This is a genomic window from Rothia sp. HMSC069C01 (genome assembly GCF_001814655.1).
Taxonomy (GTDB): domain Bacteria; phylum Actinomycetota; class Actinomycetes; order Actinomycetales; family Micrococcaceae; genus Rothia; species Rothia dentocariosa.
The window spans coordinates 94,008-151,678 of record NZ_KV817383.1 but is presented as its reverse complement, the minus strand read 5'-3'; the positions used below and the strand labels follow the sequence as shown (position 1 = coordinate 151,678).

At 54.6% G+C, this 57,671-nt stretch carries 55 protein-coding genes (1 of these 55 only partly in view); 51 read left to right on the top strand and 4 right to left on the bottom strand.

Translation table 11 applies throughout. The annotated features are described in order from the left end of the window. The 12 genes from HMPREF2981_RS03690 to tuf form a co-directional block, all read left to right on the top strand. Positions 1-418, top strand: the final stretch of a protein-coding gene (locus tag HMPREF2981_RS03690) for an MFS transporter (RefSeq protein WP_070660861.1). 827 nt of this gene lie to the left of the window's left edge; 418 of the gene's 1,245 nt are visible here — the last part of the coding sequence; its start codon lies off the left edge, out of view; the stop codon is at positions 416-418. Between the two features lie 136 nt (positions 419-554). After that, the gene (locus HMPREF2981_RS03685; RefSeq protein ID WP_070660858.1) at positions 555-758 is read left to right on the top strand and encodes a hypothetical protein; all 204 of its coding nucleotides are present in this window, start codon (positions 555-557) and stop codon (positions 756-758) included. Between the two features lie 183 nt (positions 759-941). Then, positions 942-3,794, top strand: a complete 2,853-nt coding sequence (gene gcvP, locus HMPREF2981_RS03680; protein ID WP_070660855.1) for an aminomethyl-transferring glycine dehydrogenase — start codon at positions 942-944, stop codon at positions 3,792-3,794. A 201-nt stretch (positions 3,795-3,995) separates the two neighbouring features. Next, positions 3,996-5,114, top strand: coding sequence for a glycine cleavage system aminomethyltransferase GcvT (gcvT, locus tag HMPREF2981_RS03675; protein ID WP_048754767.1), 1,119 nt, complete (start codon positions 3,996-3,998; stop codon positions 5,112-5,114). A gap of 391 nt (positions 5,115-5,505) precedes the next feature. Then, entirely contained in the window at positions 5,506-7,002 is a 1,497-nt protein-coding gene (locus HMPREF2981_RS03670) for an L-serine ammonia-lyase (protein WP_070660852.1), read from the top strand. 236 nt (positions 7,003-7,238) lie between these two features. Then, positions 7,239-7,622 (top strand): DUF6985 domain-containing protein, encoded by a 384-nt coding sequence (locus HMPREF2981_RS03665; RefSeq protein ID WP_246825240.1) that lies wholly within the window; start codon positions 7,239-7,241, stop codon positions 7,620-7,622. 346 nt (positions 7,623-7,968) lie between these two features. Continuing rightward, the gene (gene rpoB / locus HMPREF2981_RS03660; protein ID WP_004005296.1) at positions 7,969-11,478 is read left to right on the top strand and encodes a DNA-directed RNA polymerase subunit beta; all 3,510 of its coding nucleotides are present in this window, start codon (positions 7,969-7,971) and stop codon (positions 11,476-11,478) included. A 100-nt stretch (positions 11,479-11,578) separates the two neighbouring features. After that, entirely contained in the window at positions 11,579-15,484 is a 3,906-nt protein-coding gene (locus HMPREF2981_RS03655) for a DNA-directed RNA polymerase subunit beta' (protein WP_048779663.1), read from the top strand. 546 nt (positions 15,485-16,030) lie between these two features. Beyond that, complete coding sequence (gene rpsL, locus HMPREF2981_RS03650) at positions 16,031-16,405, top strand: 30S ribosomal protein S12 (protein WP_004005292.1); 375 nt, start codon at positions 16,031-16,033, stop codon at positions 16,403-16,405. Further along, entirely contained in the window at positions 16,405-16,875 is a 471-nt protein-coding gene (gene rpsG, locus HMPREF2981_RS03645) for a 30S ribosomal protein S7 (RefSeq protein WP_004005291.1), read from the top strand. Before rpsL ends, rpsG begins: the two co-directional genes overlap by 1 nt. Before the next feature lie 72 nt (positions 16,876-16,947). Next, the gene (gene fusA, locus HMPREF2981_RS03640) at positions 16,948-19,062 is read left to right on the top strand and encodes an elongation factor G (protein ID WP_048779665.1); all 2,115 of its coding nucleotides are present in this window, start codon (positions 16,948-16,950) and stop codon (positions 19,060-19,062) included. Between the two features lie 206 nt (positions 19,063-19,268). Then, positions 19,269-20,459 carry an elongation factor Tu gene (tuf, locus tag HMPREF2981_RS03635; RefSeq protein WP_004005289.1) on the top strand — a complete coding sequence of 397 codons (1,191 nt, stop codon included), beginning with the start codon at positions 19,269-19,271 and terminating at the stop codon, positions 20,457-20,459. A gap of 430 nt (positions 20,460-20,889) precedes the next feature. Here the strand turns inward: tuf and HMPREF2981_RS03630 are convergent, their stop codons facing one another. Continuing rightward, positions 20,890-24,327 carry a hypothetical protein gene (locus HMPREF2981_RS03630; RefSeq protein ID WP_246825239.1) on the bottom strand — a complete coding sequence of 1,146 codons (3,438 nt, stop codon included), beginning with the start codon at positions 24,325-24,327 and terminating at the stop codon, positions 20,890-20,892. Positions 24,328-24,925: 598 nt separating this feature from the next. Here HMPREF2981_RS03630 and rpsJ point away from each other — a divergent pair. The 36 genes from rpsJ to glmM all read left to right on the top strand — a co-directional run bounded on the left by rpsJ (position 24,926) and on the right by glmM (position 50,521). Continuing rightward, the gene (gene rpsJ / locus HMPREF2981_RS03625) at positions 24,926-25,234 is read left to right on the top strand and encodes a 30S ribosomal protein S10 (protein ID WP_004005287.1); all 309 of its coding nucleotides are present in this window, start codon (positions 24,926-24,928) and stop codon (positions 25,232-25,234) included. A 13-nt stretch (positions 25,235-25,247) separates the two neighbouring features. Beyond that, positions 25,248-25,904, top strand: a complete 657-nt coding sequence (gene rplC / locus HMPREF2981_RS03620) for a 50S ribosomal protein L3 (RefSeq protein WP_004005286.1) — start codon at positions 25,248-25,250, stop codon at positions 25,902-25,904. 6 nt (positions 25,905-25,910) lie between these two features. Next, positions 25,911-26,528 (top strand): 50S ribosomal protein L4, encoded by a 618-nt coding sequence (gene rplD / locus HMPREF2981_RS03615; protein ID WP_004005285.1) that lies wholly within the window; start codon positions 25,911-25,913, stop codon positions 26,526-26,528. Continuing rightward, positions 26,528-26,830, top strand: coding sequence for a 50S ribosomal protein L23 (gene rplW, locus HMPREF2981_RS03610; protein WP_004005284.1), 303 nt, complete (start codon positions 26,528-26,530; stop codon positions 26,828-26,830). Before rplD ends, rplW begins: the two co-directional genes overlap by 1 nt. A 42-nt stretch (positions 26,831-26,872) precedes the next feature. Further along, the gene (gene rplB, locus HMPREF2981_RS03605) at positions 26,873-27,709 is read left to right on the top strand and encodes a 50S ribosomal protein L2 (protein WP_004005283.1); all 837 of its coding nucleotides are present in this window, start codon (positions 26,873-26,875) and stop codon (positions 27,707-27,709) included. 12 nt (positions 27,710-27,721) lie between these two features. Continuing rightward, on the top strand, positions 27,722-28,003 hold the full coding sequence (gene rpsS, locus HMPREF2981_RS03600) for a 30S ribosomal protein S19 (protein WP_004005282.1): 282 nt from the start codon (positions 27,722-27,724) through the stop codon (positions 28,001-28,003). A gap of 59 nt (positions 28,004-28,062) precedes the next feature. Further along, positions 28,063-28,428: a 50S ribosomal protein L22 gene (gene rplV / locus HMPREF2981_RS03595; RefSeq protein ID WP_048779667.1), complete on the top strand. Its 366-nt coding sequence runs from the start codon at positions 28,063-28,065 to the stop codon at positions 28,426-28,428. Then, positions 28,429-29,226 (top strand): 30S ribosomal protein S3, encoded by a 798-nt coding sequence (rpsC, locus tag HMPREF2981_RS03590; protein WP_004005280.1) that lies wholly within the window; start codon positions 28,429-28,431, stop codon positions 29,224-29,226. Then, positions 29,227-29,643: a 50S ribosomal protein L16 gene (gene rplP / locus HMPREF2981_RS03585; RefSeq protein WP_004005279.1), complete on the top strand. Its 417-nt coding sequence runs from the start codon at positions 29,227-29,229 to the stop codon at positions 29,641-29,643. It abuts the gene before it with no gap. 5 nt (positions 29,644-29,648) lie between these two features. Further along, the gene (rpmC, locus tag HMPREF2981_RS03580) at positions 29,649-29,888 is read left to right on the top strand and encodes a 50S ribosomal protein L29 (RefSeq protein ID WP_013397613.1); all 240 of its coding nucleotides are present in this window, start codon (positions 29,649-29,651) and stop codon (positions 29,886-29,888) included. Continuing rightward, entirely contained in the window at positions 29,885-30,157 is a 273-nt protein-coding gene (rpsQ, locus tag HMPREF2981_RS03575; protein WP_004005278.1) for a 30S ribosomal protein S17, read from the top strand. The genes rpmC and rpsQ overlap by 4 nt, the downstream gene beginning before the upstream one ends. Before the next feature lie 306 nt (positions 30,158-30,463). Further along, positions 30,464-32,458: an S-layer homology domain-containing protein gene (locus tag HMPREF2981_RS03570; protein WP_070660848.1), complete on the top strand. Its 1,995-nt coding sequence runs from the start codon at positions 30,464-30,466 to the stop codon at positions 32,456-32,458. Positions 32,459-33,456: 998 nt separating this feature from the next. Continuing rightward, on the top strand, positions 33,457-33,828 hold the full coding sequence (gene rplN / locus HMPREF2981_RS03565) for a 50S ribosomal protein L14 (protein WP_004005276.1): 372 nt from the start codon (positions 33,457-33,459) through the stop codon (positions 33,826-33,828). A gap of 3 nt (positions 33,829-33,831) precedes the next feature. Next, positions 33,832-34,167, top strand: a complete 336-nt coding sequence (gene rplX / locus HMPREF2981_RS03560; RefSeq protein WP_004005275.1) for a 50S ribosomal protein L24 — start codon at positions 33,832-33,834, stop codon at positions 34,165-34,167. Next, on the top strand, positions 34,167-34,727 hold the full coding sequence (gene rplE, locus HMPREF2981_RS03555; RefSeq protein ID WP_004005274.1) for a 50S ribosomal protein L5: 561 nt from the start codon (positions 34,167-34,169) through the stop codon (positions 34,725-34,727). The genes rplX and rplE overlap by 1 nt, the downstream gene beginning before the upstream one ends. Before the next feature lie 73 nt (positions 34,728-34,800). Continuing rightward, a complete protein-coding gene (gene rpsH, locus HMPREF2981_RS03550) occupies positions 34,801-35,199 on the top strand; it encodes a 30S ribosomal protein S8 (protein WP_004005273.1) in 399 nt (132 codons plus the stop codon). 27 nt (positions 35,200-35,226) lie between these two features. Beyond that, entirely contained in the window at positions 35,227-35,763 is a 537-nt protein-coding gene (gene rplF, locus HMPREF2981_RS03545) for a 50S ribosomal protein L6 (RefSeq protein ID WP_004005272.1), read from the top strand. Positions 35,764-35,765: 2 nt separating this feature from the next. Further along, positions 35,766-36,128 carry a 50S ribosomal protein L18 gene (gene rplR, locus HMPREF2981_RS03540; RefSeq protein ID WP_004005271.1) on the top strand — a complete coding sequence of 121 codons (363 nt, stop codon included), beginning with the start codon at positions 35,766-35,768 and terminating at the stop codon, positions 36,126-36,128. Positions 36,129-36,157: 29 nt separating this feature from the next. After that, positions 36,158-36,799: a 30S ribosomal protein S5 gene (gene rpsE, locus HMPREF2981_RS03535; RefSeq protein ID WP_172461391.1), complete on the top strand. Its 642-nt coding sequence runs from the start codon at positions 36,158-36,160 to the stop codon at positions 36,797-36,799. Further along, on the top strand, positions 36,799-37,005 hold the full coding sequence (gene rpmD, locus HMPREF2981_RS03530) for a 50S ribosomal protein L30 (RefSeq protein ID WP_004005265.1): 207 nt from the start codon (positions 36,799-36,801) through the stop codon (positions 37,003-37,005). Before rpsE ends, rpmD begins: the two co-directional genes overlap by 1 nt. Before the next feature lies 1 nt (position 37,006). Next, positions 37,007-37,453: a 50S ribosomal protein L15 gene (rplO, locus tag HMPREF2981_RS03525; RefSeq protein ID WP_013397609.1), complete on the top strand. Its 447-nt coding sequence runs from the start codon at positions 37,007-37,009 to the stop codon at positions 37,451-37,453. Between the two features lie 272 nt (positions 37,454-37,725). Next, complete coding sequence (secY, locus tag HMPREF2981_RS03520) at positions 37,726-39,033, top strand: preprotein translocase subunit SecY (RefSeq protein WP_013397608.1); 1,308 nt, start codon at positions 37,726-37,728, stop codon at positions 39,031-39,033. Further along, entirely contained in the window at positions 39,030-39,593 is a 564-nt protein-coding gene (locus tag HMPREF2981_RS03515) for an adenylate kinase (protein WP_048779670.1), read from the top strand. Before secY ends, HMPREF2981_RS03515 begins: the two co-directional genes overlap by 4 nt. 117 nt (positions 39,594-39,710) lie before the next feature. Beyond that, positions 39,711-40,547 (top strand): type I methionyl aminopeptidase, encoded by an 837-nt coding sequence (map, locus tag HMPREF2981_RS03510; RefSeq protein ID WP_048779672.1) that lies wholly within the window; start codon positions 39,711-39,713, stop codon positions 40,545-40,547. Between the two features lie 67 nt (positions 40,548-40,614). Then, positions 40,615-41,844 (top strand): 23S rRNA (adenine(2503)-C(2))-methyltransferase RlmN, encoded by a 1,230-nt coding sequence (rlmN, locus tag HMPREF2981_RS03505; protein WP_004005259.1) that lies wholly within the window; start codon positions 40,615-40,617, stop codon positions 41,842-41,844. 209 nt (positions 41,845-42,053) lie between these two features. Continuing rightward, positions 42,054-42,275: a translation initiation factor IF-1 gene (gene infA, locus HMPREF2981_RS03500; RefSeq protein ID WP_005505018.1), complete on the top strand. Its 222-nt coding sequence runs from the start codon at positions 42,054-42,056 to the stop codon at positions 42,273-42,275. A gap of 126 nt (positions 42,276-42,401) precedes the next feature. After that, on the top strand, positions 42,402-42,515 hold the full coding sequence (gene rpmJ, locus HMPREF2981_RS03495) for a 50S ribosomal protein L36 (protein ID WP_004005257.1): 114 nt from the start codon (positions 42,402-42,404) through the stop codon (positions 42,513-42,515). Between the two features lie 173 nt (positions 42,516-42,688). Further along, complete coding sequence (rpsM, locus tag HMPREF2981_RS03490) at positions 42,689-43,057, top strand: 30S ribosomal protein S13 (RefSeq protein ID WP_070660845.1); 369 nt, start codon at positions 42,689-42,691, stop codon at positions 43,055-43,057. A gap of 68 nt (positions 43,058-43,125) precedes the next feature. Then, entirely contained in the window at positions 43,126-43,530 is a 405-nt protein-coding gene (gene rpsK / locus HMPREF2981_RS03485; RefSeq protein ID WP_004005255.1) for a 30S ribosomal protein S11, read from the top strand. A gap of 137 nt (positions 43,531-43,667) precedes the next feature. Further along, a complete protein-coding gene (locus HMPREF2981_RS03480; protein WP_013397604.1) occupies positions 43,668-44,660 on the top strand; it encodes a DNA-directed RNA polymerase subunit alpha in 993 nt (330 codons plus the stop codon). A 100-nt stretch (positions 44,661-44,760) separates the two neighbouring features. Further along, positions 44,761-45,480 carry a 50S ribosomal protein L17, sunset domain variant gene (gene rplQ / locus HMPREF2981_RS03475; protein WP_004005253.1) on the top strand — a complete coding sequence of 240 codons (720 nt, stop codon included), beginning with the start codon at positions 44,761-44,763 and terminating at the stop codon, positions 45,478-45,480. A 220-nt stretch (positions 45,481-45,700) separates the two neighbouring features. Beyond that, entirely contained in the window at positions 45,701-46,651 is a 951-nt protein-coding gene (gene truA, locus HMPREF2981_RS03470; RefSeq protein ID WP_179918945.1) for a tRNA pseudouridine(38-40) synthase TruA, read from the top strand. Between the two features lie 210 nt (positions 46,652-46,861). Next, on the top strand, positions 46,862-47,305 hold the full coding sequence (gene rplM / locus HMPREF2981_RS03465) for a 50S ribosomal protein L13 (protein WP_004005251.1): 444 nt from the start codon (positions 46,862-46,864) through the stop codon (positions 47,303-47,305). 33 nt (positions 47,306-47,338) lie between these two features. Continuing rightward, positions 47,339-47,836, top strand: coding sequence for a 30S ribosomal protein S9 (gene rpsI / locus HMPREF2981_RS03460; protein ID WP_004005250.1), 498 nt, complete (start codon positions 47,339-47,341; stop codon positions 47,834-47,836). A 169-nt stretch (positions 47,837-48,005) separates the two neighbouring features. Beyond that, positions 48,006-49,061 carry a polyphosphate kinase 2 gene (gene ppk2, locus HMPREF2981_RS03455; protein ID WP_004005249.1) on the top strand — a complete coding sequence of 352 codons (1,056 nt, stop codon included), beginning with the start codon at positions 48,006-48,008 and terminating at the stop codon, positions 49,059-49,061. 101 nt (positions 49,062-49,162) lie between these two features. Further along, positions 49,163-50,521 carry a phosphoglucosamine mutase gene (gene glmM / locus HMPREF2981_RS03450; RefSeq protein ID WP_070449024.1) on the top strand — a complete coding sequence of 453 codons (1,359 nt, stop codon included), beginning with the start codon at positions 49,163-49,165 and terminating at the stop codon, positions 50,519-50,521. Positions 50,522-50,731: 210 nt separating this feature from the next. Here the strand turns inward: glmM and mscL are convergent, their stop codons facing one another. From mscL to coaA, 3 genes are all read right to left on the bottom strand, one after another. Then, positions 50,732-51,097 (bottom strand): large conductance mechanosensitive channel protein MscL, encoded by a 366-nt coding sequence (gene mscL / locus HMPREF2981_RS03445; protein ID WP_070660842.1) that lies wholly within the window; start codon positions 51,095-51,097, stop codon positions 50,732-50,734. Positions 51,098-51,299: 202 nt separating this feature from the next. Continuing rightward, positions 51,300-52,280, bottom strand: coding sequence for a D-alanyl-D-alanine carboxypeptidase family protein (locus HMPREF2981_RS11035; protein WP_246825238.1), 981 nt, complete (start codon positions 52,278-52,280; stop codon positions 51,300-51,302). A gap of 55 nt (positions 52,281-52,335) precedes the next feature. Then, positions 52,336-53,292, bottom strand: a complete 957-nt coding sequence (gene coaA, locus HMPREF2981_RS03430) for a type I pantothenate kinase (protein ID WP_070660833.1) — start codon at positions 53,290-53,292, stop codon at positions 52,336-52,338. 185 nt (positions 53,293-53,477) lie between these two features. On the opposite strand from coaA, the gene glmS reads away from it, so the two are divergent. The 3 genes from glmS to HMPREF2981_RS03415 all read left to right on the top strand — a co-directional run bounded on the left by glmS (position 53,478) and on the right by HMPREF2981_RS03415 (position 57,639). Next, entirely contained in the window at positions 53,478-55,361 is a 1,884-nt protein-coding gene (glmS, locus tag HMPREF2981_RS03425; RefSeq protein ID WP_070660830.1) for a glutamine--fructose-6-phosphate transaminase (isomerizing), read from the top strand. Positions 55,362-55,561: 200 nt separating this feature from the next. Next, a complete protein-coding gene (locus tag HMPREF2981_RS03420; protein ID WP_004005243.1) occupies positions 55,562-55,996 on the top strand; it encodes a holo-ACP synthase in 435 nt (144 codons plus the stop codon). Positions 55,997-56,037: 41 nt separating this feature from the next. Beyond that, positions 56,038-57,639 (top strand): bifunctional ADP-dependent NAD(P)H-hydrate dehydratase/NAD(P)H-hydrate epimerase, encoded by a 1,602-nt coding sequence (locus tag HMPREF2981_RS03415; RefSeq protein ID WP_004005242.1) that lies wholly within the window; start codon positions 56,038-56,040, stop codon positions 57,637-57,639. Positions 57,640-57,671 lie beyond the last annotated feature (32 nt).

The window sequence follows — 57,671 nt, the reverse complement described above, 5'->3', positions numbered from 1 at the left end:
CGGTATCTTGGCTGATAAGTTTGGTCCGAAGATCATTACCTTCATTGCACTGGGTGGCGTATCGGCTTTGGCTCTGGTTACCGCATTCCAACCGGATGCTGAGCATGTTTATGGTCCTATCTTCTTGGCGATGGCAGCTCTGCTGGGCTTGGGTTCCGGCTCGGTCTTCGGTTGGGTTGGCCGCGCGGCTGACCCGAAGAACGTGGGTGCGGTCTCCGGCGTGATCGCTGCTGCCGGCGCTCTTGGCGGCTTCTTCCCGCCGCTGGTGATGGGTGCAACCTACGATGCCGCACATCGTAACTACTTTATCGGTCTAACTCTGTTGGCTGTAACTGCAGCTGTGGCCTTTGCCTCGGCATTCTTGGTCAAGCATGGCGGTAAGCCGGAACATCATAAGGCTGATGCCGCAGCGAAGTAGTAGCTGAGTTTTTCACTCAATTGCTTGTTTCCATGGCTCTGGCCGTTCCCTACTCTGGGGGAGCGGCCAGAGCTTTTTACGTGAGTTTCGTACCCTAAAACCAAATTGTGGGGTGGCGATCACAATTTCGGAACAGATGGCTCTGAATTTAGATACCTCTAATTTATTGATTACGATGCAGGTTTTGGCTGCCGCCGGTGGTCTGGGCGGGTTCTTCCCGCCGCTGGTGATGGGTGCAGCCTATGACGCCGCCGTAAACAGCTACTTTAATGGGCAGATGCTCTTTCCTGTGACGGCTGCCGCCAGAGTGGGGGATGACGCTCCTGGTATGTGGCGGTAAGAAATCATTCGCCGTGCCGTAACGGGTGATCGCATGTACGCCCGATAAACCCTTATAACATGCGTGTCACAGGGCATATGTAGCTAGAAGTTTGAGCACACAATATGGGAAAATTAGTACTGTATATACACAACAGCACCGTTGTGAACCGCTAACGGTTTGCGCCGAATAGGAGAAGATATTATGTCTTTCATTGACCGTCATCTCGGCCCCCGTTCCGCAGACGCTGAGCATATGCTCAAAGCCCTGGGATACGATTCCCTGGGAGCTCTGATGGACGACGCTGTCCCGCCTCAGATTCGCCTTCACGGCGAGCTTGATCTTCCCGATCCGTTGACAGAGCAGGATGCACTCGCCAAGATCGCCGAGTATGCCGCCGAGAACAAAGTTTATACACAGATGATTGGCGAAGGCTATTACGATGCCGTAACCCCCGCCGTTCTGCGCCGCAATATTCTTGAAAACCCCGGATTTTACACCTCGTACACCCCCTACCAGGCTGAAATTTCGCAGGGTCGTCTGGAGGCTCTGCTGAATTTCCAGAACGTGGTTATGGAACTCACCGGCCTGGATATTGCGAATGCTTCCCTACTCGATGAGGCAAGCGCGGTTGCGGAGGCGGTTGTGATGATGCACCGCGCCAACCGTAAGGTTAAGAATGGTTTCTTCGCGATTGATTCTCGGTGCCTGCCGCAGGTTCTTGCTGTGGTACGCGGTCGTGCCGAACTTCTTGACATTCCGTTTGTGGTCACCGATTTCTCGGAGGGGCTGCCCGAGGGCGATCTGTACGGTGTGGTGCTTGCATACCCCGCATCCGACGGGGAAATTCGTGACATTGAACCGCTGGTGAAGGCGGCTAAGGAACGTAACGCCCTAGTGACCGTGGATGCCGATCTTCTGGCGCTCACCCTGCTGAAGTCTCCGGGGGAACTCGGTGCCGATATTGCCGTGGGCAATACCCAGCGTTTTGGTCTGCCGTTCTTCTTTGGTGGTCCGCATGCCGCCTACATGGCTGTGCATAAGGGCATGGAACGCACTATGCCGGGCCGTCTGGTCGGTGTGTCGCAGGATTCCGCCGGTAAGCCTTCTTACCGTTTGTCTCTGCAGACCCGCGAACAGCACATCCGTCGCGAGAAGGCTACCAGTAATATCTGTACCGCTCAGGCTTTGCTGGCGATTGTGGCCGGTGCTTACGCTGTGTATCACGGTCCCGAGGGGCTGCGCGCTATTGCCGAACGTCTGCATACTAACGCGGCTCGTGTAGCGACAGCCCTGGAAAGCGCCGGATACGGTATTGCCTATGAGCATTTCTTTGACACCGTGGTGATTGATGCACCGGCTCGCGCAGATGAGCTCGTTGCCAAGGCGCTTGAGGCTGGTATTAACATTCGCCGTATCAACGAGAACCGCGTGGGTATTTCGGTCGGTGAATCTCATGATGACCGGGTTTTGGAGCGTCTGGTAAAGGCATTTGGCGCAGAACTTCCCTCCGAGGCAGATGCCAAGTTCAGCATTCCCGCAAATCTGCTCCGTACCGATGAGTATATGCAGCATCCCGTCTTCCATAGGTACCATTCCGAGACCGAGATGATGCGTTACCTGCGCCACCTCTCTGATAAGGATTTGGCTCTGGACCGCACGATGATTCCTCTGGGTTCGTGCACTATGAAACTCAACGCGGCTGCGGAAATGGAACCGATTTCCTGGCCCGAATTTGCGAATATTCACCCGCTTGCACCCGCCGATCAGGCTCAGGGCTGGCATAAGCTCATCAAGGAACTTTCCGACTGGCTGGTCGCTATCACCGGATACGATGTCGTGTCTTTGCAGCCGAACTCCGGTGCAACCGGTGAGTATGGTGGTCTGCGTGCTATTCGTGCCTACCACGAGGCTAACGGTGATCACGAGCGTGATACCGTGCTTATTCCGCTTTCGGCGCACGGCACGAATGCCGCGTCCGCAGCACTTGCCGGGCTTAAGGTTGCGGGTGTGGCGACCGCATCCGACGGCTCGATTGATGTTGATGATCTGAAGGCGAAGATCGAGAAGTACGGCGATAAGATCGCTGGCATCATGATTACTTATCCCTCGACGCACGGCGTGTTTGAGCCTCAGGTATCTGAGGTTTGCGAGCTTGTGCATGCCGCGGGCGGTCAGGTTTACCTGGATGGTGCAAACCTGAACGCGCAGATGGGCTTCGCACAGCCGGGTAAGTTCGGCGGCGATATTTCCCATCTGAACCTGCACAAGACCTTCTCCATCCCACACGGCGGTGGCGGTCCCGGTGTTGGGCCTCTTGCTGCTCGTGAGCATCTGGCGAAGTACCTTCCCGGCGATGCCGCGACTGCGGATGCCGAAGGCAAGCTGCCTAGCGGTGCGGCACTTCCGATTGCGCAGGCGTTCTTTGGCTCTGCTGGTGTGCTTCCCATCAGCTGGATGTACATTGCTATGAGCGGTGCTGAGGGCTTGAAAAAGTCCTCGGAATACGCGGTGCTGAACGCAAACTACGTGGCGAAAAAGCTCAACGATAAGTTCCCTGTGCTCTACACCGGCAACGCAAACCTGGTGGGTCACGAGTGCATCCTAGATATTCGTGAGCTTACCGACCGCTCCCATGTGACCGCCGAAGACGTGTGTAAGCGTCTGATGGACTTCGGTTTCCACGCGCCTACTCTGGCATTCCCAGTTCCGGGAACTTTGATGATGGAGCCGACCGAATCGGAGTCGAAGGAAGAACTCGATCGCTTTATTGAGGCGATGGAGACTATCTACGGCGAAATTCTTGAGGTTGCCGAAGGCAAGGTCGCAGTGGAAGATTCTGTGCTGCGCAACGCTCCGCATACGGTGGATGTTGTTTCTGCCGACGAGTGGAACCGCCCGTATAGCCGTACCCAGGCTGCCTTCCCGGTTCCTTCGCTTCGCGCCAATAAGTACTTTACACCTGTGGGTCGTATTGACGGTGCGGGCGGAGACCGTCACTTTGTCTGCGAATGCCCTCCGATGGAGGCATTCGATCTTGAAGCTCACGCCGAGTAGCTTCGATGATTCGATGAACTTCTGTGTGTCCCGCGTTTTTCGCCTGTTTGTTAGGAGGCGGGGGAGCGGGGCGCCCGGAAGGCTTACCGTACACACATAAAATAGAATGAATGTTCTTAAAAACAAGAATAATCGTTCTGGTATAAACCGTTCTGGCACAAAGCAGTGTATCTGACTATGTACTAAGTACTAAGGAGAAACATGTCACCCAAGAAGACCGCACTCTACCCCGTCCACGAAAAGCTAGGAGCCGCATTCACCGACTTCGGCGGCTGGGATATGCCGCTCAAATACGCCAACGATGTTGCCGAGCATCAGGCTGTGCGCACCCGCGCCGGTATTTTCGACCTCTCCCACATGGGCGAGTTCCGCATCACCGGGCCCGATGCCGCTGCATTCCTCGACTACGCTCTGGTCTCCAACATGTCCGTACTCAAGCCCGGTCGCGCCAAGTACTCGATTCTCGCCAACGACAAGGGCGGCGTGATTGACGACCTTATCACCTACCGCTTGGGCGACGAAGAATTCTTGGTTGTGCCCAATGCCGCCAACATTGATAACGATTTTGCGGCCATGAGCGAGCGTCTGGGTAATTTTGATGTGAAGTTCGTCAACGAATCTGACGACACCTCCCTAATTGCTGTGCAAGGACCGCGTGCCGAAGAAATTCTGCTTGCGGCTGGTGCCTCAGATGAGGATGCGGTACGTGAGCTCAAATACTACGCTTCCGTTCCGGTCACCATCGCCGGAGTAGATGTACTTCTGGCACGTACCGGCTACACCGGCGAGGACGGTTTCGAGCTCTTCGTACCGAACGCCAACGCTGTGAAACTGTGGGATGCGCTCTCCGCCGCAGGTGAGCCCTTCGGCTTGACCCCGGCAGGTTTGGCGGCACGCGATTCGCTGCGTCTGGAAGCTGGTATGCCGCTTTACGGTCACGAGCTGGGCCTGGACATTACCCCCTTCGAGTCCGGTTTGGGCCGTTTAGTTGAGATCGCTTTGGAGAAGAAGGCCGTCGATTTCGTGGGTCGTACCGCCCTGACCGAACTGGCGAAGTCCCCGTCGGAGCGTATTCTGGTTGGACTGAAAGCCCAGGCAAAGCGCCCGGCACGTGCGGGTTCGTTCCTCGTCGATGCCGAGGGTAATCAAATCGGTGAGGTAACCTCCGGTATTCCTTCCCCGACCCTGGGTTACCCGATAGCAATGGCATTGGTGAAGCGCGAATTCTCCGAGGTCGGTTCCGAGGTGGACGTGGATATTCGCGGTAAGCGTGCAACTTTCGACGTGGTCTCGCTTCCGTTCTACAAGCGCGAGAAGTAAATACTGCTTCATCTCAGGTAACCCGAGCAAGAGGCATAGGGCGGGTGAATGTGCTGAAGTATATTTACCCGCCCTTCAGCATGCCTGTGTCGGTATATCGACTCGAAGTTTATCGTCCAGGCAAAAGCCCGGGCGCGCACGCAAACATAATGTCGCCTTAGTTTATCCATGACTTGAAGTAAGCTAGGATGAACTCAGCAGGTTGCAAGATGCTCGGTGAGCATAAACCTCAGGGAAAACCAGCAGACAATGAAGGCTGCATACCGTCTTCGGGCGGTTACATCGGGAGAACCTACAGGTGTACTCCCAGAAGCTAATCCCAACAAACGGACGAACCGCCGCATATAAAACCTGGCGGGCAAGCGCATACTCACACAGATGAAGGAATAATGTGGCACTAGATACTGGCGTTCCAAGTAGTGTGCAAAAACAAGCCGAAGCGCTCGAATACGATATCAGCGTGTTCGAGCTCTTTAGCATCGGCATAGGTCCTTCCAGCTCCCACACCGTAGGGCCGATGCGCGCCTCCAACCGTTTTATCGCCGAACTTATTGACACCAACCTGCTCTCACGCATCACGAAAGTGCATATCGACCTGTATGGATCACTCGCCGCAACCGGGGCAGGGCACGGCACCATGAGCGCGGCGCTCAAAGGGTTGTGCGGGCATGTGCCCGAAACTATCTGCCTCACCGAGGCAGACGCCATGATCGAGCGTAATAGCGTGGACGGCACTCTGCCGCTCGCCGGGTATCCTTCCAGTATGTACGGTGCGACGGCTCCCTGCGGCGAGGAGGGCAAAGTTTACGGACCGGTTCTGAACTACCGAGAACTCGATATAACCCTGCGTCCCCTAACAGTGCTTCCGCGCCACACAAACGGTATTAAGATCGCCGCATTCGAGGGCGAGAAGATGCTTTTGGAGCGCACCTATTTTTCCATCGGTGGTGGATTTATTGTCGAAGGTGACGAGCCCGCAACCGGGGGAGCATCCCTAGAACGCCCACCCTACCCGTTCGGTTCCGGCGCCGAGCTCTTAGACATGGCGAACGAGACCGGGATGAGTATTGCCCAGCTCAAAATGACAAACGAGTGTTCGCTTCGCAGCGAGGCTGAGGTACGCCAAGGAATTCTGCACATCTACAAGGTTATGAAGGAATGCATCGGGTCTTCACTATCGCGTGTTGGTTACCTGCCTGGGCCCCTCAAAGTACGTTGCCGCGCCGGGGCATGGCACCGCGACCTAATGACCGAAGACCCCAATAAATCACCCGAATACGCCATCGACTGGGTGAACCTAATCGCGCTCGCCGTGAACGAAGAGAATGCGTTTGGTGGCCGCGTGGTGACGGCGCCGACGAATGGTGCATCCGGCATTATTCCGGCGGTTTTGCACTATGCGATGAACTATACGCCCGGAATACGGCATTGCGGTCGGGGCAAGCGTGAGGATGCGGTGATCGACTTTTTCTTGGCTGCCGCCGCGATCGGGGTGCTGTATAAGAAGCGTGCCTCAATTTCCGGTGCCGAGGTGGGATGCCAGGGAGAGGTCGGCAGCGCCAGCTCGATGGCCGCCGCCGGTCTTGCTCAGGTTTTGGGCGGTACGAACGAGCAGATTGAAAACGCCGCAGAGATTGCGATGGAGCATAACCTGGGGCTGACCTGTGACCCTGTGGGCGGGTTGGTGCAGATTCCGTGCATTGAACGCAACGCGATGGCCGCGTCGAACGCAGTCACGGCGGCACGCATGGCGCTGCGCGGTGATGGTGCGCATCGTGTTTCCCTAGACCAAGTGATCGAAACGATGCGCCAAACCGGCATGGATATGTCACACCGTTACAAGGAAACCTCAATGGGTGGCCTGGCGGTTAACGTGGTGGAATGTTAGCTCCAAAATGGTAGGGGAGCGCTCGCCCGGAAGCCGCAGGGGCATTCGGGGCGAGCGTTTTCTTTATCTTTATTGTGCAGTCGGTTAGAACACTGGTCGAGCGGTTACCGGTACGGCGAAAGACTGGCGGTCTCCCACCCAACCGTTTGTTGGTACCATGCTCTATGTGAGTGACCCGGTGGACGTGCCTGCGCCCAAGAAGGCATCGGTAACGTTTAGTTTCGATATGAAGGCTCTTGACTCTGCCGGGTTGGCAGCGTATTCGTGCCGCGATTGACAACCTCCGCTCACCCGATACCGATATTTTTGCCCAGGCAACCCCTTATGTGTACCAGTTCTACCGTATGTATTTTGATATGGCGGATGAGTACGACTGGGAACAATACTTGCCGGATATTCCCGAATCTCAGGTGTGGACTCTTGTGGATCCCATCTGGGATCGGTGCACGGTTGCCTGGGACAATAACAATGTGCTGATTGTAGTGGAAGCCGAGACCGAGTGGGATATTGAGCACGGTATGATGATGGTGCTCCAAAACGGCACGAAACTGGTGAAAGTGGGTATGGCGGTTGAGTCTTACACCAACCCTGACGGCAGTATTTTCTTGCGCGAAGAATAGGCTTAGCAGGGGAGCGTAAGAGTGCGCTCATATGCTATTTCAAAAGCCTAGGAGATATACTGCGGAAACTTCCGGAAGGGCTATAAAAAGCTCACTTGAATCCGGCGCTTGCATCTGCTGTACGGGTGTGGTAGACAAACGCGCGAGCATAGTGTATTGTTAATATTTACGCTTTCCCTGACCTTTGTGCCTTCATATAGCGGTGGGCACGGGCTGAAGGTGACGTTAAACCGTTCGACATCTACTAGCTTTGCACACCGTTTTCGGGGTCTTCATCATGATGTCTTACGGCTCTGTCGCCGGGAGGCAGATTGCTAACAGACATGTCTGTGGAAGGATCCCCATTTTGGTCGCTTCGAGCACCTCTAACCATGACGCCGCTAACGGTGCGGAAAACAATTCCGACCGTCGTATCTCATTCGCAAAAATTAGTGAACCGTTGAAGGTTCCCAACCTGCTGGCTATCCAGACCGACAGCTTCGACCGCCTCGTGGGTAACGAACGCTGGGCAAAGCGTCTGGAAAACGCCCAGGCAGCAGGTGACACCTCTGTACCTGAGAAATCCGGTCTTGCTGAGATCTTCGAGGAGATTTCCCCGATTCGTGATTTCCAGGAAACCATGCAGCTGTCCTTCTCGGATCCGGAATTCTCTGATCCCAAGTACACCATGGAAGAGTGCAAGGATCGTGACGCAACCTATGCGGCACCCCTGTACGTTAAAGCTGAATTCATGAACCTGACCACCGGTGAGGTTAAGCAGCAGACCCTCTTCATGGGCGACTTCCCGCTCATGACCGAATCCGGTACCTTCGTGATTAACGGTACCGAGCGTGTGGTCGTTTCCCAGCTGGTGCGTTCACCCGGTGCATACTTCGAGAAGGCACCCGACCGCACCTCCGATAAGGACATCTACTCAGCACGCGTTATTCCTTCGCGCGGTGCATGGTTTGAGCTTGAAATAGACAAGCGCGATCAGGTGGGTGTGCGCCTGGACCGCAAGCGTAAGCAGTCCGTGACCGTGCTGTTGAAGGCTCTGGGATGGACCGAGGCAAAGATTCTTGCCGAGTTCGGGAACTATGATTCTATTCGTGCAACCCTAGAGAAGGACTCCGTCTCAACCCGGGACGAGGCTCTGCTCGATATCTACCGTAAGCTCCGCCCGGGCGAGCCCCCGACGGTGGAGGCCGCACAGGCGTTGCTCGACAACATGTACTTCACCCCGCGCCGCTATGATCTGGCGAAGGTTGGTCGTTACAAGGTGAACCGTAAGCTCGGTGTAGATGTTCCTCTTGATTCTCCCGAGGCATCGGTACTCAGCCAGGACGACATCGCTCAGATGATTCACTACCTGTGCGCCCTGCACGCTCAGGAGAGCAGCATCCCCGGTAAGCGTGACGGCAAGGAAATTTCCGTTAAGATCGATATCGACGATATTGACCACTTCGGTAACCGCCGCATCCGCACTGTGGGCGAGTTGATTGAGAACCAGATTCGCACCGGCCTTTCCCGCATGGAGCGTGTGGTGCGTGAGCGTATGACCACTCAGGACGTTGATTCCATCACCCCGCAGTCCTTAGTGAACATCCGCCCTGTGGTGGCAGCGATTAAAGAGTTCTTCGGTACTTCGCAGCTTTCGCAGTTCATGGATCAGAACAACCCGCTGGCTGGGCTAACCCACAAGCGTCGTCTTTCGGCGCTGGGCCCCGGCGGTCTTTCCCGCGACCGCGCGGGCATGGAAGTGCGCGACGTGCACCCCTCGCACTACGGTCGTATGTGCCCCATCGAAACCCCTGAAGGTCCGAACATTGGTCTGATCGGTTCGTTGGCAACCTACGGGCGTATCAACTCTTACGGCTTTATCGAGACCCCCTACCGCGTGGTTGAAGATGGTAAGGTCACCGACAAGGTGCGTTACCTGACTGCCGACGACGAGAAGAGCGTTATTATTGCGCAGGCAAACGCCCCGCTGACTAACGAGCGTACCTTTGCTGAGGACGAGGTTCTCTGCCGTGCAGGCGATGGTTCTGGCGAGGCCGTGCTGGTTGCCCCTGGCGCTGTGCAGTACATGGACGTTTCCCCGCGTCAGATGGTGTCTGTGGCAACCGCTCTAATTCCCTACCTTGAGCACGACGACGCAAACCGTGCGTTGATGGGCGCTAACATGCAGCGCCAGGCTGTGCCGCTGTTGGAATCCGAGGCTCCCGTCGTTGGTACCGGTATGGAGAAGTACGCTGCGCTTGACTCCGGCGATTCCGTGCTGGCGAAGAAGGCTGGCGTGGTATCCGAGGTATCGGCCGATCTGGTGTTGGTCCGCAACGATGACGGCACCACCAGCTCGTACCCGATCATGAAGTTCTCCCGTTCGAACCCGGGCAACTGCTACAACCAGCGTGTTGTGGTGAAGGCCGGTCAGCGTGTGGAGGAGCGTGACGTTATCGCGGACGGCCCTTCGACCGACGGCGGTGAGCTCGCTCTGGGTAAGAACCTGCTCGTGGCATACATGCCCTGGGAAGGTCTGAACTATGAGGATGCGATTATCCTCTCCCAGCGCATGGTTTCCGAGGACGTGCTGACCTCGATTCATATCGAAGAGCACGAAATTGACGCTCGTGACACCAAGCTGGGTCCCGAAGAAATTACCCGCGATATTCCCAACGTTTCTGAGGAAGTTCTCTCTGCACTGGATGACCGCGGTATTATCCACATTGGTGCCGAGGTTGAGGCTGGCGACATCCTGGTCGGTAAGGTAACCCCCAAGGGCGAGACCGAGCTGACCCCTGAAGAGCGCCTGCTGCGCGCAATCTTCGGCGAGAAGTCCCGCGAAGTTCGTGATACTTCTCTGAAGGTTCCCCACGGTGAATCCGGTACCGTGATCGGCGTTCGCATCTTCGACCGCGAAAGCGACGATGAAGACGATCTGCCCCCGGGCGTTAACAAGCTTGTGCGCGTGTACGTTGCGCAGAAGCGTAAGATTACCGACGGCGACAAGCTTGCAGGTCGCCACGGTAACAAGGGCGTTATTTCCAAGATCCTGCCGGTCGAAGATATGCCCTTCTTGGAAGACGGTACTCCCGTTGATGTCATTCTGAACCCGTTGGGCGTGCCCGGTCGTATGAACATCGGTCAGGTGCTTGAGGTTCACACCGGCTGGCTCGCTAAGCAGGGTTGGAAGATTGAGGGTGACCCGGCGTGGCTGAAGAATATGCCGAACTTCCCGAAGGAATCCGGACCCACCCGCCTGGCGACCCCCGTGTTCGACGGCGCTCATGAGGACGAGCTCTTCGACTTGATGGATCACGCGAATCCGAACCGTGACGGCGATCGTCTGATTACTCGCTCCGGCAAGGCACGTCTGATTGACGGTCGTTCGGGTGAGCCGTTCCCTGACCCGATTTCGGTGGGTTACCAGTACATCCTGAAGCTGCACCACCTGGTGGACGACAAGATTCACGCTCGCTCCACCGGTCCTTACTCGATGATTACCCAGCAGCCGTTGGGCGGTAAGGCACAGTTCGGTGGTCAGCGCTTCGGTGAGATGGAAGTGTGGGCGCTGGAAGCATACGGCGCCGCCTACACCCTGCAGGAAATCTTGACCGTCAAGTCTGACGATGTGGCCGGTCGTGTGAAGGTTTACGAGGCGATCGTCAAGGGCGAGAATATCCCCGAACCGGGTATCCCCGAATCCTTCAAGGTTCTTATTAAAGAAATGCAGTCACTGTGCCTGAACGTCGAGGTACTTTCTACCGACGGGAAGACCATTGAAATGAGCGACTCGGAGGAAGAAGGCTTCCGGGCAGCAGAAGATATGGGCGTGAGCCTAACCCACGAGGAGCCCAGCTCCGTGGACGAGCTCTAATCACAGCCTCTCCTTCGAGGGCAGGGCGTAGTCACGCATGATTTTCGCCCCGCCCATCAACCCCAAGTCTTCGAAACTACAGAAAGAGATTAGGACCGATATGTCCAACGAATCTTCGCTTGGTTTGATGCGAATTGGTCTTGCCACCGCCGACGATATCCGTCGTTGGTCTTACGGCGAGGTCAAGAAACCCGAGACCATCAACTACCGTACCCTGAAGCCGGAGAAGGAAGGCCTCTTCGACGAGCGCATCTTTGGTCCCACCAAGGACTGGGAGTGCTACTGCGGTAAATACAAGCGCGTGCGCTTCAAGGGTATTGTGTGTGAGCGCTGCGGCGTTGAAGTGACCCGCTCTAAAGTGCGCCGTGAGCGCATGGGCCACATTGAACTGGCTGCACCCGTCACCCACATCTGGTACTTCAAGGGCGTTCCTTCACGCCTGGGCTACCTGCTTGATTTGGCACCGAAAGACCTGGAAAAGGTCATCTACTTCGCCGCCTACATGATCACGAGCGTGGATGAGGAAGCTCGTCACGAGGATCTGCCGAACCTGCAGGCGGCACACGACCGTGAAAAGCGTGAGCTGGAGTCTCAGCGTGACGCCGATATTGCCGCTATTTCCCGCGAAGTTGAGCAGGAACTAGCTCGTATTGAGGCTGAGGGCGGCAAGAAGACAGCCGAAAAGCGTAAGCTGCGCGATAATGCAGAGCGTCAGATGGCTTCTGTTCGCAGGCGCGCCGACCGTGAAATTGAGCACCTGGAGAAGGTCTGGGATCGTTTCAAGAACCTGAAGGTTGCTGACCTTGAGGGTGATGAGGCGCTCTACCGCTCCATGATCGATAAGTACGGTCTGTACTTTGAGGGTGCAATGGGTGCTGAGGCTATCAAGAAGCGCCTGGAAACCTTCGATCTAGAGGCCGAAGCTGAGGCCCTGAAGGAGGTCATTCAGACCGGTAAGGGTCAGAAGAAGACCCGCGCGCTTAAGCGTCTGAAGGTTGTAAACGCCTTCCTGACTACTAATAACTCCCCGCTGGGTATGGTGCTGGATGTTGTTCCGGTTATTCCGCCGGAGCTGCGCCCGATGGTTCAGCTCGATGGTGGTCGCTTTGCGACTTCCGACTTGAACGACCTGTACCGTCGTGTGATCAACCGTAACAACCGCCTCAAGCGCCTGCTGGAGCTTGGCGCTCCCGAGATCATTGTGAATAACGAAAAGCGTATGCTGCAGGAAGCTGTGGATTCGCTCTTCGATAACGGTCGTCGTGGTCGCCCCGTGACCGGTCCCGGTAACCGCCCGCTGAAGTCGCTCTCCGATATGCTCAAGGGTAAGCAGGGTCGTTTCCGCCAGAACCTGCTCGGTAAGCGCGTGGACTACTCCGGCCGTTCCGTAATCGTGGTTGGTCCGCAGCTGGAAATGCATCAGTGTGGTCTGCCGAAGCAGATGGCGTTGGAGCTCTTCAAGCCCTTTGTCATGAAGCGCTTGGTGGAGCTTTCGCACGCGCAGAACATTAAGAGTGCAAAGCGTATGGTTGAGCGTTTCCGCCCGCAGGTGTGGGATGTTCTCGAAGAGATCATTACCGAGCATCCTGTGTTGCTGAACCGTGCACCTACCCTGCACCGTCTGGGTATTCAGGCGTTCGAGCCGAAGCTGGTTGAGGGTAAGGCTATTCAGCTGCATCCGCTCGTGTGTTCTGCGTTCAACGCTGACTTCGACGGCGACCAGATGGCGGTTCACCTGCCGCTCTCGCCCGAGGCTCAGGCTGAGGCACGCATCTTGATGCTCTCCTCGAACAACATCTTGAAGCCTTCGGACGGTCGTCCGGTAGCTGTTCCTTCGCAGGATATGATCATTGGCTTGTACCACTTGACCACCACACGCGAAGGTGAGAAGAACGAGGGCCACGCATTCTCGTCGATCGCTGAAGCTCTGATGGCGATGGATCGTCACGATATTGAGCTGTACACCAAGATTAAGGTTCGTCTCTCTGGCGATGAGTTTGTAGCGCCCGAGGGTTGGGAAGCCCCTGAGGGTTACACGCCTGGCGATCCGATTCTGCTGGAGTGCACCGTTGGTCGGATTCTGTTCAACCAGACTTTGCCGAAGGATTACCCGTGGTTCTCTGACATTGCAGATAAGAAGGGACTGGGCAAGCTCATTAACGATCTTGCTGAGAAGTACCCGATGGATATCGTGGCGCGTACCCTGGATAACCTCAAGAACGCTGGCTTCTACTGGGCATCGCGTTCGGGCGTGACCGTCGCCGTTTCTGATATCGCGACCCCGGCGACTAAGCCCGCGATTATGGAACGCTATGAAAAGCAGGCCTCCGCGATTGAGGATGAGTTTGATGTCGGTATGATTGGCGACGACGAGCGCCGTGAAGAGCTCATCAAGATTTGGACCGAAGCTACCGATACGGTCGCTGAAGCTATGCGTGAGAATCTGAGCGACAACGGTGGTCTGAATACCATCTACCGTATGGTGACCTCCGGCGCACGTGGTAACTGGATGCAGGTTCGTCAGATTGCGGGTATCCGCGGTCTGGTGTCTAACCCGAAGGGCGAGATTATGCCCCGCCCGATTAAGTCCTCCTACCGTGAAGGGCTGTCGGTGTTGGAGTACTTCATCGCAACTCACGGTGCTCGTAAGGGTCTTGCCGATACCGCGCTGCGTACCGCTAACTCGGGTTACCTGACCCGCCGTCTGGTGGACGTTTCGCAGGATGTGATCGTGCGTGAACACGACTGCGGTACTCGCCGTGGTCTGGTGCTTCCGCTGATCGATGCCGACGGCAACCTCCACCCGGATGTTGAAACTTCTATCCACGGTCGTACCTTGGCAATTGATGTCAAGGACTCTGACGGTAACGTTATCGCATCCGCTGGTGAGGATGTTTCGGATGTGCTGATCGAGAAGCTGTTCAAGGCTGGCGTGAAGGAACTGCGTGTTCGTTCTGTGCTGACTTGCGAGTCCAGCATCGGCGTATGTGCCCTGTGCTACGGACGCTCGATGGCATCGAACGTTCTGGTTGATATTGGCGAGGCTGTAGGTATTATCGCGGCTCAGTCCATTGGTGAGCCCGGTACTCAGCTGACTATGCGTACCTTCCACACCGGTGGTGTTGCATCGGCTGACGATATTACCCAGGGTCTGCCCCGTATTCAGGAGCTCTTCGAGGCTCGCACCCCCAAGGGCGTGGCACCGATTTCTGAGGTTTCCGGCCGTGTGACCATTGAGGATACCGAGAAGTCGTACAAGATCGTCGTTACCCCGGATGATGGTTCCGAACCGCAGTCTTACACGGTTCTTCGCCGTGCGGCTTCGAAGCTGCAGACCGGCGACCACGTTCAGGTGGGCGATCAGCTGGCTGCTGGCGCGGTTGATCCGAAGGAGGTTCTGCGTATTCGTGGTCCTCGTGAGGCGCAGAAGCACCTGGTGAGCGAGGTTCAGGGCGTGTACAAGTCTCAGGGCGTAGAGATCCACGATAAACACGTTGAGGTTATTGTGCGTCAGATGCTCCGCCGCGTGACCGTCATTGAGTCTGGCGATACCGAGCTGCTGCCCGGTGAACTCGTGGATAACATCGTGTTCCAGAAGGCTAACCGTAAGGCGCTCGTTGAGGGCAAGAAACCTGCCGCTGGTCGTCCTGAGATGATGGGTATCACCAAGGCTTCACTGGCCACCGAGTCCTGGCTGTCTGCCGCATCCTTCCAGGAGACCACTCGCGTTCTCACCCAGGCTGCGATGGAGGCTAAGACCGATCCGCTGCTTGGTCTGAAAGAGAACGTCATCATCGGTAAGCTGGTTCCTGCCGGTACCGGTTTGGCTCGCTACAACGATATTGAGGTTGAGCCCAGCCAGAAGGCGCGTGAGGAGCAGATGCAGGCGTTTGATGGCTTCGGCTACCAGAGCGCGTTTACCCAGCTGGGTGAAGATCCGTACCCCTACGCCAACAGCGGCTACATGGCTGTTCCCTTGGACGAGTACGGTCGTGGTCTTGAGTAAGACTCACATAATGGGTTCGTAAACTCGATCGTGAATCGGGCCTAGTGTCCTAAATGATGGAGGCGGTCTCGGGAACTTCCCGAGACCGCCTCCTGACGTTAGCTAGGGGAGAGGAACATCCTATCCCAGTATTAAGTGATGAATACCATAATATATTTACTATGCTGGGCGGTGTTCTCTCCGAGTTCAGCTAGATTAACAGGATTTTAACCTGTATAGTCTTTATCCGAAGTACCTAGCCTCGGCGTGGAATTCACCACCGTGATTCCTTGTGATAGTTAATCGTGAGGTCTTGGGTCAACGAATCAATGGCAGTATGGATACCGTCCTTTGGTGTTGCCTGTGTGCTGACACCTAAATGCCACTTTTAAGTGTGCCCAAAAACTTTTTCATCAGAAATAAGTTTAAATCTCGCTGAGAGCAAGAACCCGTGTGCCTAGATGGGCTACGGGCTTCTGTAACCGAGAGCATTTCGTGGCAACACAAAATGCCAGTAAGTTCCCAAGGACTTGAAGACAGATAAGTCCACATAGTAACGGAGAAAACGTGCCTACTATTCAGCAGCTGGTCCGTAAGGGCCGGACTCCCAAGGTCGTTAAGACCAAGGCGCCCGCACTGAAGGGCAACCCTATGAAGCGTGGCGTGTGCACCCGTGTGTACACCACCACCCCGAAGAAGCCGAACTCGGCACTGCGTAAAGTCGCTCGTGTCAAGCTCAACGGTGGTATCGAGGTTACCGCATACATTCCTGGTGAGGGTCACAACCTGCAGGAGCACTCGATTGTGCTCGTTCGCGGTGGCCGTGTGAAGGACCTCCCCGGTGTTCGTTACAAGATCGTTCGTGGTGCTCTGGATACCCAGGGTGTTAAGGGTCGCGGCCAGGCTCGCTCCCGCTACGGCGCTAAGAAGGAGAAGAAGTAATGCCTCGTAAGGGTCCCGCTCCCAAGCGTCCCCTCGTAAACGATCCTGTTTACGGTTCTGCGCTGGTTACCCAGCTCATTAACAAGGTCCTGTTGGACGGCAAGAAGTCCGTGGCAGAGCGCATCGTATACGGTGCTCTTGAGGGTGTTGAGAAGAAGACCGGTTCTGATCCAGTCGTCACCCTGAAGAAGGCGATGGACAACATCAAACCCTCGCTTGAGGTTCGTTCCCGCCGTGTTGGTGGTGCAACCTACCAGGTTCCGGTCGAGGTCCGCCCCGGCCGTTCCACCGCTCTGGCTCTTCGCTGGTTGGTTGGCTTCTCGAAGCAGCGCCGCGAAAAGACTATGACTGAGCGTCTGATGAACGAGATCCTGGATGCCTCCAACGGTCTCGGTGCCGCTGTCAAGCGCCGCGAGGACACTCACAAGATGGCCGAGTCCAACAAGGCCTTCGCACACTACCGTTGGTAATTCTCTGTTCATAGCCTGTCGAGGTTATGGAGCCTGGCAGGCTTTCGGAGTATCTCATTTAGGGAGAAAAACGTGGCACTTGATGTGTACACTGACCTGAACAAGGTCCGCAACATCGGTATTATGGCGCATATTGACGCCGGTAAGACCACTACTACTGAGCGCATCCTGTTCTACACCGGTATTAACCACAAGATCGGTGAGACTCACGATGGCGCTTCAACTATGGACTGGATGGCTCAGGAGCAGGAGCGCGGTATTACTATTACCTCCGCAGCTACTACCTGCTTCTGGAAAGACAACCAGATCAATATTATTGACACCCCCGGTCACGTTGACTTCACCGTTGAGGTGGAGCGTTCGCTGCGCGTGCTTGACGGCGCTGTAGCGGTATTTGACGGTAAGGAAGGTGTTGAGCCTCAGTCTGAGACCGTGTGGCGTCAGGCTGATAAGTACGACGTTCCCCGCATCTGCTTCGTTAACAAGATGGACAAGATGGGTGCGGACTTCTACTTCACCGTTCAGACTATTATCGACCGCTTGGGCGCTAAGCCGATCGTTATTCAGCTACCCATTGGTGCTGAGAGCGATTTCGTTGGCGTGGTTGACCTGCTCGAAATGAAGGCATACGTATGGCCCGGCGACGCTAAGGGCGACGTGACCATGGGTGCAGAGTACGAAACTCGGGAAATCCCCTCTGATCTGCAGGCTAAGGCTGAAGAGTACCGCGCAGAACTGATCGAGGCTGTAGCTGAGTCCAGCGAGGAACTCATGGAGAAGTACCTCGAAGGTGAAGAGCTCACGATTGATGATCTCAAGGCTGGTATTCGCCAGCTGACCATCAACGGTGAGGCATTCCCCGTGCTCTGCGGTTCCGCATTCAAGAACCGTGGTGTTCAGCCCATGCTGGATGCTGTGATCGAGTATCTGCCTTCCCCTCTGGATGTTCCCGATGTGGAGGGCTCGAACCCCTCGAATGAGGAAGAGAAACTGTCCCGTAAGGCTTCCGTTGATGAGCCTTTCGCGGCCTTGGCTTTCAAGGTTGCAGCTCACCCGTTCTACGGTCAGCTCACCTATACCCGCGTGTACTCTGGGCACGCGTCTCAGGGTCAGCAGGTTCTTAACTCGACTAAGGGTAAGAAGGAACGTCTCGGTAAGCTCTTCCAGATGCACTCCAACAAGGAGAACCCGGTTGAGGAAATTACCGCAGGTCACATTTATGCGGCAATCGGTCTGAAAGATACGACTACCGGTGATACTCTGTGCGATCCTGCAAACCCGATCGTGCTTGAGTCGATGACCTTCCCCGCTCCCGTGATCTTCGTGGCTATTGAGCCTAAGACCAAGGGCGACCAGGAGAAGATGTCGACCGCAATTCAGAAGCTCTCCGCTGAGGACCCCACCTTCACCGTGTCGCTGAACGAAGAGACCGGTCAGACCGAAATCGGTGGTATGGGCGAGCTTCACTTGGACATCATCGTTGACCGTATGAAGCGTGAGTTCAAGGTTGAAGCTAACGTTGGTAAGCCTCAGGTTGCATACCGCGAGACCATTAAGAAGACCGTTGAGAAGGTCGACTACACCCACAAGAAGCAGACCGGTGGTTCCGGTCAGTTCGCGAAGGTGCAGGTTTCCTTCGAGCCGCTGCCTCTGGATGGCGAGGAACTGTACGAGTTTGAGGATAAGGTGACCGGTGGTCGCGTGCCTCGCGAGTACATTCCTTCTGTCGATGCTGGTATTCAGGACGCTATGAAGTTTGGTGTTCTGGCCGGTTATCCGATGGTCGGCGTGAAAGCAACCCTGATCGACGGCGCCTACCACGATGTCGACTCCTCTGAAATGGCGTTCAAGATCGCTGGTTCTATGGTCTTCAAGGAAGGCGCTAAGCGCGCTAACCCTGTTCTGCTGGAACCACTGATGGACGTTGAGGTGCGTACCCCCGAAGAGTACATGGGCGACGTTATCGGCGACCTAAACTCTCGTCGTGGTCACGTGCGTTCCATGGAGGATGCATCCGGTGTCAAGATCGTCAAGGCTCTCGTACCGTTGACCGAGATGTTCGGCTACATTGGCGACCTGCGTGGTAAGACCCAGGGTCGTGCAGTGTTCTCGATGGCATTCGACAGCTACGGCGAGGTTCCCAAGAACGTCGCTGACGAGATCATTCAGAAGAGCCGCGGCGAGTAATTTCCCGTCTCTTTCCTGAGGGTTGCGGGTTGAGAAGCCCGTGACCCCTCACTAAAATTTTTAAATAAAAATCCACCATTGAAGGCATGGACAGTTTCATCTCTGCCGCGTAATCCGCTATTCTAGACGCTAGACCGTTTTTTTGCGGGTTGCGCCGGAGCGAAGATCCGGGTGCATGTTTTCAATACGTTCTAGGAGGAACACTCTTGGCTAAGGCTAAGTTCGAGCGCTCCAAGCCTCACGTTAACGTCGGTACCATTGGTCACGTTGACCACGGTAAGACCACCCTGACCGCTGCTATCTCCAAGGTTCTGGCTGACAAGTACCCGGACCTGAACGAACAGCGCGACTTCGGTATGATCGACAGCGCTCCTGAGGAGCGCCAGCGCGGTATTACCATTAACATCGCTCACATTGAGTACCAGACTGAGAAGCGTCACTACGCACACGTTGACGCTCCCGGTCACGCTGACTACGTCAAGAACATGATTACCGGTGCTGCACAGATGGACGGCGCAATCCTCGTGGTTGCTGCTACCGACGGTCCCATGGCGCAGACCCGTGAGCACGTGCTGCTCGCTCGCCAGGTTGGCGTGCCCACCCTGCTGGTGGCACTGAACAAGGCTGACATGGTTGATGACGAAGAGCTTCTCGACCTCGTCGAGATGGAGGTTCGTGATCTCCTCTCCTCGCAGGAGTTCGACGGTGATGACGCTCCCGTAATCCGCGTGTCTGCTCTGAAGGCTCTCGAAGGTGACCCCGAGTGGGTTGCTAAGGTTGAGGAGCTCATGGAAGCAGTTGACACCTACATTCCGGATCCGGTTCGTGAGACCGACAAGCCCTTCCTTATGCCCATTGAGGACGTCTTCACCATTACCGGTCGCGGTACCGTTGTGACCGGTCGTGCAGAGCGCGGTACCCTGAAGATCAACTCTGAGGTTGAGATCGTTGGTATCCGCCCCATCCAGAAGACCACCGTAACCGGTATCGAGATGTTCCACAAGCAGCTCGACGAAGCATGGGCAGGCGAGAACTGTGGTCTGCTTCTGCGTGGTCTCAAGCGTGACGACGTTGAGCGTGGTCAGGTTGTTGTGGAGCCGGGCTCCATCACCCCTCACACCGAGTTCGAGGCAAACGTCTACATCCTCTCCAAGGATGAGGGCGGTCGCCACAACCCCTTCTACTCGAACTACCGTCCTCAGTTCTACTTCCGTACCACTGACGTGACCGGTGTTATCAAGCTCCCCGAAGGCACCGAAATGGTTATGCCCGGTGACAACACCGAGATGACTGTTGAGCTGATCCAGCCCATCGCTATGGAAGAAGGCCTCGGCTTCGCTATCCGTGAGGGTGGCCGCACCGTTGGTTCGGGTCGCGTTACCAAGATCATCAAGTAATTGCCGTAGTAACGACGATTCGCTGATGATGCGTTGAACAGCTTGCTCTTTCAACGCTAGCGATTTTAGAAGTCCCCCTGCATCATTGCAGGGGGACTTCTACGTTTAACACTCCGCAGAGAGGGCGCTTCTGTGAGCGATAGTTTATGTTTGGCATCTAACCCCAGTGGCAGTACACCCCCTAACCATAAGCACGGCTGGGGGAGGGCATGCGATTGGGTACCTTCTTTTAGCGTGTCCTGCTTGGGCAGGCTTTTCTAAAACACGCTAAAAGGTAACGGGGTAAATAGTCCGGGATTGCATTACTTCACTTTACCCGTGCCTCCCTTATCCTCTCCATAAAAGAGCCTTGATAGTGAATGAAGCGAAGTTTCCAACACTTTGTTCACCATCAAGGCTCTTTTGTAGGAGCTAGAACATCAGGAATATTCTAGGCTTGAATATTTCCGTTCGGATTGTTGTGCTGTTGTGAGTACCCCGGATACTGCGTCTGACCATTGGGCTGGTTATAGCCTTGGTAAGGTTGCTGCCCTGCCCATGGCGCCTGTCCATAAGGTGCGGATGCGCCATTCGGAGGAACGAATCCGGCAGGCGCGCCCTGATACGGGTTCTGCGGAAGAGCGGGAGCTTGCTTATCCGCTGAAGGCCCCTGATCGCGAGCCAGCAAACGCCACACAACACCAGCAATGAGAAGTACCGAGATAATCATGAGCGTGAGCGGGTTGAGCCCGTTGAGCAGAAGCGCAAGATCTACCGTAACGAGAGCCGCGCTGACAAATACCCAGATACGGTCAAGAACAACGCTGATGAGTGCAGTCAGGAGAATGCCCAAGAGCATGATGACCGCACCTTGCTGAAGGTAACCAGTGCCCCATGCCATGATGGTGAGGAGCCCCTGTAATCCTATAGCCGTGTAGAGCAACGCCGCAGAGATACTTTGCTGAGCGGGGTGTTTCTCGATGAGGTTCCGGAGTATCTTAGATGCCACAACAGCAAGCAGAATGAGGATCGCAGCTTCCAGCAGGCTCTGGAAGAATCCTGTCACCGAGAAATCCAGAAGGATTCGTGTAGTAAATGCCACCGGTGCGGCAACGATGGCTGTTGGCAGCATGCGTTTAGTGCTGACGGAGGCAAAGCTCAAAGCTGTAAGACCCCACAGCAGGGCGCTCTGTACCGTATCTTCAGAAGCAATCGAAGCAAAAGTCCAGAAGGCGATAGCTATGATCGCTGGAACCATCAAAAAGGTGTTGTGCGGGCCGTAGAATCGGGTGCTGTCATTGCGCTGAGAAACCAAATAGTTTTTCGAGGATCGGGCAGGCCCGTGGAGCGGAAGCTGAATAACTTTCGCTGAGTTCTCCAACTGCACGTTAAGAGGCTGAAGCGAATCATACTTGCCGGGGATCTCGCGCTTCAGCAGAGTTGTTAGACCATAGAGGACTGCACCGCATAGGGCAGCGACAAGACCCTGGTAGATAACATATTCAGAGAACCGTGCATGATTGAGGTTCAGCATATGATTGGTAACGGTATAACCTATCAAAAGCAACGCGATAGAGGCGCATACTCGGAGCATAGCCAGGTTTGCTGCCTCCCCGAGCCCCCACAGCACTAGAACAGCAAGGGGGCAGAAGATGGCGGTGAACAGAGCATTGTCTGAGTACGCGAAGGGAGCAATGAAACCGGGTAGGCACGCTGTATAGAAGATAATGTAAAACACAGTCCGTTCGCGTGGCTGGCGGCGAGTCATGTACAGAATTCCACTCAGCAGACCTTGAATAAGGAGCAGTCCAGAGGCAGTGAGGAACACCTGATCAGAGGCAATGCTATTGGAAGCCCACAGCACAATGACTGACCACAGCATTGGGAACCTAGACGTCATAAACATAATATGACGTTCCGAGGTTTCCTGAGGAATAATGTAAGACATTCCAAACATATAGATGCTGGTCAGAACCAGAACCCCGACTGCCCACCAGTCCCCAGTGGGGAAGAGGTAGTTCATCGATGTTGCTGCAACGCCTAAACCGCATAACGTGAGATAGATGCAGATGAGAGGCACAATCTTTTGATCTTTATACGCACTCGATGCTCGGAGCGTCAAGAAGCCAAGAGCCAGAACCGCGAGAAGAGCGACAACATAGAGCAAGGTATCAAGGGCTGGGTCAACAACCTCGCGAGGAGTCCACGTGAAGATCGAACGCAGCAGAAAGAATACAACTGCCATGACAAGGTACACCAGAATTTCCCGGAAGGCTGTCAGAGAACGTTTCTGGGGCAGCATCTCGTAACGGAGCGCGGCGAACAACCCAAGAGCGGTAATGGTGAGAGCACCTGCTAGGAGGATACCTCGTACGCCCCATCCGAGCTGAAGCGTAAAGAGCAGGTGCATGGTACCTAGGAAGAGGAATATCTTCGTTGTACTCGATACAAGGAGCTGAGGTAGCTTAAGCCTGCGGGCGGTGAGCATGAGAATACCCGCTGTTACGAAGTACAGGTAGAAAGCGGATTCGTGCTGGCCTAGCAACATCAGGCTTAGCCCGCCGCTTATTCCAGCGATCAGGTATACGTATTCTTGCGCGGGGAGGTATTTACGGTATGCAGTAATAATACCCACACAAAGCACAGCAAATACCCATGCACGCGGAAAGGTAACACCGTCTAGATGCACAAGCAGCATAAATTCTAGCCCAGTTGGGAAAGAATCTATATTGGTCAGAAGTGCATGTGGCATTTCGATAAAAGTGACGAATGCAGCAAAAATAATGCTTATATAGGTATCAATCCGAACATCCCAGCGCATGATGGGATGCTTGGGTAGATTCGTCTTCATTTCACGCTGCATAAGGGGGTATCCTACCAAGACTGCGAGAAGGTGCAGCGCATATAGACCCATGAGGACTATCGTGACGGTAACGGGCCTCTCTAAGCCCCAGCCGAAACTGATCAGGGCGATGAACGGGTAGAGGCGAGCCTGAATGTAGTAGTCAAGCTTGCGTTCCAGAGCGGTAAAGACGAAAGCGTGAGCCGACATAACGGAGAAGACTATGCCCATATCAGAGCTGCTCATCTGCGGTATAAAGAAGAGCACAACGACCGCTGTGACGGGAACGAAAATACGGGAGGATTCTAAAAGACCCTCACGCAAACCAGTAGGTACAAGGCGCGAATTTAGGCGTATGAGCAGGCCCAGGATAATGGCGAGTACTGTGAGCGCGACGAAGTACCACACAAAGGGGAGAGCAGCCACGTTCGTGGCGGCAAGCGCATCCGAGACGAAGAAAGAAATAAGAACATAAGCCATCACCCTGTTGCGCATAAAAGAGCAGGCCAGAATAATCGCAGCTGTGCCAACGAGTGAGACCAGCAGCCAGATGAGGCTTCCGTCATTCCAAAGCCCCAGAACATAGGTAGCAATACCGGTAAGGGGTAAAAGTGCTAAGCCTGTGGCGGTGAATGAGTAGGATGCGATGCGCAAACGTGCCACGGTTTTGTAGGTAATAAGACCTGCGCTGTAGAAAAGTAAACTACCTAATCCTAGACCAGCTACACGAAGAATAACGCTGGTCCTATCTTGTGAGGTGATTGAGGTGATGAACAGCGCCGCAGAACCGATGAGGAGCAATGATCCCAAATAAAGCAAAACATTGAGGAAAAGATCTTCAGCACGGCGGCGTGTCAAAGAACGGGTGGTCTGCTGGGGAGCCTGCATCGTTACCTGTGATGGATCAGAATACCACGTTGTTTGTGGGTTTTGGCCCTGCCAAGGCATCTGTGCCTGAGGGTATGAATACCCGGCTGGTGTCTGAGGAGACTGCCCTGAACCCTGCGGCTGAGTGCCGGAGGGGAATTCGTGGTTGGGGGTAGACATGATATTTACTCCTTTAATGATTTACCTATTTTCACCATAGACGAATGCGGAGCATAGATTCTTTGATTTGATGCTTTATTCGGCATAGAGGTTTCTGGAAAAAGAATGAGAGAATCCTGAATGCGAAATAACCGCATTTTTAAGGAGTAATTCTGGTTTTCGAGATTTCCTCTTGATAAATTCTCTGGACATTCAAACGATATGAAAAAAATTAATGAACCTCAGCACGAGAGTCAGGCAGGACTGCGAAACAACAATGCAGATCTTCATAGATGTCTGTGTTTTTAACAACAACCCTTGAATCTGCTTGCGTGAGATGGTGAGTTTTGAGAGAATGGACGACGTTGTAAAAGCGTTTATCTGTTCTAGATAAGCCCACATATGACCCGGTCCGAGGAATGAAGGGACGAGTCTGTCTTACGGCAGGCGACACGCCCGAGTTCGGGGGTCGGTGCCCATACGGGGTGAGGAACCCGGTTTTACCGGATTCAGTCCGTGGTGGGCGGCGCACGTGATGAATATATCGCGTTCCTTAAGCGCCATGATAAGGGGCACAAGCTCCGATACAGGGAATACATCAAGAAAGAGAGTCCGACAGATGGCGGGACAGAAAATCCGCATCCGTCTGAAGTCCTATGATCACGAGGTCATTGATTCTTCGGCACGGAAAATCGTCGAAACGGTAAAGGGTGCAGGCGCAACTGTGGTTGGCCCCGTGCCGTTGCCGACCGAGAAGAACGTATACTGCGTTATTCGTTCTCCCCATAAGTACAAGGACAGCCGCGAGCACTTCGAGATGCGTACGCACAAGCGTCTGATCGACGTTGTTGATCCGACCCCTAAGGCTGTTGATGCCCTCATGCGTCTTGACCTGCCGGCAGACGTGAACATCGAGATCAAGCTGTAGAGGATCGCATCTCATGACTAACAAATTCGAGCGCCAGGTGAAGGGTCTGCTGGGTACTAAACTTGGCATGACTCAGGTCTGGGACGAGGACGGCAAAGTTGTGCCGGTGACCGTCGTCAAGGCCGATTCTAACGTTATTACTCAGATCCGTAACCAGGAAACTGACGGCTACCACGCTGTGCAGATCGGTTTCGGTTCCATCGATTCTCGCAAGGTTACCAAGCCTCTGGCTGGTCACTTCGAGAAGGCCGGTGTTACTCCCCGTCGTCACCTCGTCGAACTGCGCACCGCAGACGCTGCTGAGTATTCCCTCGGTCAGGAATTGACCGTTGAGATGTTCGAGCCCGGTCAGAAGGTAGACGTCGTTGGCAAGACCAAGGGTAAGGGTTTCGCAGGTGTTATGAAGCGTCACGGCTTCAAGGGTGTTGGCGCATCGCACGGTCAGCACAAGAACCACCGTAAGCCCGGTTCCATTGGTGGTGCATCCTACCCCGCACGCGTGTTCAAGGGTATGCGCATGGCTGGCCGTATGGGCGCAGCTCGTCACACCACTTTGAACCTGACTATCCAGGGTGTGGACGCAGAGAACAATGTCCTGCTGATCAAGGGTGCAATCCCCGGTCCTAAGGGCGGCGTTGTTCTGGTTCGTACCGCTGTGAAGGGAGCCTAGTACATCATGGCTGTCAAAACCCTTAAGGTAGACCTGCCCGCAGAGATTTTCGACGCGCAGGCATCCGTACCCCTGCTGCACCAGGTTGTCGTTGCACAGCTTGCTGCCGCACGTCAGGGTACCCACAAGACCAAGAACCGTGGTGAAGTTTCCGGTGCAGGTCGCAAGCCCTTCAAGCAGAAGGGTACCGGTAATGCACGTCAGGGCTCCATCCGCGCTCCGCATATGACCGGTGGTGGCGTGGTGCACGGTCCGACCCCGCGTAACTACGCACAGCGCACCCCCAAGAAGATGATCGCCGCAGCACTGCGTGGCGCTCTCTCTGACCGCGCTCGTCACGACCGCATCCACGTGGTGGAGAACTTCATCTCTGGTGAGACTCCCTCGACTAAGGCTGCTAAGGCTGCATTCGCAGAGCTTACCGATCGCAAGAATGTTCTGTTCGTTATCGATCGTGCAGAGGATGTGCTGGCACTGTCCGCACGTAACCTGCAGAAAGTTCACGTGCTCTACGCAGATCAGCTCAACACCTACGATGTGCTGGTTTCGGATGATGTAGTCTTCACCAAGGCGGCATACGACGCGTTTGTAGCTGCTAATCAGAAGAAGGAGGGCGCTAAGTAATGAGCGTTTCCACCAAGTCTGTGTACGACGTAATTATCGCTCCTGTTGTTTCTGAAAAGAGCTATGGACAGATCGACGAAGACAAATACACTTTCGAGGTCGCTCCGGACTCAAACAAGCTTGAAATCAAGCAGGCTATCGAAACAATCTGGGACGTCAAGGTTGCTTCCATCAATACTATGAACCGTAAGGGAAAGCGGAAGCGCACCCGTTTCGGTTGGGGCTCTCGTAAGGACACCAAGCGTGCCATCGTGACCCTCAAGGAAGGCCGTATCGACATCTTCGGCGGTCCGCAGGCATAAGGCTCGCGGAGACCACTTTAACGAAGGAAAGAAATATCTCACATGGGTATTCGTAAGTATAAGCCGACGACCCCGGGTCGCCGCGGTTCGAGCGTTGCTGATTTCGTTGAAATCACCCGCTCCACCCCGGAAAAGTCCCTGCTTCGTCCGCTTCACAAGACCGGCGGCCGTAACAACACCGGTCGTATCACCACTCGTCATAAGGGTGGCGGACACAAGCGTCAGTACCGTCTGATCGACTTCCGCCGTCACGATAAAGACGGTGTGAATGCACGCGTTGCGCACATCGAGTACGATCCAAACCGTACCGCACGCATCGCACTACTGCACTACTTCGATGGTTCTAAGCGTTACATTATCGCTCCGAACAGGCTCTCTCAGGGCGACATCGTCGAGTCTGGCCCTTCAGCCGACATCAAGCCCGGCAACAACCTGCCCCTGCGCAACATCCCCGTAGGTACCGTGCTCCACTGTGTTGAGCTCCGTCCTGGTGGTGGCGCAAAGCTGGCACGTTCCGCTGGTGCTTCGGTTCAGCTGGTTGCTAAGGAAGGCAAGTACGGTCAGCTCCGTCTGCCCTCCGGCGAAATCCGTAACGTGGATGTTCGCTGCCGTGCAACCGTGGGCGAGGTTGGCAACGCAGAGCAGTCCAACATCAACTGGGGTAAGGCAGGCCGCAACCGCTGGAAGGGCATCCGTCCGACCGTTCGTGGTGTGGTTATGAACCCGGTTGACCACCCGCATGGTGGTGGTGAGGGTAAGACCTCCGGTGGTCGTCACCCGGTTAACCCCAACGGTAAGCCCGAGGGTCGCACTCGTCGTCCCAATAAGGAAAGCGACAAGCTCATCGTTCGTCGCCGTCGTACTGGCAAGAAGCGCTAAGGAGCCTGACACATGCCTCGTAGTTTGAAGAAGGGCCCTTTCGTTGATCAGCACCTCTACCTGAAGGTAGCGGCTCAGAACGAGAAGGGCACCAAGAATGTTATTAAGACTTGGTCCCGTCGCTCGATGATTATTCCCGATATGCTCGGGCACACCATCGCAGTGTACGACGGACGCAAGCACGTACCGGTATTCATTACCGAGTCGATGGTTGGGCACAAGCTCGGCGAGTTTGCACCCACCCGCACTTTCCGCAGCCATGTGAAGGACGACCGTAAGGGCAAGCGTCGCTAATCGGATAATCCGATCAGTTAACGTTTCCTTTTCGGCATAAGACGAAAGAGAGATAGGCAATGGAAGCCAAGGCATCAGCGCGTTTTGTTCGCGTTACGCCTATGAAGGCCCGCCGTGTCGTCAACCTGATCCGTGGTAAGCAAGCGGAAGAGGCTCTGGCGATTCTGAAATTCGCACCCCAGGGTGCTTCAGAACCGGTATATAAAATCGTTGCTTCGGCAGTAGCAAACGCTCGTCAGAAGGCGACCCAGGAAGGTCTGCCGTTCCGCGAGGAAGAGCTGTTCGTCAGCGAAGCATTCGTGAATGAAGGTCCGACCATGAAGCGCATTCAGCCCCGCGCGCAGGGTCGTGCATACCGTATCAATAAGCGCACCAGCCACATCACCGTGGTAGTTGCTACCCCGGAGAAGGAGGAGGACCGCTAAATGGGTCAGAAAATTCACCCGAACGGTTTCCGACTGGGCATTACCACCGAGCACGTCTCCAAGTGGTTCGCTGATTCCAACAAGCCCGGCGAGCGTTACGCAGACTTCGTTCGCGAAGATGTGAAGATCCGCGAGCTTTTGGCAAAGAACCTGGATCGTGCGGGCGTTGCAAAGGTTGAGATTGAGCGTACCCGTGACCGTGTGCGTGTGGATATCCACACCGCGCGTCCCGGTATCGTCATCGGCCGCCGTGGCGCTGAAGCAGACCGCATCCGTGGCGAGCTTGAGAAACTGACCGGCAAGCAGATTCAGCTGAACATTCTTGAGGTTTCTAACCCCGATCTGTCAGCTCAGCTGGTTGCTCAGAGCATTGCAGAACAGCTTGCAGCGCGTGTTGCATTCCGCCGTGCTATGAAGAAGGCAATCCAGTCCGCACAGCGTGCAGGGGCAAAGGGTATTCGTATCCAGTGCTCCGGTCGCTTGGGCGGTGCTGAAATGTCCCGTTCCGAGTTCTATCGTGAAGGTCGTGTGCCCCTGCACACCCTGCGTGCGAACATCGATTACGGTTTCTTCGAAGCCAAGACTACCTTCGGTCGTATTGGTGTGAAGGTCTGGATCTACAAGGGCGACTTGACCGACAAGGAACTGGCAGCTCAGCAGGCAGCTAACAACCGTCGCGGCAACCGCCGTGATGGTGATCGCCGCCGCTCCGGTGGCCGTGGTCCCCGTCGTGAACGCCGCAACGAGAATGCTTCGGCAAACACCGAAGCCAAGACTGCAGAGAACGGTGAGGCATAAATGCTTATTCCCCGTCGAGTAAAGTTCCGTAAGCAGCACCACCCCAAGCGTCATGGTCTTGCAAAGGGCGGCACCGAGGTTAGCTTCGGTGAATGGGGCATTCAGGCTCTTTCGCCCGCATATGTGACCAACCGTCAGATTGAGGCTGCACGTATTGCAATGACCCGTCACATCAAGCGTGGCGGTAAGGTCTGGATCAACATTTACCCGGACCGTCCGTTGACCAAGAAGCCTGCCGAAACTCGTATGGGTTCCGGTAAGGGTTCACCCGAGTGGTGGGTCGCTAATGTTAAGCCCGGTCGAGTCATGTTTGAGATCGCCGGTGTATCCGAAGAGGTGGCTCGCGAGGCGCTGCGCCTGGCAATCCACAAACTCCCGATGAAGGCACGTGTTGTGCGTCGCGAAGGTGGTGAATAAGCGAGATGGCAGTTGGATCCAAGGATCTGAGCATCGATAAGCTCGCAGAGCTCTCCAACGAAGAGCTGGCTGCAAAGCTGAGCGAATCGAAGAAGGAACTCTTCAACATCCGTTTCCAGGAAGTCACCGGTCAGGCTAACGCTGGTCGTCGCCGCACCATCAAGCGTGATATCGCACGTATCTACACCGTGCTGCGTGAGCGCGAGCTCGGTATTCGTCCCGCAACCGAAGGTGAGTCCAAGTGAGTGAAGTAAAGAACGAAGAGCGCGGCTACCGTAAGTCCCGCCGCGGCTACGTTGTCTCCGACAAGATGGACAAGACCGTTGTCGTCGAGGTCGAGGATCGCGTGAAGCACGCACTCTACGGCAAGGTTATGCGCCGTAGCTCCAAGATCAAGGCACACGACGAGCAGAATGTCTGCGGCGTTGGTGACTATGTTCTGTTGGCAGAGACCCGTCCGCTGTCCGCTACCAAGCGTTGGCGTGTCGTGGAGATCCTAGAGAAAGCTAAGTAAGCGCCCAGGACTCTGCTTGAGCACTATACGAGGTAGGGCCTCTTCCCCCATAATTCCGTGGGGGAGAGGCCCTACCTCTATGTTCTATACGTCTCTTATATGAAAGATGTGCAGATGATGAAACGAAATATGTTCCAGTACTTTATGAAAACTTTACTTTTTGAATATGGTTGAAAATCCGCTCTAGTATTGCTTACTATCGAAGGTACGCTTACTAAGTAAAACCTATATTTGACGTGGTTTCGCTGATTAGTGAGCTTCTAGGGCGTTATGCCCCCGACACACTGCATACTGAGGAACACAGACATGAATCCTTCATCTAATCACGGCATATCTCGACCCACACAGAGAGCGTTAGCATCTGCTGGAGCCGTATCGCTTGTGATGGCATCGTTAAGCGCGATGCCTGCATCGTTCGCTAACGAGCAACAGCCCGCTCCCCACGACAACAGTTCTGGTTGCCGTAATATTGCGATCACCGCTGATCGATACCAGGGGCTTCCGGGCGAATATCAGCTGGCATATTCCGACTACACCCGGAACCTTTATACAACATTCTCAAATGGACGTCCGCCCATTTACACCGGCGGCGTTGGAGTGTGGACAACCTACGGCGAAATCCCAACCCTCGATGAAGTTATGCTGCCGGGAACCGTAGATTTTGTACCTAGCGGGCAGACCGAAGCGACAAGTAAGCAACTTGCTTCTCCTGACGGTATTGCGATTGATGATGCACACGGTACCATCTGGGTAACCCAGACTCGTACCAACTCGGTAACCGTGTACGATCTGTACACCAAGAAGGAATTGTGGACCAGCTACGATGCGCAGAATCCGGAAAACGGGTCTGTATCGCGTCCTCGTGAGGTTAAGGTTGATGCGAAGTCAGGGAAAGCATTCGTATCTGGTTCTGGCGGCGTTACTGTGTTCGACTTGAAGAGCCACCAGGTTATTCAGAAGATTAACTTTACTAGTTCCGATGGCTCTGCTGATACGGGCATGAATATGGAGCTGGATTCCGAAGGTGGTCGCCTCTACGTACCTTCGCTGAACTCGGGAACGCTGAAGGCTATCAATACCGACACTCTCGCTGTTGAGCAGACCATTGAGCTGTATAAAGAAGTGGCGGACGCGCAGCTGCGTCCCTCCGATGTAACGATTGATAAGTCCTTGGGCGAAATCTATGTTTCGTCCCAGGGCGATATGGACCGCGAGACAAAAGTTTCTAAGGAGAACTCTGGTATCACGGTTTACGACTTAAAGACGGGCGAGTACAAGAAGAGCATTAATTTCGGGAAACAGACGCTGGCGATTACTGCCGACGAAGAGCATGACGTGGTTTACGCTACCGATTTTGCCACCGGAAAAATCGGCGTTATTGACGGTCGTACCGGCTCCATCACGCATGAGGTGAGCACAGGTGCAGAAGGCGGAGCTAACGACGTTCTCGTAACCCCCGAAGGCGAAGTCTACGCGGTTGTCAGAGACAAGTTTGCTGATAACGTGACGACGGGGTACACGCTGGATCCCACCACCGGTAAATTTAAAGAGGCGGCAAGCGCTGAACCCAAGGGTGAGAACGGCGCAGATACTCCGATCACGGTAAATTCCCTTGTCAAAATTACTCCGACGTTTACTGCTATTCCAAATATTCCTCAGTGCGATCCCGTGCAGACTCAGCAGGTTGTCGCCACGACTTCAACAGCAGGTGCTGTATATCCTAGGGGCACCAGCACAGTTCCCGCGCAAACCAAGGCTGATACCCCCGTTTTCTCGGATGTTCCTGAAGGTTCTCCCTTTTACGCCGATATTCAGTGGTTGGCGCATCAGCGGTTTTCTTTTGGATGGGCTGATGGTACCTATCGTCCCCAGCAGCCGGTAGATCGTGGGGCTATGGCGGCGTATTTTTACCGTCTAGCGGGTTCTCCCGAAGTAGCACTTCCTGAGATTTCACCTTTTAAAGATGTCGATTCGTCGCATCCTTTCTACAAGGAGATTGTGTGGATGTCCCAGCAGGGCATTACAACTGGGTATGAGGATGGAACTTATCGTCCCGGCATATCGGTAGATCGTGGAGCAATGGCGGCTTTCTTCTTCCGTTATGCGAAGGTGACAAACTATGAGGCACCGCAGACTCCTCAGTTCAAGGACGTCGATCGCAATAATCCGTTCTACCGCGAGATTTCCTGGTTTAAGGACCAGCACATCACGACTGGCTGGGGTGACGGCACTTTCCGTCCGAACGAGCCTATTCAGCGTGCTGCGATGGCGGCTTTCATCCACCGATTCGCCGTCAAATAAATAAGAGGCGACATAAGCGAGTACGCAGTTACCGAGGCGGTGCTTACCCCATGTTCGTGGGGTAAGCACCGCCTTGTTACTGTTATTTGGAGTATTCGAGGTAAATCCATTGCTCAGGTGAATGTGGGCATGAGAGAGCCATGATCTTGAGCGAGTACCGCTGCTATTTGCCTAAATAGTAGAGAATAACGCCGCGACCTTCGACGGTGACGGAGTTATTTGACAGTTAAAAGCGGTTCGGCTCCTGCAGACGGACTAGCAAGGAATATGGGACCCAAGAAATCTGTCTGATAAGAGCCGAACCTGTAAAATGACGCAAGCGTCTTAACCATTATGATGCAAAATGTTAGATTTTGCATCATGTTCACGAATAAAAAGAAAAAATCTTGTTAATTCATGAAGTTATCTATCTTTATATCCGTAATGTGTCTAATATGCAGGTAAACGAGTCTTAAGTGTTATAAGCCAGTTTCATCCAGGAAGTACAGAGCTTCGGGTGTTTTATAGAGTATGTTGCGTTATGGTGCTGGTAGGAACTTATTTAAGGGGAACCTGAAGAGTCTGACAGTGATACTCCCGCTGCGACGGTTGCGGTAACCCGCAAGATGGTGCCATTCAGTGGATACCCCCCCCGCACTGTCTTCTAATAATCTGAGAATGTATGCATTGAAGCCCGATATGATGCGCTATGCCTTACGATAAATCCTTTGAAATATCAGGAAAATTCCGGTAAAGTTTTAAGACTGTGTGGCTATACCCAGATATAGTCTCATAACCACGGGTTTCTCGTGCCAGTGCATAATGCCGCTATAACGGGTGGATACGCCCGCTTACGCGGGTCCAAATGCTCCTGGCATGGGTTACCCCAGGCGTTTCCGCTAACCCTCACATCCTTATGATGCTGCGGGCCCGGGGCGTCAATCAATCCCGTAAAAATGTTCCGCAAGGCTGGCTCGCGCCTGAAGGCGAGTCGGAACCGGCGAGACGACAGGAGAAATATGATTCAGCAGGAGTCGCGACTGAAGGTCGCCGATAACACTGGTGCGAAGGAAATCCTGACCATCCGTGTGCTTGGTGGTTCCTCGCGTCGCTACGCAGGCATCGGCGATATTATCGTCGCAACCGTCAAGGATGCAATTCCTGGCGGCACTGTTAAAAAGGGTGACGTTGTGAAAGCAGTCGTCGTCCGTACCAAGAAGGCAACCCGTCGCGCAGACGGATCCTACATCAAGTTCGACGAGAACTCAGCAGTTATTCTGAAGAACACTGATGGTGATCCCCGTGGTACCCGTATCTTTGGTCCCGTTGGTCGTGAACTTCGCGATAAGAAGTTCATGAAGATTGTTTCGCTGGCTCCGGAGGTGCTCTAACTTATGGCTAAGATCAAGTCCGGCGACCTGGTTCAGGTTATTTCCGGTGCAGACAAGGGTAAGCAGGGTAAAGTTCTGAAGGTTATCCCCAAGGAAAACCGTGTGATTGTTGAGGGCGTTAAAGTCGTCACCAAGCACACCAAGGCAAACCCCGTAACCGGCGCGGCAGGCGGTATTCAGAAGGTGGAGGCACCGATTCACGTTTCGAACGTGGCAATCGTTGATCCTGAGACCGAGAAGCCGACCCGTGTTGGTTTCCGCGAAGAGACTGTAGAGCGTAATGGCAAGCAGCGTACCGTTCGCGTGCGCGTTGCTAAGCGTTCGGGGAAGGATATCTAATGAGCGAGACCAAGATTACCCCCCGCTTTAAGACCAAGTACGCTGAGGTTGTCGTCCCCGCGCTGCAGGAAGAGTTCAAATACCAGAACGTCATGCAGACCCCGAAGTTCGTTAAGGTCGTCGTAAATATGGGTGTTGGCGAGGCAGCTCGCGATGCAAAGCTTATGGACGGCGCTATCCGCGATCTCACCGCTATTACCGGTCAGAAGCCGGTTGTAACCCGTGCCAAGAAATCCATCGCACAGTTCAAACTGCGTGAAGGCATGCCAATCGGCGCACACGTTACCCTGCGTGGCGACCGCATGTGGGAGTTCCTGGACCGCCTGGTTACCCTGGCTCTGCCCCGTATCCGCGATTTCCGCGGTCTTTCCGATCGCCAGTTCGACGGTAACGGCAACTACACCTTCGGCCTCACCGAGCAGTCCATGTTCCACGAAATCGATCAGGATTCGATCGACCGCGTGCGTGGTATGGACATCACCGTGGTGACCAGTGCCAAGACCGACGATGAGGGCCGTGCCATGCTTAAGGCACTGGGCTTCCCGTTCAAGACCAACTAACGACTACGTTGCAGGTCCAGAGTCTGTTACCGCAGATTAGGGAAACCGCAACGAGGAAGGGCTACAGCCCAAAATGACTATGACTGATCCGGTCGCAGATATGCTGACCCGTTTGCGCAACGCAAACTCCGCATACCACGACACCGTGTCTATGCCCTACTCGAAGCTCAAGGCTCGCATCGCCGAGATCCTGAAGGCTGAGGGCTACATTGCCGATGTTAAGGAAGAGGAAGCAAAGGTTGGCAAGACCCTGACCCTCGTTCTTAAGTACGGTCCGTCCCGCGAGCGTTCCATCGCTGGCGTGCGTCGTATTTCCAAGCCGGGCCTGCGTACCTACGCAAAGTCCACGAACCTACCTCGGGTTCTGGGTGGTCTCGGTACCGCTATTCTGTCCACCTCCTCGGGCCTGCTCACTGATAAGCAGGCTGCGAAGAAGGGTGTGGGCGGCGAAGTTCTCGCCTACATCTGGTAGTCGGTTAGAAGAGAAAGGAAGAGAAGAATGTCACGTATTGGACGTCTCCCCATCTCGGTTCCAGCCGGCGTTGAGGTAAAGGTCGATGGCAACCTGGTGACCGTTAAAGGTTCCAAGGGTGAGCTGAGCCACCAGGTGGCTTCCCCCATTACTGTTGCTCTAAACGACAATGAAATCGCGGTATCGCGCCCGAACGACGAGCGTGTTTCTCGCTCGCTGCATGGTCTGACTCGTACCCTGATTCAGAACATGATTATCGGTGTGACCAACGGCTATGAGAAGAAGCTGGAAATTGTTGGTACCGGTTACCGTGTGACCGCGAAGGGTAACGACCTGGAATTCGCTCTAGGTTACTCCCACCCGATTAGCGTTTCTGCACCCGAAGGTGTTTCCTTCGCCGTAGAAGGCGCTAACAAGCTGACCATTTCGGGTATCGATAAGCAGCTCGTCGGTCAGGTTGCAGCAAACATTCGTGGTCTGCGTAAGCCCGATCCCTATAAGGGCAAGGGTGTTCGCTACGCAGGTGAGCACATCCGCCGCAAGGTCGGAAAGGCTGGTAAGTAAACATGGCTATCAAGTCGAAGGCATCGCAGCGTGCACGCCGTCACGCTCGCATCCGCAAGTATGTTTCGGGTACCGCTGCGCGTCCGCGCCTGTGCGTCACCCGTTCGAGCCGTCACATGTTCGTTCAGGTTATCGACGATGTCAAGGGCGTGACCCTGGCATCCGCCTCCACTATGGAAGCAGAGCTTCGTGCCGCAACCGATCTGGACAAGACCGCTAAAGCAAAGCGCGTTGGTGAGCTTGTAGCAGAGCGCGCTAAGGCAGCCGGTATTGAAACTGTCGTGTTTGACCGCGGCGGCAACAAATACCACGGTCGTGTTGCAGCAGTTGCTGATGGCGCACGTGAAGGAGGTCTGGCACTCTAATGAGCGAACAGAACGTAAAGGAAACTCAGGTGAGCGAAGCAGTAGCAGCTGAAACCGCTGAGACTTCTAAGCAGCGCGAAGAGCGCCGCAACAACCGCGGCGAGCGTCGCGGTCGCGGTGATCGTAAGAACCGCGCACGCGAGGAGGAAAAAGATAAGTACATCGAGCGCGTGGTAACCATCAACCGTGTGTCCAAGGTCGTCAAGGGCGGTCGTCGCTTCAGCTTCACCGCTCTGGTCGTTGTTGGTGACGGTAATGGCATGGTCGGCGTTGGCTACGGCAAGGCTAAGGAAGTTCCAGCAGCTATTGCCAAGGGTGTTGAGGAAGCTAAGAAGAACTTCTTCCGTGTACCCCGCATCGAGAACCGCACCATTCCCCACCGCGTACAGGGTGAGGAAGCAGCAGGCGTTGTGATGCTCCGCCCGGCAACCGCTGGTACCGGTGTGATCGCTGGTGGTCCGGTGCGTGCAGTGCTCGAAGCAGCAGGTATTCACGATGTGCTGTCGAAGTCTCTCGGTTCCTCGAACCAGATCAACATTGTTCACGCAACCGTTGCAGCACTCAAGCAACTGGAAGAGCCTCTGGCAGTTGCAGCCCGTCGTGGTCTGCCCAACGATGAGGTTATCCCCAGCTACCTGCGCAACACCAAGTCCGATAAGGCAGGTGCGTAATGGCTAAGCGTATTCAGCCCAGCGACGCAAAGCTGGAAATTACCCAGGTTAAATCCTATGTTGGTCAGAAGCAGAATATGCGCGACACCCTACGTTCCCTCGGCCTGAAGCGCCCGGGCAACAAGGTAGTGCGCACTGCCGACCCCGTCACCGTTGGCATGGTTAACACCGTTGCTCACCTGGTGAAGGTTGAGGAGGTCAAGTAAGATGGCAGACGCTATCAAGATTCACGATCTGCGCCCGGCACCGGGTGCCCACAAAGCAAAGACCCGCGTAGGCCGCGGTGAAGGCTCAAAGGGTAAGACCGCAGGTCGCGGTACCAAGGGTACCAAGGCTCGTTACCAGGTTCGTCCCGGCTTCGAGGGCGGTCAGCTTCCGCTGCACATGCGATTGCCGAAGCTGCGCGGGTTCAAGAACCCGTTCCGTACCGAGTACCAGGTTGTTAACCTGAAGCGCATTCAGGAACTGTTCCCCGAAGGTGGCGAGGTCACCGTCGAGGCCCTAGTCGCTAAGGGCGCCGTTCGTAAGAACGAGCTTGTGAAGGTTCTGGGCGACGGCGACATCACCGTCAAGGTGAACGTTGTGGTTGATAAGGCTTCTGCATCCGCAATCTCTAAGATTGAGGCGGCAGGCGGTTCTGTAACCGTTAAGTAGTCTTCAGACTCACTAGATGGCTCCCGCACATGAGGCGGGGGCCATCTTCTTTGAGCAGCAAGAGTCTGCATCAAAGCTTTTATGATGTATTTAACGTCTCAGAAATTCTAGAAAATTCATCTTAAATAACGCTCACAGAATACAAAATACACATATCTCGCGCCGTGGTTATCGACAACGCCGGTGAACAGGCTAGACTGGAAGGTATGTGTTTAGCGTGTTCCTAACATCTGTGTTAGCGAATACATACCCCAAGATCTTCAGGAGGACATGTGCTTAGCGCGTTCGGGCGAGTCATTAAGACCGCCGACCTGCGACGTAAGCTGCTGTTTACCCTAGGCATGATTGTGCTGTACCGTATGGGCACCTTCATTCCCGCCCCCGGTATTTCCTACGGCACGGTTCAGCAGTGTCTTAACGCCAACCAAACTCACGGTGGCGCCTACGACATCATCAACCTGTTCAGCGGTGGTGCACTCCTACAGCTTTCTATCTTCGCGCTGGGCGTGATGCCCTACATTACGGCAAGCATTATTATTCAGCTGTTGCGCGTGGTCATTCCTCGTTTCCAAGAGCTACACGATGAAGGGGCTCAGGGACAGGCCAAACTCACTCAATACACCCGTTATCTCACTATCGCTCTTGCGCTTCTCAACGCGACCACGATTGTTTCTATGGCACGCTCTGGCGTGCTTCTGGGGAACTGCCCCGGTATTATCCCGCAAGACGATGTGCTGCACATCCTGGTTATTATCATTACTCTGTGTGCCGGTACCGGCGTCATCATGTGGATGGGCGAGCAGATTACTGAGCGCGGCGTAGGCAATGGCATGTCTTTGCTTATTTTCACCTCAATTGCTTCCTCGTTCCCGAATGCTCTGGGCTCCATCCTGGAACAGCAGGGTCCGTTCGTCTTCTGGTCCGTATGCCTTGTGGGCCTTGCCGTGATGCTTGCGGTGGTCTACGTGGAGCAGTCTGTACGCCGCGTTCCCGTGCAATACGCTAAACGCATGATTGGTCGCCGTACTATTGGCGGTACCAGCACCTATATTCCGCTCAAGGTCAATATGGCCGGCGTTATTCCCATCATCTTCGCCTCCTCACTGCTGACTTTGCCTGGTATTATCGCGCAGTTCAATACCCCACAGGGTGGCGCAGCACCCCCCGAATGGGTGAACTGGGTAAATACCTACCTTACGAGGGGCGATCATCCGCTGTATATCGCTCTGTACTTCCTGCTGATTCTTGGATTCACGTATTTCTATGTTGCGGTGACCTTCGATCCGGTCGAGGTTGCAGACAATATGAAGAAATATGGCGGCTTCATTCCGGGTGTTCGCGCGGGTAAGCCTACTGAACGTTACCTCAGCTATGTTCTAACCCGCATTACACTGCCGGGTTCGCTTTACCTCGCTGTGGTTTCCATGATTCCGCTTGTTGCGTTGGTTCTCTTCAACGCAAACCAGAACTTCCCGTTCGGCGGTGCATCGCTGCTGATCGTGGTGGGTGTTGGTCTTGATACTCTCAAGCAGGTCAGCGCCCAGCTTCAACAACGAAACTATGAAGGATTGCTTCGATGAACCGTCTTCTGATCATAGGCCCTCCCGGCGCCGGTAAAGGCACTCAGGCCGTCAAGATTGCTGAGGAGCTGAAGATTCCCGCGATTTCGACCGGCGATATTTTCCGGAAGAACATTAAGGAAGAGACCGAGCTCGGTAAGGAAGCAAAGTCGTATATTGACTCTGGCAACCTCGTGCCTGATTCCGTCACGAACAATATGGTGCGTGCTCGTCTCGACGAAGCCGATGCGGCACACGGTTTCCTTCTCGATGGATACCCCCGCAACATCGCTCAGGTTCACGAGCTTGATGCTATCCTTGCGGATAAAAACCAGCAGATTGATCGTGTACTTTTGCTCGTTGCAGATAATGATGAGCTTGTTGCCCGACTGCTCAACCGAGCTGCCGAGCAGGGGCGCACCGACGATAATGAAGAGGTCATTCGCCATCGCTTGAAGGTGTATGAAGAAGAAACCGCACCGCTGATCGCGATTTATCGTGAACGCGGTATCGTCAAAGAGGTTAACGGTTTAGGCGAGATTGCCGACGTGACCGAACGTATTCTTAAAGCCCTATCTTAGGGATATACATTATAAGCTGCGCCTCCGTCATCGTGCGGGGGCGCAGTTGCATGAACGCACTGCCGCAGTAATGGTGATACGGCAATGCTCTTAGGACTCAGAACGAGAAGGAACCCTATGGCACGTGTAGAGGTCAAAACTAATACCGAATTACACCACATGTCGCGCGCAGGCATTATAACCAGCCGTGCGTTGGATGAGGCAGTTGCGGCTGCAAAGCCCGGAGTGAGTACCGCAGAGCTCAATAAAGTTTTCGAGCGCAGTCTAGAAGAACAAGGCGGAATCTCGAACTTTTATGGTTATTATGACTACCCTGCAAGTATCTGCACCTCTGTGAATCATGAGGTGGTACATGGCATACCCGGTGACTATATCCTTCAAGACGGCGATATTATCTCCATTGATGGAGGCGCCTATATTATTGACCCGGCTACTAAGAAGCAGTGGCACGGCGATTCTGCACGAACTGTATTGGTTGGAAATACTTCACAGGCCCGCCGAGACCTATCCGATATAACCCGGGAAGCCCTCTGGTACGGTATCGCAGCACTGGCACACGCAAAGAAAATCGGCGAGGTAGGGATTGCGATCGAAGAATTCGTGCGCAGCGAAACCGGGGATACATACGGTATCATCGAAGACTATGTAGGCCACGGCATCGGTACCCACATGCATATGGCGCCCGACGTGCTGAACTACGCCGCCCGTGATCTCGGTCCAAAAATTAAACCTGGCATGGCATTTGCAATCGAACCCATGCTTGTAACGGGGAATACCGATACCACCGTACTTGAGGATGACTGGACAGTCATTACAACCGATGGATCGGATGCCTGCCAATGGGAGCACTCGGTTGCCGTGCATCGAGATGGCCTGTGGGTTCTAACCGCAGAAGATGGGGGAGCCTCTGAACTGGCACGCTTCGGCATTATCCCCGTACCGATTCCTAAGTAGCATCTGCCCATTTTGGGGTGTGCATCCTTGACAATCATCGAGCATCTATAACGCCCGAAGGAAAACTATGAGCGAAACTCTGACAGGCTGCGCCGCAGCTTCAACCGATTCCACGTCACGCTCCACCAAAGTACCCGTGGAGATTTCAAGCGTGCGCCCTGAACCGGGAAAAATTGCGCTCAAAGCACCCCGGCGAACAAAACCGCCCAAGCATATTGCCGATTTTGATATGGCAGGGCGCCGTGAATTCCTCAAGGAACTGGGATACCAGCCCTTCCGTGCATCGCAGCTCTCAAAGCACTATTTCGAACGACTGGTTAACGATCCGGCGCAGATGACAGACCTGCCTGCTCAGGATCGTGACGAGATAGTATCCCGTGCAATGCCGCAGCTGCTAACTCCCGTGCGAACCCTAGAAGCTGACGGCGGGGATACCCTCAAAGTCGTACATCGTCTTTTCGATGGGGCGCTTATTGAATCGGTCATTATGCGGTATGACAACCGCGTCACCATGTGTATTTCCTCGCAAGCTGGATGCGGTATGAACTGCCCCTTTTGTGCCACCGGGCAGCAGGGGCTCACCCGCAATCTCTCGACCGCAGAAATCGTAGAGCAAGTAGTTGCTGGGGCACGATATCTGAAACAGATGAAGGGTCTTGACAAGGCCGATGGAGGGTCGGAAGATACCCGCCCGCTACGCGTCTCCAATATTGTATTTATGGGAATGGGCGAGGCGCTCGCAAACTATAAATCAACGATGGGCGCGGTGCACCGTCTGATCGATCCCGCTCCCGAGGGACTGGGTATCTCCGCGCGCGGACTTACGATGTCTACCGTGGGTTTGGTGCCCGGTATCCGCAAGTTTGAGCTGGAGAAACTGCCGATTACGCTTGCCCTATCGCTGCACGCGCCGGATGATGAACTGCGCGATGAGCTTATTCCCATCAACCAGCGGTGGAAGGTTGATGAGACTCTGGATGCCGCATACGATTATTACCGCACGACCGGGCGGCGCATCTCAATTGAATATGCGCTTATTCGCGATATTAACGACCAGGGATGGCGCGCCGATTTGCTGGGGAAAAAGCTCGCGCAGCGCGGTCGTGGATGGGTACATGTAAACCCTATTCCGTTGAATCCGACTCCTGGCTCAAAATGGACAGCATCGCGTAAAGGCGTGGAGCAGAATTTTGTGGAGCGTCTGCGGGCACACGGTATTCCAACGACAATTCGCGATACTCGCGGTTCTGATATTGATGGTGCATGTGGCCAGCTCGCTGCCAAAGAAGAGGAATAGGGGTGCCTCATACCGAGTAATAACCCTTATTCTGCAGTTGTTTAAAAGGCAACTATGTCGTATAGTTGATAGTTGGCTGTTTGTACCAGCGTTAAGTGCGCCCTTTTTTGCAGGTGTAAAACGCTCTTCACCAGTGTGTGAAGATATACAGCATCAGAAGATAGAACTGTTCAGAGCATAAACTCTGGGCACCGACGTTAGCGGAGGATATGGCAAAGAAAGACGGCGTCATCGAGATCGAGGGCTCTGTGGTTGAGGCTTTGCCCAATGCGATGTTCCGTGTTGAGCTAGACAATGGTCACAAAGTTCTCGCGCACATCTCGGGTAAGATGCGTCAGCACTACATTCGAATCCTGCCTGAGGATCGCGTGGTAGTGGAACTGAGCCCCTACGACCTGTCCCGTGGTCGTATCGTCTACCGTTATAAGTAAAACCCGATCATTAAACGTCGCTTCGGCGGCGTTTAAGTCGTGTTCATAGGGATAAATAGTTCTTCTGGTTGCCCAGTAAGAACCTCCTATCTCGCCAGTTATCAAGTTGCAATCAAAAGGAATGCGATGAAGGTCAAGCCGAGCGTTAAGCCGATCTGCGATAAGTGCAAAGTGATTCGCCGTCATGGCGTAGTCATGGTGATCTGCGAAAACCCGCGCCACAAACAGCGCCAGGGCTAAGCCCACGGTAGCTGCGTAACACCGCCTGCGGGCGGAATCGTCATAGGCACCGCTCCGCATTGTTTATCGAGTGATAAAGGATGCGGATACCTCCGGACTCAGAGGCCGGGGACCGGGCAAACACCCGGGCAGTGATGCTACAGACCTCTGGAAAACAACAAGGAGAAGCCAGTATGGCACGTCTCGCTGGAGTTGATATTCCCCGCGAAAAGCGCGTGGAAGTTGCTCTCACTTACATTTACGGCGTGGGCAAGACCCGTGCTCACGAAACCCTTGCTGCTACCGGCGTGAACCCTGACACTCGCGTCAAGGATCTCACCGACCAGGAGCTTGTGGCACTTCGTGACTTCATCGAAAGCAACTACAAGGTTGAAGGTGATCTTCGCCGCGAGGTTGCAGCCGATATTCGCCGCAAGGTTGAAATCGGCAGCTACCAGGGTCTGCGTCACCGTCGCGGCCTGCCGGTTCACGGTCAGCGCACCAAGACCAACGCACGCACCCGTAAGGGCCCGAAGCGTACCGTCGCAGGTAAGAAGAAGTAAGCAACGTTGCTCTGTCGAACTATCAGTATCGACCAACGTATTAGAAAACCTTTGTAGGAGAATCAATAATGCCTCCCAAGACTCGCGCCGCGGCTGCTCGCAAGACCCGCCGCAAGGTCAGCAAGAACATCGTTGCTGGTCAGGCTCACATCAAGTCGACCTTCAACAACACTATCGTCTCCATTACCGATCCCACCGGTGCAGTAATCTCGTGGTCCTCTGCAGGTGATATGGGCTTCAAGGGCTCTCGTAAGTCCACCCCCTACGCCGCACAGCTGGCTGCTGAGACTGCCGCAAACCGTGCTAAGGAACACGGCGTCCGTAAGGTTGATGTTTTCGTAAAGGGCCCCGGTTCTGGCCGTGAGACCGCAATCCGCTCTCTGCAGGCAGCAGGCCTAGAGGTTGGTTCGATTCAGGACGTAACCCCCGTAGCTCACAACGGTTGCCGTCCGCCGAAGCGCCGCCGCGTCTAATTAGGCGAATGCCTAATCCCTCTGCGGCTGTCGTCTTCACAGATAACACCAAAGAGTCCAGACACCCGTCTGCTTCCTAAAATCTGTTTTCCCAAACTTGTGGGCTCATATAGCGGAGCTCACCGAAAGGAAACAAAGTGCTTATTGCACAGCGCCCCACTCTGACTGAAGAGGTCGTAGCGCCGAACCGTTCGCGCTTCACCATCGAGCCCCTTGAGCCGGGCTTTGGCTACACCATGGGTAACTCCCTCCGTCGCACCCTGCTGTCCTCCATTCCCGGCGCCGCTGTTACCAGCGTTCGTATCGACGGTGTTCTGCACGAGTTCAGCACTGTTCCCGGAGTCACCGAGGATGTCACCGAGATTATCTTGAACGTCAAGAAGCTCTCGATTTCTTCGGAAAATGACGAGCCCGTAGTTGCATACCTGCGTAAGCAGGGCGAGGGTGAACTTACTGCAGCCGACATTGAAGTACCTGCCGGTGTTGAGATTCACAACCCGGAACTGCACATCGCAACCCTCAATGCGAAGGCAAACTTCAATGCCGAACTGATTATTGAGCGCGGTCGCGGTTATGTGTCTGCAGCTCAGAACAAGACCGGTGATGCAGAGATCGGCCGTATTCCGGTTGATTCTATTTACTCCCCGGTTCTGAAGGTTACCTTCAGCGTTAACGCAACCCGTGTTGAACAGCGCACCGACTTCGACAGCCTGACTTTGGACGTCGAAACCAAGGAAGCCATTGCACCGCGCGATGCCGTCGCATCCGCAGGCAGCACCCTGGTTGAGCTCTTCGGACTTGCACGTGAGCTCAACGTTGCTGCCGAGGGTATCGAGGTTGGTCCGTCGCCTGCCGACGAGTCCATGGCTGCCGATTTGGCTCTGCCGATTGAGGACCTTAACATGTCCGTTCGATCCTACAACTGCCTCAAGCGCGAGGGCATCCACACCGTGGGCGAGCTCGTGACTCGTAGCGAGGCGGATCTGATGGATATTCGTAACTTCGGTGCTAAATCCATTGATGAGGTCAAGGCTAAGCTGCATGAGCTTGGTCTGGCTCTCAAGGATTCCCCTCCGGGCTTTGAACCCGTTGCTCGTGCATACGATGACGAAGACGGTTCCGGCGAATAAATTTCGATCGAATAGTTCACCCGGTTGTTCCGGGATCAGTAAACGTGGTTCCTAAGTCCCGTTGTTGGGGCGGTGGAACGTAAATCATGGAGAAATAACTATGCCTACTCCCACTAAGGGTCCCCGCCTCGGCGGTTCCCCGACCCATGAGCGCCTAATGCTCAATAACCTGTCGGCGCAGCTCTTCCAGCACAAGCGCATCACCACCACCTTGACTAAGGCAAAGCGTATGCGCCCGGTGGCTGAACGTTTCATCACCTTCGGTAAGAAGGGCGATTTGGCGGCTCGCCGTCGCGTGCTGCGATCCATTACCGACAAGTCCGTAGTACACGAGCTTTTTACTGTAATCGCACCGGCAATGGCCGAGCGTCCCGGTGGCTACACTCGCATCACCAAGATCGGTAACCGTAAGGGCGATAACGCACCTATGGCCGTTATCGAACTCGTAATGGAGCCTGTAGAAACTAAGGGTGCTGTTGCAGAAGCTACCAAGGTTACTGAGAAGGCTGCCGAGGCTCCTAAGGCTGAAGCAAAGAAGGCAAAAGCTGAAAAGGCTGAACCTAAGGAAGAAGCTAAGCCCGCTAAGTCTGAAGGTACCGAGGGTCTGCCCGCAGGTGCACACGCTCCGTTAGAATCTGGTGAGGCTCCCGAAGGATTCGAGGTCAAGGGTAACGCTGACTCGATGAAGTACCACGTGCCTGGCTCCCGCTGGTATGCAAACACCATTGCCGAAATCTGGTTTGACTCCGCTGAGTCGGCTGAGGCGGCAGGTTACGCACCCGCCGGTGGTGCAGCAGCTCAGAAGGTTTCTGCTGAGTAAGCACAGCTAACGCGCGTTAGTGTATCGTCAAAATCCGTCGCCTAGGTTCATAGGCGACGGATTTTGCGTGTTTCAGACGTACATTCTTGGGCAAATTCACCAGGTATTGTTGAAGGCCGAAAGGGGGAAAGCTACTGTGTCTGATCAGTTACAAGAACCTGGTCCTCAGGCATCACAGATCAACCTGGACTCACAGCCATCATCTGGCGATGGGGACGTGCTGGGCACGCAGCGGGTACGTATCGACTGCGCCTATGACGGCACGTGGTTTAGCGGGTGGGCAAGGCAGCCTAATCTGGTAACTGTGCAGGGTGTATTAGAGGATGCGCTGGAGCTGGTGCTTCGCGCGCATCACCGAGTGACGGTCGCCGGCCGTACTGATGCCGGAGTACATGCACAGGCGCAAACTATTCACCTTGATATTGCCGCCGAAACCTGGCAGAAACTTACCGGGCGTGACGGGCTGGCAGATCCAGCTGAGTCGCTCAAGCGTAAGGTTTCTGGTGCCCTGAAACGAACCCTGGCGCAGGCAGAACATACGCTAGGAATCCCTGAGCGTATGCGCGGGCTTCTTCAAGGATCTCTTGTGCTTCACCAGGTACAGCCCGTGCCGCAGGACTTTGATGCGCGGTTTTCAGCGACCGGCAGGCGGTATACGTACCGCATCCTGGATGGACAGGGGAGTAGCCCCGATCCGCTGCGCCGCGCGTATGCCTGGTGCATTCCCGAAAGCCTAGACCTTGAAGATCTTAACAAGGCTGCTCATGAACTTACGGGGCTACATGATTTTCTCTCGTTCTGTAAGCCGCGTGAGGGAGCTACGACGATTCGTGAACTCCGCCGTATATACCTAACACGCCATGATGACGGAGTTATTGAAGCGACAGTTGAGGCAGACGCTTTTTGTCACCATATGGTGCGCTCGCTTATAGGGGCACTAGTTCTCTACGGCACCGGAAAACGGACCCAAGCATGGCTGCGGGAACGCCTAGAAAACCCGCAGCGGGATGCCTCACTCATTATGGCACCCCCGCATGGATTAGCTCTTGCACACATTGATTATCCAGCGCCTGAAGAGTACGGTCTGCAGGCACGAGCTACTCGGGCAATGCGGCAGAGCAACATTTTTAACGGGGAATCCGCGCCATTTAAGGGTTTTGGTGTGGATTAAGCACCTAAATTGCTGTATAGTTTTGCTAGTTGTGCGTGTTCTGCCCGAGCACGCTCTCGGCACTGTCTAGTTGCAGGACGTTAAGGTGTCGCAGAGTACGGGTCAGAACGGGCGAGCATTCGGTCCTCACCCGGATTCGTCATGCACGTAGTAATAGGCGTGATACCCAACTAAGCGCCGAATGTACATTTCGAGACAAAGGCCAATATTTTGCGCACTTATACTCCTAAGCCCGGCGAAGTTGAGCGCCAGTGGCACATCATTGATGCCACCGATGTGGTGCTCGGTCGCCTCGCAAGCCAGACCGCTATCCTGCTGCGCGGTAAGCACAAGCCGACTTTTACCCCTAACGTGGACACCGGCGATTTCGTGATCATCGTGAATGCCGAGAAGGTCGCTCTGACCGGTGCAAAGCTTGAGCAGAAGCGTGCATACCGCCACTCGGGTTACCCTGGCGGTCTGAAGTCCGTCAATTATGCAGAGCTTCTTGAAACCAACCCTGTTCGTGCGGTTGAGAAGGCTGTGAAGGGCATGCTGCCCAAGAACAAGCTAGCTGCACAGCAGATCAAGAAGCTGAAGGTCTACGCTGGTCCCGAGCACCCGCACGCGGCACAGCAGCCCAAGACCTACGAATTCAACCAGGTCGCCCAGTAATTCGGGCCTACGAAGAAACTATTAGGAGAAATCGTGGCTCAGAACGAAGAGCAGATCGTAGTCGAGGAAGAGCTCACTAGCTACACCTCGGAATCCGCAGCCCCCGTCGCGGCGGCTGCACAGACAAGCCGTCCGGCACTGACTGTTGCAGGTGCTGCAGTCGGTCGTCGTAAGGAAGCAGTGGCACGTGTTCGCGTGGTTCCCGGTTCCGGTAACTGGACCATTAACGGCCGTAGCCTGGATAGCTACTTCCCCAATAAATTGCATCAGCAGGATGTGAACCAGCCGTTCAAGATCCTGGAACTTGAGGGTGCTTACGATGTGATTGCACGCATCAGCGGTGGTGGTCCCTCCGGTCAGGCAGGCGCGCTGCGCCTCGGTATCGCTCGTGCCCTCAACGAGATTGATCGTGAGAACAATCGTCCCGCACTGAAGAAGGCAGGCTTCTTGACTCGCGACGCACGTGTTATCGAGCGTAAGAAGGCCGGTCTCAAGAAAGCACGCAAGGCTTCGCAGTTCTCCAAGCGTTAATCGCTGGTTCTGCTGCACAAAGCCCCCGCACTTCCCAAAGAAGCGCGGGGGCTTTGTGCGTTATAAGGGGTTTACCTGCATAAGGTTGCGATAACTGTTACATTTGTCGCTCATTCTCACTCTCGGTACAGTTAAAGTGTCAAAGCAGACACGAACGGAAAGAGAATTCATGACAGAAAAGAACCTTCAGCCCGCAACGGAGCAGGTCGAGAGCACCGTACCCGAGACCGCTCCTCAGTCTTCCGATGTTGCAGATCCAGCTGTATCAGAGAAAAAGCACGCGATTAAAGAAGCTCTTAAACCTCAAGTTCGTCGTACCTCGGTGGTTGAAGACTATGCGGCAGAACTGGATGAAATGGCATCTCTCACCCATGCTCTGAGCGGAAATAAGAAAAGCTCAAGGAGCGATGCCTGGAAGATTGGCTACCCCTACGATGAAAAACTCGGTCGTAAAGCATACGAAAAAGAAAAACGCGCACTGCAGATTGAGCTTCTGAAGCTCCAGCTATGGGCAAAATCGACCGGGCAGAAAATCCTCATTATTTTTGAGGGACGCGATGCTGCGGGTAAGGGTGGTTCCATCAAACGCTTTACGGAACACCTGAACCCCCGTGGGGCTCGCGTGGTGGCTCTTGAAAAGCCAACCGATATTGAACAGACTCAGTGGTATTTCCAGCGCTATATCAAGCACTTACCCTCTGGTGGCGAGATCGTCATGATGGACCGTTCCTGGTACAACCGCGCCGGGGTTGAGCGTGTGATGGGCTATTGCACGCAGGCCCAGTACTTCGAGTTTATGCGCGAAGTACCCGACCTAGAACGTATGCTCGTGAACTCGGGCATTAAGCTCATTAAGTTCTGGTTCTCAGTCACCAAGCAGGAACAGCTGGCACGCTTTACCTCACGACGCACCGATCCTGTTCGTCAGTGGAAACTATCACCTACCGATTTGGCGTCGCTCGATAAGTGGGATGATTACACTGCTGCGAAAGAAGCCATGTTCTTCTACACCCATACCGGCGATGCTCCGTGGACCGTTATCAAGTCAAATGATAAGAAGCGTGCTCGTCTGGAAGCCATGCGTTACGTGCTCTCACAATTCGACTACACCTCAAAAGACCGTGAAGTCGTGGGAACTTGCGATCCTTTGATTGTACGTTCTGCAACGGATGTTTTTGAAGAAGAAGGCGGCAGTGACCCCGAAGGTTTCCCTGTCATCCAATAAATAAAACTTTTGGTTGGTTTATTCAATAAACCTGCTAAGAAAATAACTAAGACCCGCCCCTGCCTACCAAAGCGGGGGCGGTTCCGGCGTAAGATAGTAAGGTGACTGAACGACTTTTTGGAACTGATGGCGTGCGCGGCCTCGCGAATGAGATTATCACTCCGGCACTCGCTCTTGAGCTCGCGCAGGCAGCCGCCCTTGTACTTGGACACGAGCAGGTCGCCGAAGGCACCCGCCCCCGCGCCGTAATCGCTAACGATTCACGCGCATCCGCAGATTTTATTGTCTCTGCCATGAAAGCCGGGTTTACCAGCGCTGGTGTGGATGTGTTGGACGCGGGAATCGTCCCCACTCCGGCCGCCGCCTACTTAGTGGCTTACACGGATGCAGACTTTGGTGTGATGATCTCAGCATCGCATAACCCCGCCGCCGATAACGGCATTAAATTCTTGGCGCGTGGTGGACAAAAGCTTGAAGACGCCACCGAAGATGCCATTGAGCGCGTGTACCGGGAAAAGAACTTTAGGTACCCTACCGGGGGTGAGGTCGGCTCTATCTGCGCCTTAGAGAACGGTACCGAGGCATACGTTAAGCACCTAGTTTCCACGCTAGAAGACGAGAAGCCTCTCGCAGGTCTTAAGGTTGTGCTGGACTGCGCAAATGGTGCAGCTTATGCAGCTTCTCCTGCGGCCTTCACCCGGCTAGGAGCCGAGGTTATAGCGCTTGCTGCTGAACCGAACGGCACCAATATCAACGATGGCGTAGGTTCTACGCATCCGCAGTCCCTTCAAGCTGCCGTCGTTGAACACGGCGCAACCTTGGGGATTGCACACGATGGTGACTCTGACCGATGTCAGGCAGTTGATGAGCAGGGGAACCTGGTAGACGGCGATCAGATTATGGCTATTCTTGCCTTGGCGGCGCATCGTGCTGGGCACCTGAGCCAGAACACTCTGGTGGCAACCGTGATGAGCAGCCTAGGGCTTGAACTCTATCTGCGTGAGCATGGCATTTCGCTGGTGCGCACCGCCGTGGGAGATCGTTATGTACTCGAAGAGATGCGTGAGCACGGGTATAACCTAGGCGGTGAGCAGTCCGGGCATGTGATTATGAGTGACTATGCGACCACGGGCGACGGTGTGCTCACCGGGATTCAGCTTGCCGCTGAGGTGGCGCGTAGCGGGGAGAAACTTTCTGTGCTGGCCTCACGGATGCAGCCCACCCCGCAGCGTTTGATTAACGTGAAGGGCGTAGATCGTGCCGGCGTTTCAACCAATGCTGCGCTGAATGCTGCTGTGGCCGATGCCGAGAAAGGGCTGGGGGAGAGCGGGCGTGTTCTTCTGCGTGCTTCTGGAACCGAACCGCTGGTACGCGTTATGGTTGAGGCCGCTACGCAGGAGCAGGCCGATTCTGTTGCTCAGCATCTTGCGGATGTGGTGGCGAAAGAACTGGCTCTCTAGTCTTACAAGCTTTCCAGAAAATTGTGATGCGTATCGTTGGCGAAATAGAAATATTTCGCCAACGATACGCATTTTGTTTATAGCGCAGGTTCAGCTCATATCGGCAGATTTATTCGAGTTGAAAAATACCCTGGGGCACATCCAAAATCGGATGCGCCCCACGGCTTTTGTTGAATGACTAGTTATGTTTGAATCGGAGTGATCCGTAGATTACTTCTTAGCGAGGGAATCGCGGATTTCCTTGAGAAGGGTAAGCTCGGTTTCTTCTATTTCTTCAACCCTGTTGCGGGTAACCCTTTCGTTGAGCTTTTGAACTGGAAGAACAACGGCGAAGTACACGGCAGTCGCAATAAGCAGGAAGTTTACGACAGCGGTCAGAAAGACACCGATTTTAATCTGACCGAAGACGAGGAAAGAATCAAAGTTCGGAAAATGGAAGAGCATGGAAATTGCGGGCATGAGCACCGACTGAACCAGTGCAGTCACAACTGCGGTGAACGCAGTACCCATGATGATACCGACTGCAAGGTCGATAACGTTGCCACGAATCAAGAAATCTTTAAAACCTTTAAGCATGTACCCAGGGTATCGTGTTTCCCAGTAAATTTTCAGGGAAAACCAACAAAAAACCTTCCAAATAAAGTATTTTTCTTCACAAGTACACCATATATCAATCTTTAAAGGTTGATTTTAGATATTTGTTTCTGTGGGTTAGAACCCTGTCTAAAGAACAGTTAGGGGTGTAAGCTGTTGATAAACCTATGAGAGGTAGCTGAGTCTACCCAAGATAATCCGGTGCCGCACCGGTGCCAAAAAACTCCTCCAAAGTCTTTGCTCCGGATGCTCGATACTCCTGAGTCAGACCAACACCTAAATAACGGTAATGCCAGGGCTCAAAGATATAGCCCGTCACATGCTGCTGGTTCTTCGGGAAACGCAGGATAAAACCAAAGTCGGGAGCGTTTTTCGCCAACCATTGACCTGCACGAGTATCTTGGTAGCATTCTTGTAGAAGGCACCCTTCGGGGGAACCGAAATCGATAGCCAGCCCGGTCTGATGCTCCGAATATCCGGGTCGTGCAGAAAGCGTATCTGCGGTCTTCTGCCCGTTAACCTTCACCCAATGCTGGTAGGTCTGTTTCTGTGCCGTGAAGGAACGATAAGCACTGCTGACCGTGAGGGTTACTCCATCCCGTGCTGCCGCATCCATCATGGACTGTGCCGCCGCAGCCGCCTCAGCACGTAACTGCTGCCCATAAAACGGCACCAAATCCTGCGGGGCCCAATCTTGCGGTGAGAATGGGCGAGTTTTATTGACGATGCACCGTAACGATTCCGGATGCGATTCGACCGATGTGTGCTCAGCAGGTTTTTTGCTCTCGGGCGCGGAAGGTTCTTCTGTAGTGCCGCCTTCTGGTTGTGACTTCTGGTCTTTGGGCTGTGAAGACTCTGAGGCCGTAATCTCTGGGGTAGCTTTTTCAGACGGTTTCGTCTCTGGGATTTTCTCGTTTGCCGTCGGGGACGCACTAGGTTTTATCGTAGGGTTCGATGGGGTGGAACTCTTCGTAACCTTCGGGGTGGCGGTGGGTGAAGATGACACACTTGCCGGAGAAGTCGTGCCTGTCGCGCTTGGTGTAGTGGAAGCAGTAGCTGATGTATTCCCGCTAGTCTGAGGTTCCTGAGAGCCGCATGCAGACAAGACCCAAGACCCAGATGCTGCAGTCAGCAGCGCTCGGCGTGAAAAAACTGATGTACCCATAGGGAACCTCCTTGGGAAACTGGTCTTTATTCTGGAATATGTCAACGGCAATGCGCTAATTTTTGCGCAAGAGAACCTGCGCCACCTTATGGTCGGAACCTTTCTGCAAGATCAGGTGCGCGCGAGCGCGAGTAGGAAGAACGTTCTGTACGAGGTTAGGCTCGTTGACGGTTTTCCAGATACCGGTGGCAAGCTCAATCGCTTGGGCATCGCTTAACTCAGCATAGCGCTTAAAGTAAGAATCCGGGTTCGTGAACGCGGAGGAGCGCAGGGTGAGGAACCGGTTAACGTACCATCGCTGAATATCTTTGGTATTTGCATCGACGTAGATGGAGAAATCAAAAAAGTCACTGAGCGTCAGGTCTGAGGTTTCGGGGCCTTCAGTGCCAGCAGAAGCGAGTACGTTAAGTCCCTCAAGAATCAGCACATCAGGGGTCGTGACCTCAATCTGTTCATCGGGAAGAATGTCATAGTACAGATGCGAGTATTTGGGAGCTCTGACCACAGGGACCCCCGATTTTATATCGGAGACAAATTGCAGCAGCGCCCGCCTGTCGTATGATTCGGGAAAGCCTTTGCGGTGCATAATGCCGCGGCGTTGTAACTCAGCATTTGGGTACAGAAAACCGTCGGTGGTGACGAGCTGAACCTTCGGGGTTGAGGGCCAGCGCCTCAGGAGCGCCTGCAGCAGGCGTGCCGTCGTCGATTTGCCGACCGCTACGGACCCGGCTACACCGATAATAAAGGGAACTCGTCGGTGGGATGCCTGAAGGAAGTCATTCGTCATGTGGTTGAGTGAGGATGCCGCATTGACGTACAGATTCAAAAGTCGGGAGATTGGCAAATAGATCTGGCGCACCTCGTCGAAGTCTACCGGTTCGCCTAAGCCGCGGAGCGCTTCGAGTTCCTCTTCGCTGAGGGGTACCGAAATTTCGGTCGCTAGACGCGACCATCGTGAGCGTTCCAGCTCGACAAAACGCGAGCTGGCGGCAGAAAAATTTGAGGAGCTCATTCCCCTAAGTGTACGAATTTTGCGCGTCAGATGCGAACAAGATGTGGCATCCTTTAGGTTGAGAATGCACAAAGGCTGGGGCTATACCTTGAAAGAAATGCCTTTTGACTAGGGGTTATTCCGCCCACAGGTGTAAAGGACGCCGGGTTAGCTGCCCTGAGGCGTGAATAAGATAAACTTGAGCTATGTGTGGAATTGTAGGATATGTAGGTCTGGACGCAGCTCCGGACGGTAATAAATTCGACCACGATGCATACAAAGTGGTCATTGAAGGTCTGCGCCGCCAGGAGTACCGCGGCTATGACTCGGCCGGTGTTGCGCTCGTATGCCCTGACGGCATCGAATTCCGCAAGAAGGCGGGCAAACTTATCAACCTAGAACATGAGGTCGAGGACTCGCCGCTCACCGAATCACAGATTGGTATTGGCCATACCCGTTGGGCTACCCACGGTGGTCCCACCGACAATAACGCGCATCCGCACGTAGTCGATCACGGTCGTCTAGCGGTTGTGCACAACGGTATTATTGAAAACTTTGCCGAGCTACGCGCCGAACTGCTCGCCGAAGGGGTCGAGTTTCAGTCTCAGACCGATACTGAGGTAGCTGCGGCACTTATTGCAAGTATCTACAACAAACTGGGTACTAAAGACCTGACCGAGGCAGTGCGTGAAGCATCAAACCGTATGGAAGGTGCTTTCACGATTCTTGCGGTTCATGCAGATCACCCTGACCGTGTGGTGGCGACCCGCCGCAACTCTCCGCTGGTGATTGGACTGGGAGAGAACGAGAATTTCTTAGGATCTGACGTTTCGGCGTTTATCGACCACACCAAAGAAGCCGTAGAGATGGGGCAGGACCAGATTGTCACCATCACCGGTACTGACTATTCCATTATTGATTTTGCGGGCAACCCCGCCGAAGGCAAGCCCTTCCACATCGAATGGGATGCCGCAGCGGCGGAAAAGGGCGGCTACAACTCGTTCATGGAGAAGGAAATCCACGAGCAACCCACCGCCGTTGAGCAGACCCTCATGGGACGCATGGATGAAAAAGGTAACCTCGTTCTGGACGAGCTTAATATTGATGATTCCGTGCTGCGCTCGATCGATAAGATCATCGTGGTGGCCTGCGGTACCGCAGCGTACGCGGGTCAGGTTGCGCGCTACGCTATCGAGCACTGGTGCCGTATCCCCACCGAGGTCGAGCTTGCCCATGAGTTCCGATACCGCGACCCCATCGTGAACGAGAAGACCCTGATTGTGGCTCTTTCGCAGTCCGGTGAGACCATGGATACCCTCATGGCGGTGCGTCACGCCCGCGAGCAGGGCGCTAAGGTCATATCTATCTGCAACACCCACGGTTCAACCCTGCCGCGTGAATCCGATGCGGCGCTGTACACCCACGCCGGTCCCGAGATCGCGGTCGCATCGACCAAGGCGTTTCTGGCGCAGATTACTGCAGCATATCTGCTGGGTCTGTATCTTGCGCAGCTTCGCGGCAACAAGTACAAGGATGAAATCTCTGCCATCCTCGGTGAGTTGCAGAAGATGCCCGCTAAGATCCAGAAGGTTATCGACAACGATACCCTTGTGAAAGAACTTGGCGCCGAGATGAAAGATACCTCTTCGGTGATCTTCCTAGGGCGCCACGTTGGGTTCCCTGTTGCCCTTGAAGGCGCGCTTAAACTCAAAGAGATCAGCTACATCCACGCCGAAGGTTTTGCCGCTGGCGAGCTGAAACACGGTCCTATCGCTCTGATCGAAGAGGGCCAGCCCGTTATCATCATTGTGCCCTCCGCACACGGGCGTGAATCCCTGCACGGCAAGGTTGTTTCCAATATTCAGGAGGTGCGCGCTCGCGGCGCCTTCACCATCGTCATTGCCGAAGAGGGCGATGAGGCTGTCAAGGAGTATGCGGATCGTCTGATCACCGTTCCTGCCGCGCCTTCTCTGCTGCAGCCTTTGCTTGCCACCGTGCCGCTGCAGATTTTCGCGTGTGCACTTGCTGAGGCGAAAGGACTGGACGTTGACCAGCCCCGTAACCTCGCCAAGTCGGTGACCGTGGAGTAATCCTCATCCCGCATATGCGTTCGCGTGGGCGGTGTCGTTACCCTTCAGGGGACGGCACCGCCCACGCCTCGTTAACCCGCACCACAGTGCGAGACCGAGGAAGTTTCATGATGCGTTAACATTGTTCGCTGTGCTGTCTTCCCTGTACCAACCTCGCTAAACTTAAAACAAAACTCGCATTTTGGCAGGAAAGGCGAAAAATGATTATCGGAATCGGCGTAGATACCGTCAACATTGAGCGCTTTGAACGAATCGTCACCGAAACACCCGCTTTTGTGCGCAGGGTATTCACACCGAATGAGCGCACTCGTAATATCCGTTCTCAAGCCGTACGTTTTGCCGCCAAAGAAGCGGTCGCCAAAGTCTTAGGGGCACCCGATGGGCTCAACTGGCAAGATTGCGAAGTCGCCAGCAGCGAGAGTGGGCAGCCATACCTGATTCTTACGGGAACGATCGCCGAACGTGCCCGTACCCTCGGCATCAATCGTCTGCACCTGAGCCTAACCCATGATGAACCCGTAGCCGTTGCCATCGCCACGGCGGAATATCTGAGCGCTACAGAGCTTGCCCATCTGAAAAGGTTCGATCCTGAAAGCTACAGTATGACGGTTCTCGCCGAAGACCCCACCGACTAGCCCCCTGCCGCATCGACGCGAGCATTTGATCAGGAGGAGTTATGAAGCTCGTCTACACGGGTACACAAATTCGCAACGCTGAACGTCCTTACCTTGAGGCACCGGACTACGACGGGTATTTGATGCAGCGCGCGGCGGATGCGCTCGCCGCCGAAGCTCACGATATGCTTGCTGATGCGGGGCAGCACAGCCAGTACACGCGCATCCTCTTATTGGTTGGGCCGGGGAATAACGGTGCGGATACAGTGTATGCAGGCACCCGGCTGCATCAGCAGGGGTACCGCATTGAGGCCGTTCTCTTCGACCCAACCGGTAATAACCTGGAGCTGCTCGCCCGCGAAAGCGGTGAAGGAACCCGCGTGCTTGACACCGCCCAAAGTCTGCGCGATATTGCCTCCTACTCCCTGATTATTGACGGTATTTTGGGAACCGGCGCGAAGGGAGCAGCACGTGGGGAAGCGGGGGAGTACCTGGCTAAACTCCGTGCCGTGCAGATAGACGGTAAATTACCCCCAGTGCTCGCCTGTGATGCCCCGACCGGGCTCGATAGTGAACGCGGCACCCTGCACGAACCCTCACTCGCGGCTGCGCGAACGGTCACGTTTATTGGGCGTAAGCTACCGGCAGGAACCCATATTGCGGAGCACTGCGGAACTATTAAACTCTACGATTTAGGGGTTCCCGAAGCTCTCAAGGGGTATAAGCCGATGCTGCGCGTTATGGAACGTGAGGACTATCGGGATCTGCTCGAAAAGCCTTCGGTATTCTCACATAAGTACAATCGCGGTGTGCTTGGTATGCTCACGGGAAGTCGCGATTATCCCGGTGCTGCCCTGATGAGTGTGCGTGCTGCCCTCAATACCGGGGTGGGGATGGTGCGTTTCAATGGGAAAGACGATACCCTGCGCACTCTCATGCTTGGGCAAAACCCGGAAACGGTGTGTTTTACAGGGCCTCCCGCCCATGAGCATGTGCACGCCTGGGCTGGCGGCAGCGGTACCGGTCCCGAAACCCTGGACCATAACAGGTACCTGCTCAATGCCCCTGAACCTGCAATTCTGGATGCTGGTGCAGTAGACCTTGCCGCAGATTATTTAATGGCGGGTCACAGCCTAGGCGAACATAAAATTCTGACTCCGCATGCGGGAGAATTGGAACGTTTTCTGCGGCGCATTCATGAGCATTCGCCGCAGCGTTGGGAAGAAATGCTCGACGGTGCTCTCGTGCCCAGCCGGGAAGATATTAACGCTGAGCCGTTCCGGTGGGTTCGTGCCGCATGCGAGCTCAGCGGTGCAACTGTGATGCTTAAGGGCTCGACGACGCTTATCGCCGCCCCCGTGGGTGCCACCTATAGCGTGCACGGGGCTACCGGGTGGATTGCTACCGCCGGAAGCGGCGATACCCTCACCGGTATTCTGGGTGCTCTCTTGGCACAATATATGGCGGCTGCGCAGGAACGTCATGAGCAGGTCGAGGGATGCACGTATGCAAGTCTTGCGGCACTGGCGGTTTACCTGCATAATCGTGCGGCGCTGGCATCGTTGGAGGGACGCAAAGGGCCGGTTCCTCCCAGCCGAGTGGCCGCGTATTTACCGCAGGCGATTGCGGGACTTCTTGATGAGAAAGCCGTTCTCGACGATTAAAACCAGAACGAGACACATAGTATGGTGGGGGG

Excerpts from the sequence above, each read along its gene's own strand:
- gcvT (WP_048754767.1), top strand. The coding sequence starts at position 3,996 with ATGTCACCCAAGAAGACCGCACTCTACCCCGTCCACGAAAAGCTAGGA.
- rpsM (WP_070660845.1), top strand. The coding sequence starts at position 42,689 with ATGGCACGTCTCGCTGGAGTTGATATTCCCCGCGAAAAGCGCGTGGAA.
- rplX (WP_004005275.1), top strand. The coding sequence starts at position 33,832 with ATGGCTAAGATCAAGTCCGGCGACCTGGTTCAGGTTATTTCCGGTGCA.
- rpsK (WP_004005255.1), top strand. The coding sequence starts at position 43,126 with ATGCCTCCCAAGACTCGCGCCGCGGCTGCTCGCAAGACCCGCCGCAAG.
- rpsJ (WP_004005287.1), top strand. The coding sequence starts at position 24,926 with ATGGCGGGACAGAAAATCCGCATCCGTCTGAAGTCCTATGATCACGAG.
- HMPREF2981_RS03570 (WP_070660848.1), top strand. The coding sequence starts at position 30,464 with ATGAATCCTTCATCTAATCACGGCATATCTCGACCCACACAGAGAGCG.
- coaA (WP_070660833.1), bottom strand. The coding sequence starts at position 53,292 with ATGAGCTCCTCAAATTTTTCTGCCGCCAGCTCGCGTTTTGTCGAGCTG.
- rplQ (WP_004005253.1), top strand. The coding sequence starts at position 44,761 with ATGCCTACTCCCACTAAGGGTCCCCGCCTCGGCGGTTCCCCGACCCAT.
- HMPREF2981_RS03685 (WP_070660858.1), top strand. The coding sequence starts at position 555 with ATGGCTCTGAATTTAGATACCTCTAATTTATTGATTACGATGCAGGTT.
- mscL (WP_070660842.1), bottom strand. The coding sequence starts at position 51,097 with ATGCTTAAAGGTTTTAAAGATTTCTTGATTCGTGGCAACGTTATCGAC.
- rpsG (WP_004005291.1), top strand. The coding sequence starts at position 16,405 with ATGCCTCGTAAGGGTCCCGCTCCCAAGCGTCCCCTCGTAAACGATCCT.
- HMPREF2981_RS03630 (WP_246825239.1), bottom strand. The coding sequence starts at position 24,327 with ATGTCTACCCCCAACCACGAATTCCCCTCCGGCACTCAGCCGCAGGGT.
- rplF (WP_004005272.1), top strand. The coding sequence starts at position 35,227 with ATGTCACGTATTGGACGTCTCCCCATCTCGGTTCCAGCCGGCGTTGAG.
- glmS (WP_070660830.1), top strand. The coding sequence starts at position 53,478 with ATGTGTGGAATTGTAGGATATGTAGGTCTGGACGCAGCTCCGGACGGT.
- rpsH (WP_004005273.1), top strand. The coding sequence starts at position 34,801 with ATGACTATGACTGATCCGGTCGCAGATATGCTGACCCGTTTGCGCAAC.
- HMPREF2981_RS03415 (WP_004005242.1), top strand. The coding sequence starts at position 56,038 with ATGAAGCTCGTCTACACGGGTACACAAATTCGCAACGCTGAACGTCCT.
- HMPREF2981_RS03420 (WP_004005243.1), top strand. The coding sequence starts at position 55,562 with ATGATTATCGGAATCGGCGTAGATACCGTCAACATTGAGCGCTTTGAA.
- HMPREF2981_RS03515 (WP_048779670.1), top strand. The coding sequence starts at position 39,030 with ATGAACCGTCTTCTGATCATAGGCCCTCCCGGCGCCGGTAAAGGCACT.
- rplP (WP_004005279.1), top strand. The coding sequence starts at position 29,227 with ATGCTTATTCCCCGTCGAGTAAAGTTCCGTAAGCAGCACCACCCCAAG.
- rplB (WP_004005283.1), top strand. The coding sequence starts at position 26,873 with ATGGGTATTCGTAAGTATAAGCCGACGACCCCGGGTCGCCGCGGTTCG.
- rpmJ (WP_004005257.1), top strand. The coding sequence starts at position 42,402 with ATGAAGGTCAAGCCGAGCGTTAAGCCGATCTGCGATAAGTGCAAAGTG.
- rplR (WP_004005271.1), top strand. The coding sequence starts at position 35,766 with ATGGCTATCAAGTCGAAGGCATCGCAGCGTGCACGCCGTCACGCTCGC.
- rlmN (WP_004005259.1), top strand. The coding sequence starts at position 40,615 with ATGAGCGAAACTCTGACAGGCTGCGCCGCAGCTTCAACCGATTCCACG.
- rplD (WP_004005285.1), top strand. The coding sequence starts at position 25,911 with ATGGCTGTCAAAACCCTTAAGGTAGACCTGCCCGCAGAGATTTTCGAC.
- rpsC (WP_004005280.1), top strand. The coding sequence starts at position 28,429 with ATGGGTCAGAAAATTCACCCGAACGGTTTCCGACTGGGCATTACCACC.
- rpmD (WP_004005265.1), top strand. The coding sequence starts at position 36,799 with ATGGCTAAGCGTATTCAGCCCAGCGACGCAAAGCTGGAAATTACCCAG.
- rplO (WP_013397609.1), top strand. The coding sequence starts at position 37,007 with ATGGCAGACGCTATCAAGATTCACGATCTGCGCCCGGCACCGGGTGCC.
- rplN (WP_004005276.1), top strand. The coding sequence starts at position 33,457 with ATGATTCAGCAGGAGTCGCGACTGAAGGTCGCCGATAACACTGGTGCG.
- rplC (WP_004005286.1), top strand. The coding sequence starts at position 25,248 with ATGACTAACAAATTCGAGCGCCAGGTGAAGGGTCTGCTGGGTACTAAA.
- ppk2 (WP_004005249.1), top strand. The coding sequence starts at position 48,006 with ATGACAGAAAAGAACCTTCAGCCCGCAACGGAGCAGGTCGAGAGCACC.
- HMPREF2981_RS11035 (WP_246825238.1), bottom strand. The coding sequence starts at position 52,280 with ATGGGTACATCAGTTTTTTCACGCCGAGCGCTGCTGACTGCAGCATCT.
- rplV (WP_048779667.1), top strand. The coding sequence starts at position 28,063 with ATGGAAGCCAAGGCATCAGCGCGTTTTGTTCGCGTTACGCCTATGAAG.
- infA (WP_005505018.1), top strand. The coding sequence starts at position 42,054 with ATGGCAAAGAAAGACGGCGTCATCGAGATCGAGGGCTCTGTGGTTGAG.
- map (WP_048779672.1), top strand. The coding sequence starts at position 39,711 with ATGGCACGTGTAGAGGTCAAAACTAATACCGAATTACACCACATGTCG.
- rpsS (WP_004005282.1), top strand. The coding sequence starts at position 27,722 with ATGCCTCGTAGTTTGAAGAAGGGCCCTTTCGTTGATCAGCACCTCTAC.
- HMPREF2981_RS03655 (WP_048779663.1), top strand. The coding sequence starts at position 11,579 with ATGTCCAACGAATCTTCGCTTGGTTTGATGCGAATTGGTCTTGCCACC.
- rplW (WP_004005284.1), top strand. The coding sequence starts at position 26,528 with ATGAGCGTTTCCACCAAGTCTGTGTACGACGTAATTATCGCTCCTGTT.
- gcvP (WP_070660855.1), top strand. The coding sequence starts at position 942 with ATGTCTTTCATTGACCGTCATCTCGGCCCCCGTTCCGCAGACGCTGAG.
- rplE (WP_004005274.1), top strand. The coding sequence starts at position 34,167 with ATGAGCGAGACCAAGATTACCCCCCGCTTTAAGACCAAGTACGCTGAG.
- rpmC (WP_013397613.1), top strand. The coding sequence starts at position 29,649 with ATGGCAGTTGGATCCAAGGATCTGAGCATCGATAAGCTCGCAGAGCTC.